The sequence below is a fragment of the Acinetobacter sp. ANC_7654 genome, from assembly GCF_056779855.1.
Genome location: NZ_JBWYIR010000010.1, coordinates 1 through 54,429, shown reverse-complemented (window position 1 = coordinate 54,429; position 54,429 = coordinate 1). Strand labels below are relative to the sequence as shown.

At 40.3% G+C, this 54,429-nt stretch carries 68 protein-coding genes and 1 tRNA gene (1 of these 69 only partly in view); 52 read left to right on the top strand and 17 right to left on the bottom strand.

Annotated features, from left to right (window positions below):
- The 5 genes from AC1M86_RS11405 to AC1M86_RS11385 all read right to left on the bottom strand — a co-directional run.
- On the bottom strand, positions 1-110 hold the 5' portion of the coding sequence (locus tag AC1M86_RS11405; RefSeq protein WP_481608007.1) for a RecT family recombinase. 730 nt of this gene lie to the left of the window's left edge; 110 of the gene's 840 nt are visible here — the first part of the coding sequence; its start codon is at positions 108-110; its stop codon lies beyond the left edge, outside the window.
- Between the two features lie 11 nt (positions 111-121).
- Positions 122-1,135, bottom strand: coding sequence for a hypothetical protein (locus AC1M86_RS11400; protein ID WP_481608006.1), 1,014 nt, complete (start codon positions 1,133-1,135; stop codon positions 122-124).
- A 10-nt stretch (positions 1,136-1,145) separates the two neighbouring features.
- Positions 1,146-1,547, bottom strand: coding sequence for a hypothetical protein (locus AC1M86_RS11395; protein WP_481608005.1), 402 nt, complete (start codon positions 1,545-1,547; stop codon positions 1,146-1,148).
- Positions 1,522-1,758, bottom strand: a complete 237-nt coding sequence (locus tag AC1M86_RS11390) for a hypothetical protein (RefSeq protein WP_481608004.1) — start codon at positions 1,756-1,758, stop codon at positions 1,522-1,524. Before AC1M86_RS11390 ends, AC1M86_RS11395 begins: the two co-directional genes overlap by 26 nt.
- Before the next feature lie 230 nt (positions 1,759-1,988).
- Positions 1,989-2,654, bottom strand: coding sequence for a LexA family protein (locus tag AC1M86_RS11385; protein WP_481608003.1), 666 nt, complete (start codon positions 2,652-2,654; stop codon positions 1,989-1,991).
- A 103-nt stretch (positions 2,655-2,757) separates the two neighbouring features.
- Here AC1M86_RS11385 and AC1M86_RS11380 point away from each other — a divergent pair, with 103 nt between their 5' ends.
- The 34 genes from AC1M86_RS11380 to AC1M86_RS11215 all read left to right on the top strand — a co-directional run bounded on the left by AC1M86_RS11380 (position 2,758) and on the right by AC1M86_RS11215 (position 23,312).
- Positions 2,758-2,997, top strand: coding sequence for a hypothetical protein (locus AC1M86_RS11380; protein ID WP_481608002.1), 240 nt, complete (start codon positions 2,758-2,760; stop codon positions 2,995-2,997).
- A gap of 147 nt (positions 2,998-3,144) precedes the next feature.
- Positions 3,145-3,414, top strand: a complete 270-nt coding sequence (locus AC1M86_RS11375) for a hypothetical protein (RefSeq protein WP_481608001.1) — start codon at positions 3,145-3,147, stop codon at positions 3,412-3,414.
- A gap of 18 nt (positions 3,415-3,432) precedes the next feature.
- Positions 3,433-3,984, top strand: coding sequence for a Rha family transcriptional regulator (locus AC1M86_RS11370; RefSeq protein WP_481608000.1), 552 nt, complete (start codon positions 3,433-3,435; stop codon positions 3,982-3,984).
- Entirely contained in the window at positions 3,981-4,217 is a 237-nt protein-coding gene (locus AC1M86_RS11365) for a hypothetical protein (protein ID WP_481607999.1), read from the top strand. The genes AC1M86_RS11370 and AC1M86_RS11365 overlap by 4 nt, the downstream gene beginning before the upstream one ends.
- Positions 4,214-4,540, top strand: a complete 327-nt coding sequence (locus AC1M86_RS11360) for a hypothetical protein (protein WP_481607998.1) — start codon at positions 4,214-4,216, stop codon at positions 4,538-4,540. The genes AC1M86_RS11365 and AC1M86_RS11360 overlap by 4 nt, the downstream gene beginning before the upstream one ends.
- Complete coding sequence (locus tag AC1M86_RS11355; protein WP_481607997.1) at positions 4,540-5,388, top strand: YdaU family protein; 849 nt, start codon at positions 4,540-4,542, stop codon at positions 5,386-5,388. Before AC1M86_RS11360 ends, AC1M86_RS11355 begins: the two co-directional genes overlap by 1 nt.
- On the top strand, positions 5,381-6,055 hold the full coding sequence (locus tag AC1M86_RS11350) for a hypothetical protein (RefSeq protein ID WP_481607996.1): 675 nt from the start codon (positions 5,381-5,383) through the stop codon (positions 6,053-6,055). The genes AC1M86_RS11355 and AC1M86_RS11350 overlap by 8 nt, the downstream gene beginning before the upstream one ends.
- Positions 6,052-6,300: a hypothetical protein gene (locus AC1M86_RS11345; protein ID WP_481607995.1), complete on the top strand. Its 249-nt coding sequence runs from the start codon at positions 6,052-6,054 to the stop codon at positions 6,298-6,300. The genes AC1M86_RS11350 and AC1M86_RS11345 overlap by 4 nt, the downstream gene beginning before the upstream one ends.
- Complete coding sequence (locus AC1M86_RS11340) at positions 6,297-6,476, top strand: hypothetical protein (protein WP_481607994.1); 180 nt, start codon at positions 6,297-6,299, stop codon at positions 6,474-6,476. The genes AC1M86_RS11345 and AC1M86_RS11340 overlap by 4 nt, the downstream gene beginning before the upstream one ends.
- A gap of 97 nt (positions 6,477-6,573) precedes the next feature.
- Positions 6,574-6,978, top strand: coding sequence for a DUF1064 domain-containing protein (locus tag AC1M86_RS11335; RefSeq protein WP_481607993.1), 405 nt, complete (start codon positions 6,574-6,576; stop codon positions 6,976-6,978).
- A gap of 10 nt (positions 6,979-6,988) precedes the next feature.
- On the top strand, positions 6,989-7,549 hold the full coding sequence (locus AC1M86_RS11330; RefSeq protein ID WP_481607992.1) for a hypothetical protein: 561 nt from the start codon (positions 6,989-6,991) through the stop codon (positions 7,547-7,549).
- 164 nt (positions 7,550-7,713) lie between these two features.
- Positions 7,714-7,932, top strand: coding sequence for a hypothetical protein (locus AC1M86_RS11325; protein WP_481607991.1), 219 nt, complete (start codon positions 7,714-7,716; stop codon positions 7,930-7,932).
- Between the two features lie 72 nt (positions 7,933-8,004).
- Positions 8,005-8,081, top strand: a tRNA-Arg gene (locus tag AC1M86_RS11320).
- Positions 8,082-8,200: 119 nt separating this feature from the next.
- Positions 8,201-8,464 carry a hypothetical protein gene (locus AC1M86_RS11315; protein WP_481607990.1) on the top strand — a complete coding sequence of 88 codons (264 nt, stop codon included), beginning with the start codon at positions 8,201-8,203 and terminating at the stop codon, positions 8,462-8,464.
- Positions 8,465-8,707: 243 nt separating this feature from the next.
- On the top strand, positions 8,708-8,983 hold the full coding sequence (locus AC1M86_RS11310; RefSeq protein WP_481607989.1) for a hypothetical protein: 276 nt from the start codon (positions 8,708-8,710) through the stop codon (positions 8,981-8,983).
- Complete coding sequence (locus tag AC1M86_RS11305; protein WP_481607988.1) at positions 8,983-9,480, top strand: NinB/YbcN family protein; 498 nt, start codon at positions 8,983-8,985, stop codon at positions 9,478-9,480. The genes AC1M86_RS11310 and AC1M86_RS11305 overlap by 1 nt, the downstream gene beginning before the upstream one ends.
- Positions 9,481-9,539: 59 nt before the next feature.
- Positions 9,540-9,725: a hypothetical protein gene (locus tag AC1M86_RS11300; RefSeq protein WP_481607987.1), complete on the top strand. Its 186-nt coding sequence runs from the start codon at positions 9,540-9,542 to the stop codon at positions 9,723-9,725.
- Between the two features lie 42 nt (positions 9,726-9,767).
- Positions 9,768-10,385: a putative metallopeptidase gene (locus AC1M86_RS11295; protein ID WP_481608038.1), complete on the top strand. Its 618-nt coding sequence runs from the start codon at positions 9,768-9,770 to the stop codon at positions 10,383-10,385.
- Between the two features lie 45 nt (positions 10,386-10,430).
- Complete coding sequence (locus tag AC1M86_RS11290; protein ID WP_481607986.1) at positions 10,431-10,958, top strand: DUF2280 domain-containing protein; 528 nt, start codon at positions 10,431-10,433, stop codon at positions 10,956-10,958.
- Positions 10,942-12,270, top strand: coding sequence for a phage terminase large subunit family protein (locus AC1M86_RS11285; protein WP_481607985.1), 1,329 nt, complete (start codon positions 10,942-10,944; stop codon positions 12,268-12,270). The genes AC1M86_RS11290 and AC1M86_RS11285 overlap by 17 nt, the downstream gene beginning before the upstream one ends.
- Positions 12,271-12,287: 17 nt before the next feature.
- On the top strand, positions 12,288-14,369 hold the full coding sequence (locus AC1M86_RS11280; protein ID WP_481607984.1) for a portal protein: 2,082 nt from the start codon (positions 12,288-12,290) through the stop codon (positions 14,367-14,369).
- Positions 14,359-15,246, top strand: coding sequence for a hypothetical protein (locus tag AC1M86_RS11275; protein ID WP_481607983.1), 888 nt, complete (start codon positions 14,359-14,361; stop codon positions 15,244-15,246). The genes AC1M86_RS11280 and AC1M86_RS11275 overlap by 11 nt, the downstream gene beginning before the upstream one ends.
- A gap of 11 nt (positions 15,247-15,257) precedes the next feature.
- A complete protein-coding gene (locus tag AC1M86_RS11270) occupies positions 15,258-16,505 on the top strand; it encodes a P22 phage major capsid protein family protein (protein WP_481607982.1) in 1,248 nt (415 codons plus the stop codon).
- Positions 16,506-16,564: 59 nt separating this feature from the next.
- On the top strand, positions 16,565-17,086 hold the full coding sequence (locus AC1M86_RS11265) for a hypothetical protein (RefSeq protein WP_481607981.1): 522 nt from the start codon (positions 16,565-16,567) through the stop codon (positions 17,084-17,086).
- Positions 17,087-17,099: 13 nt separating this feature from the next.
- Positions 17,100-17,492, top strand: coding sequence for a hypothetical protein (locus AC1M86_RS11260; RefSeq protein WP_481607980.1), 393 nt, complete (start codon positions 17,100-17,102; stop codon positions 17,490-17,492).
- Positions 17,479-17,961 carry a packaged DNA stabilization gp4 family protein gene (locus AC1M86_RS11255; RefSeq protein ID WP_481607979.1) on the top strand — a complete coding sequence of 161 codons (483 nt, stop codon included), beginning with the start codon at positions 17,479-17,481 and terminating at the stop codon, positions 17,959-17,961. The genes AC1M86_RS11260 and AC1M86_RS11255 overlap by 14 nt, the downstream gene beginning before the upstream one ends.
- Positions 17,954-18,400: a hypothetical protein gene (locus AC1M86_RS11250; RefSeq protein ID WP_481607978.1), complete on the top strand. Its 447-nt coding sequence runs from the start codon at positions 17,954-17,956 to the stop codon at positions 18,398-18,400. The genes AC1M86_RS11255 and AC1M86_RS11250 overlap by 8 nt, the downstream gene beginning before the upstream one ends.
- A gap of 2 nt (positions 18,401-18,402) precedes the next feature.
- Entirely contained in the window at positions 18,403-19,791 is a 1,389-nt protein-coding gene (locus AC1M86_RS11245) for a packaged DNA stabilization protein (protein WP_481607977.1), read from the top strand.
- Positions 19,792-20,184 (top strand): hypothetical protein, encoded by a 393-nt coding sequence (locus tag AC1M86_RS11240; protein ID WP_481607976.1) that lies wholly within the window; start codon positions 19,792-19,794, stop codon positions 20,182-20,184.
- Positions 20,184-20,519 carry a hypothetical protein gene (locus AC1M86_RS11235; protein WP_481607975.1) on the top strand — a complete coding sequence of 112 codons (336 nt, stop codon included), beginning with the start codon at positions 20,184-20,186 and terminating at the stop codon, positions 20,517-20,519. Before AC1M86_RS11240 ends, AC1M86_RS11235 begins: the two co-directional genes overlap by 1 nt.
- A complete protein-coding gene (locus AC1M86_RS11230) occupies positions 20,516-20,980 on the top strand; it encodes a GNAT family N-acetyltransferase (RefSeq protein WP_481607974.1) in 465 nt (154 codons plus the stop codon). The genes AC1M86_RS11235 and AC1M86_RS11230 overlap by 4 nt, the downstream gene beginning before the upstream one ends.
- Complete coding sequence (locus AC1M86_RS11225; RefSeq protein ID WP_481607973.1) at positions 20,962-21,609, top strand: hypothetical protein; 648 nt, start codon at positions 20,962-20,964, stop codon at positions 21,607-21,609. The genes AC1M86_RS11230 and AC1M86_RS11225 overlap by 19 nt, the downstream gene beginning before the upstream one ends.
- Before the next feature lie 2 nt (positions 21,610-21,611).
- Entirely contained in the window at positions 21,612-22,928 is a 1,317-nt protein-coding gene (locus AC1M86_RS11220) for a hypothetical protein (protein ID WP_481607972.1), read from the top strand.
- Between the two features lie 45 nt (positions 22,929-22,973).
- Entirely contained in the window at positions 22,974-23,312 is a 339-nt protein-coding gene (locus tag AC1M86_RS11215) for a hypothetical protein (protein ID WP_481607971.1), read from the top strand.
- A gap of 14 nt (positions 23,313-23,326) precedes the next feature.
- Here the strand turns inward: AC1M86_RS11215 and AC1M86_RS11210 are convergent, their stop codons facing one another.
- Entirely contained in the window at positions 23,327-23,647 is a 321-nt protein-coding gene (locus AC1M86_RS11210) for an Arc family DNA-binding protein (protein ID WP_481607970.1), read from the bottom strand.
- 353 nt (positions 23,648-24,000) lie between these two features.
- Between AC1M86_RS11210 and AC1M86_RS11205 the strand changes: the two genes are divergently transcribed.
- From AC1M86_RS11205 to AC1M86_RS11165, 9 genes are all read left to right on the top strand, one after another.
- Positions 24,001-24,858 (top strand): KilA-N domain-containing protein, encoded by an 858-nt coding sequence (locus tag AC1M86_RS11205; RefSeq protein WP_481607969.1) that lies wholly within the window; start codon positions 24,001-24,003, stop codon positions 24,856-24,858.
- A gap of 46 nt (positions 24,859-24,904) precedes the next feature.
- Positions 24,905-27,400, top strand: coding sequence for a glycoside hydrolase family 24 protein (locus AC1M86_RS11200; protein WP_481607968.1), 2,496 nt, complete (start codon positions 24,905-24,907; stop codon positions 27,398-27,400).
- A 120-nt stretch (positions 27,401-27,520) separates the two neighbouring features.
- A complete protein-coding gene (locus AC1M86_RS11195) occupies positions 27,521-29,692 on the top strand; it encodes a BNR-4 repeat-containing protein (RefSeq protein WP_481607967.1) in 2,172 nt (723 codons plus the stop codon).
- 5 nt (positions 29,693-29,697) lie between these two features.
- A complete protein-coding gene (locus AC1M86_RS11190; RefSeq protein ID WP_481607966.1) occupies positions 29,698-30,546 on the top strand; it encodes a hypothetical protein in 849 nt (282 codons plus the stop codon).
- Between the two features lie 178 nt (positions 30,547-30,724).
- Entirely contained in the window at positions 30,725-31,036 is a 312-nt protein-coding gene (locus AC1M86_RS11185) for a phage holin family protein (RefSeq protein ID WP_481607965.1), read from the top strand.
- Positions 31,002-31,586 carry an N-acetylmuramidase family protein gene (locus tag AC1M86_RS11180; RefSeq protein WP_481607964.1) on the top strand — a complete coding sequence of 195 codons (585 nt, stop codon included), beginning with the start codon at positions 31,002-31,004 and terminating at the stop codon, positions 31,584-31,586. The genes AC1M86_RS11185 and AC1M86_RS11180 overlap by 35 nt, the downstream gene beginning before the upstream one ends.
- Complete coding sequence (locus AC1M86_RS11175; RefSeq protein ID WP_035266151.1) at positions 31,586-31,975, top strand: hypothetical protein; 390 nt, start codon at positions 31,586-31,588, stop codon at positions 31,973-31,975. Before AC1M86_RS11180 ends, AC1M86_RS11175 begins: the two co-directional genes overlap by 1 nt.
- Positions 31,902-32,099 (top strand): Rz1-like lysis system protein LysC, encoded by a 198-nt coding sequence (gene lysC / locus AC1M86_RS11170; RefSeq protein WP_481607963.1) that lies wholly within the window; start codon positions 31,902-31,904, stop codon positions 32,097-32,099. The genes AC1M86_RS11175 and lysC overlap by 74 nt, the downstream gene beginning before the upstream one ends.
- A gap of 1,313 nt (positions 32,100-33,412) precedes the next feature.
- Positions 33,413-33,829, top strand: a complete 417-nt coding sequence (locus AC1M86_RS11165) for a toll/interleukin-1 receptor domain-containing protein (RefSeq protein WP_481607962.1) — start codon at positions 33,413-33,415, stop codon at positions 33,827-33,829.
- 343 nt (positions 33,830-34,172) lie between these two features.
- Here the strand turns inward: AC1M86_RS11165 and AC1M86_RS11160 are convergent, their stop codons facing one another.
- From AC1M86_RS11160 to AC1M86_RS11145, 4 genes are all read right to left on the bottom strand, one after another.
- Positions 34,173-34,892, bottom strand: coding sequence for a PqiC family protein (locus AC1M86_RS11160; RefSeq protein WP_180028029.1), 720 nt, complete (start codon positions 34,890-34,892; stop codon positions 34,173-34,175).
- On the bottom strand, positions 34,879-36,528 hold the full coding sequence (locus AC1M86_RS11155; RefSeq protein ID WP_481591909.1) for a PqiB family protein: 1,650 nt from the start codon (positions 36,526-36,528) through the stop codon (positions 34,879-34,881). The genes AC1M86_RS11160 and AC1M86_RS11155 overlap by 14 nt, the downstream gene beginning before the upstream one ends.
- 93 nt (positions 36,529-36,621) lie before the next feature.
- Positions 36,622-37,356, bottom strand: coding sequence for a paraquat-inducible protein A (locus tag AC1M86_RS11150; RefSeq protein WP_481596570.1), 735 nt, complete (start codon positions 37,354-37,356; stop codon positions 36,622-36,624).
- A gap of 35 nt (positions 37,357-37,391) precedes the next feature.
- Positions 37,392-38,024: a paraquat-inducible protein A gene (locus tag AC1M86_RS11145; RefSeq protein ID WP_481608037.1), complete on the bottom strand. Its 633-nt coding sequence runs from the start codon at positions 38,022-38,024 to the stop codon at positions 37,392-37,394.
- A 424-nt stretch (positions 38,025-38,448) separates the two neighbouring features.
- Between AC1M86_RS11145 and AC1M86_RS11140 the strand changes: the two genes are divergently transcribed.
- Genes AC1M86_RS11140 through AC1M86_RS11110 form a run of 7 tightly spaced genes read left to right on the top strand, consistent with a single transcriptional unit; the run spans position 38,449 to position 45,947 of the window.
- Entirely contained in the window at positions 38,449-39,423 is a 975-nt protein-coding gene (locus AC1M86_RS11140; RefSeq protein WP_481607961.1) for an acyl-CoA desaturase, read from the top strand.
- Positions 39,420-40,706: an NAD(P)/FAD-dependent oxidoreductase gene (locus AC1M86_RS11135; RefSeq protein ID WP_481607960.1), complete on the top strand. Its 1,287-nt coding sequence runs from the start codon at positions 39,420-39,422 to the stop codon at positions 40,704-40,706. The genes AC1M86_RS11140 and AC1M86_RS11135 overlap by 4 nt, the downstream gene beginning before the upstream one ends.
- An 8-nt stretch (positions 40,707-40,714) precedes the next feature.
- Positions 40,715-41,503, top strand: a complete 789-nt coding sequence (locus tag AC1M86_RS11130; protein WP_035269389.1) for a DUF1365 domain-containing protein — start codon at positions 40,715-40,717, stop codon at positions 41,501-41,503.
- Position 41,504: 1 nt separating this feature from the next.
- Complete coding sequence (locus tag AC1M86_RS11125; protein WP_481607959.1) at positions 41,505-42,701, top strand: class I SAM-dependent methyltransferase; 1,197 nt, start codon at positions 41,505-41,507, stop codon at positions 42,699-42,701.
- Between the two features lie 20 nt (positions 42,702-42,721).
- On the top strand, positions 42,722-43,501 hold the full coding sequence (locus AC1M86_RS11120; protein WP_035269401.1) for a DUF1295 domain-containing protein: 780 nt from the start codon (positions 42,722-42,724) through the stop codon (positions 43,499-43,501).
- 8 nt (positions 43,502-43,509) lie between these two features.
- Positions 43,510-44,559, top strand: a complete 1,050-nt coding sequence (locus tag AC1M86_RS11115; protein ID WP_481607958.1) for an SAM-dependent methyltransferase — start codon at positions 43,510-43,512, stop codon at positions 44,557-44,559.
- Between the two features lie 44 nt (positions 44,560-44,603).
- On the top strand, positions 44,604-45,947 hold the full coding sequence (locus tag AC1M86_RS11110) for a sensor histidine kinase (protein WP_481591954.1): 1,344 nt from the start codon (positions 44,604-44,606) through the stop codon (positions 45,945-45,947).
- A 49-nt stretch (positions 45,948-45,996) separates the two neighbouring features.
- Here AC1M86_RS11110 and AC1M86_RS11105 read toward each other — a convergent pair whose 3' ends face one another.
- The 6 genes from AC1M86_RS11105 to AC1M86_RS11080 all read right to left on the bottom strand — a co-directional run bounded on the left by AC1M86_RS11105 (position 45,997) and on the right by AC1M86_RS11080 (position 51,731).
- Positions 45,997-46,680: a response regulator transcription factor gene (locus tag AC1M86_RS11105; RefSeq protein WP_092768268.1), complete on the bottom strand. Its 684-nt coding sequence runs from the start codon at positions 46,678-46,680 to the stop codon at positions 45,997-45,999.
- Between the two features lie 10 nt (positions 46,681-46,690).
- Positions 46,691-47,191 carry a chalcone isomerase family protein gene (locus AC1M86_RS11100; RefSeq protein ID WP_481607957.1) on the bottom strand — a complete coding sequence of 167 codons (501 nt, stop codon included), beginning with the start codon at positions 47,189-47,191 and terminating at the stop codon, positions 46,691-46,693.
- Positions 47,161-47,739 carry a nuclear transport factor 2 family protein gene (locus AC1M86_RS11095; RefSeq protein WP_171260728.1) on the bottom strand — a complete coding sequence of 193 codons (579 nt, stop codon included), beginning with the start codon at positions 47,737-47,739 and terminating at the stop codon, positions 47,161-47,163. Before AC1M86_RS11095 ends, AC1M86_RS11100 begins: the two co-directional genes overlap by 31 nt.
- 140 nt (positions 47,740-47,879) lie before the next feature.
- Positions 47,880-49,145, bottom strand: coding sequence for an OprD family outer membrane porin (locus tag AC1M86_RS11090; protein ID WP_481607956.1), 1,266 nt, complete (start codon positions 49,143-49,145; stop codon positions 47,880-47,882).
- A 64-nt stretch (positions 49,146-49,209) separates the two neighbouring features.
- Positions 49,210-50,556 (bottom strand): MFS transporter, encoded by a 1,347-nt coding sequence (locus AC1M86_RS11085; RefSeq protein ID WP_481607955.1) that lies wholly within the window; start codon positions 50,554-50,556, stop codon positions 49,210-49,212.
- 365 nt (positions 50,557-50,921) lie between these two features.
- Positions 50,922-51,731, bottom strand: a complete 810-nt coding sequence (locus AC1M86_RS11080; RefSeq protein WP_180000496.1) for an IclR family transcriptional regulator domain-containing protein — start codon at positions 51,729-51,731, stop codon at positions 50,922-50,924.
- Between the two features lie 155 nt (positions 51,732-51,886).
- Between AC1M86_RS11080 and pobA the strand changes: the two genes are divergently transcribed.
- Positions 51,887-53,077 (top strand): 4-hydroxybenzoate 3-monooxygenase, encoded by a 1,191-nt coding sequence (pobA, locus tag AC1M86_RS11075; RefSeq protein ID WP_481590765.1) that lies wholly within the window; start codon positions 51,887-51,889, stop codon positions 53,075-53,077.
- Positions 53,078-53,154: 77 nt separating this feature from the next.
- Here the strand turns inward: pobA and pcaU are convergent, their stop codons facing one another.
- Positions 53,155-53,979, bottom strand: a complete 825-nt coding sequence (gene pcaU, locus AC1M86_RS11070) for an IclR family transcriptional regulator PcaU (protein WP_481607954.1) — start codon at positions 53,977-53,979, stop codon at positions 53,155-53,157.
- 272 nt (positions 53,980-54,251) lie between these two features.
- On the opposite strand from pcaU, the gene AC1M86_RS11065 reads away from it, so the two are divergent.
- On the top strand, positions 54,252-54,429 hold a 178-nt coding region (locus tag AC1M86_RS11065; protein ID WP_481594077.1), incomplete at its 3' end, for a CoA-transferase.

Here is a 54,429-nt window from a genome sequence, read left to right as displayed (position 1 = left end):
ATGAAGTCTGCAAAAGACACCATGTTTTGCATCGCCACTGGATCAAGCACAAGGTTTGAAGTTTGTGAATTTGCTGGCAATACTGGATTTGTTTGAGCTACTGCATTCATATTCTTATTCCTTAAAATTTGATCGAAACGTGAGGCACCAGGCCTTTATTGATTGCATTCAGAATAGCTTTGCCCTGATCAGCACTCACACCAAGATCAGTCAAACCTTTAAGCGCCTCGCCACAGATTTGCTTTTTGTGCTCCACATCAGCCAAACGCGCTTCTTCAGCCTTGCGCTCTGCCTCAGCCTTAGCAAAAGTCTCCGCTTCAAGACGCTTACGTTCATTTTCAGCAGCTTGAACAGCACGCAGTTCAGCGGCTTCTTTTTCTGCTTTTAGTCGAGCTTCACGTTGTTCCGCTTCCAGCTTTTCGCGTTGTACACGTTCAGCTTCTAAACGAGCTTTTTCCTCTGCTTCACGAGTTGCACGTTCGGCAGCTTCACGAGCAATTTTTTCTTCATGTTCACGCTGAATGCGTTGTTGTTCAGCAAGGCGCAGTGCTTCGAGTTCTGCTTGCTCTGTTTCAAATTTTTCGCGTTCGATCAATATGACTTTCATGTGCTCTAAGCACTCATATTTACGAAGCTTTGCAACGTCCTTGAAATCATCAAATGAGTCATCAATCTCGATTGATTCGATTTCGGCTATTACTGATTTAATTAGCTCAGCAGGAGAACCAATATCGATACGCCCTTTATCAAATTCAGCTATTTTGCTCTGAATCTCTGCTTCGCGTGCTTTTTTAGCATTCTCCCAATCAGTTAACGGCTTGCGAATCTCATCACGTAGTGCATCACACTGGTCACGGAATAGTTTTCGATCTGCATCGATCTTGTTTGTGATTACCGTGTATTGCTCTTTAAGGGCTTTGCCGTGAGCATCAAAAGCAGTTTTTGTGGAAGCAACTTTACGAGCTATCGATGCGATCTCTTTGCGACCCTTATCAGTCGATAAATCAGGAACAATTGATCTAGCTTGACTAGCAATACGATCAAATAAGGCTTGTGCTCCACCTTCAGTTTTAAAAGCCTCAACAACCTCGTTAGAGTTTTCACTCAAAACTTCCAATTCAAATTTTGCATTCATTTCCAATCCCTCAGTATTCTTCAGCAGCCAACTTCTTTACTGCTAATTCCTTTTCAAAAGCTTCTTCAACAGCCCACTCGATGCGCTCATTTAATCGATAAATTTGATCATCTGTGAGCATGAATTGCTGACCCTCTTGAATCGCCACGCCATCACTTGCAAGCACATCAACAAGCGTATTTTCAATGGCTTTCCATGAGTCGATATCTAAATCAATTTCGTTTTGTGGATCGGAAGTGTGGTTAATCAAAAAGCTTTGTGTGGTTTTAAGCACAGGCATTGAGCAATCAATCGAACAACAACCAAGGCTTAAAACAAATTGGATTCGATCACCTAAGACAATTTCCGATTCAACTTTAAAAGCTGGAAAACAAGGCGCTAACAAATCACTTTGAATTGATATTGCGTTCATGCTGCGCTCCTTGATTTTGTTGATATTCAGCTTCTTTGTCGGCTGCATAGAAGCAAGCAGTTGTGAGACCACTCATAATTGAAACTACGACTAGGGCCATAACAATATTGTGAATGGTGTCTTTAATGAATGACTTAGGTTTCATTTCAGCTTTAGTAGGTGGCTGATATAGGATTTGAGTTGTTTGACTCTTTGGATGTATTTGATTCATACTTAACTCCGTAAGCGTGTAAGTGTTTACAAGAGCCTCGAAGTAATCCTGCAAGATTTATACTTCGGGGCTTTATGCTTTCTGTAAACACATGTTCGTATAACCGAACATTAATGTCAACACTTTTGTTCGGAAAATTATCATTTTTTTGTTCGGTATTTCGTTTTATTGTTCTTTTCTCGAAAAAAAACCGCCATTTAGGCGGTTATATTTTTGTAAATTTCTATTATTTAAATAAGATTGAATTTCTTGGCTGGCTTAAAAGAACCAACATACTTACCAACTAATTCGCAATTTTCTTTCAGCGGGATAACTTGTTCAGCCCAATTAGGGTTCAAAGGTTTTAGGTAATACCCATTAGGCTCTACAATTAAAGCTTTGAATGTCGCTTCACCATCACACTTAACAACAACCATCTCACCTGTTTGTATATTTTCTATTGACCAATCTGGATCAATACAAATTTTTTCCCCTTCCTCAAAATATGGTGCATTACTTAAGCCTCTAACTTCTAAATAAAAACTTCTTTTACCAGCACCAGGTACGAGAGGAATAATTTCACAATCTTCTAAATTTTCCACTGAATTCATATCTGTCCAACTTCCTGCTTGCACCCAAGATATTAAGGGAGCATAGAAGACTGTAGCAATTGGACTACTTGATACATTTGACTCAGTGCGACTACTTATGACGTTCATATTGCCTGAAAGCAAATAGGATGTAGTTGTTTTTAAAGCACTTGCAAGAGAATCTAAATATTTAGCACTTGGATCATTCGAACCGTTAATCCAGCCAGACACGGTAGCACGACCCGCACCAGTTGCTCTTATTAAATCGGCTTGAGAAAGTCCAAGTTCTTTCATTCTTTCAATAATACGCTCTGAAGTCGTAGCCATAACATCACCCATAGATATATGTTCGAGATTATGAACAAAAATGTTGACGAATACCCGAACTCATGTTTCAATAAACCGAACCAATAAGTTCGGATATAGGAATATGAATGTACAAGATTTAATTTCCCTTCACTCGGTGCCCAATAAAGCTCAATTAGCTAAAAAAATAGAGCTAGGACGTTCAACTCTTAATGATTGGGAGGAAAACGGAATACCGCCTCAAATGCAAGCAGTCATTGAGATCTTGACTGAAGGCGCTTTAAAAGCAGATCGATCAGCACTCAACCTGCGATACAAGGCACTTCGTGCAAGCAAAGGTCAAACCGTAAATGTGGCTGCTTAATCAAAATCAAAACTTAACTGATGCCCAGATTGGGCGATATACAAATTAGATTTTAAGTGCATATCAGGAGCAGAGGTCGGGATGCTAATCCGCAAAATGGTATTTGAATTTTTAGCTGAAAAATTTTTAAAAAACGAGGTAATGGATATGTTGACATCCAAACGTGAAAAAAAGCCTTTTTGTGTACCCACACATTTAACAGAAGCTGAGGCTTTACATGTTGCTGACCAAGCAGGGGAGCGTGAATGGTCGAATAGTAAGTACATAAGACACCTCATTCTTAAAGATATGCAACGACAAGCGATTGATTCATATCTTAATGACGAGTGTGTGACTTCTACCACAAAACGAAATGAACATTTCGAACGGAATGAAAAAAGCCCAGTTGCTGGAACAACTGAGCTGAACGGTCATTAATCTAAGGGATCAAATCACATGGAAATTTTAACACAGTTTGAGCTTCAAAAAACAAATCTGGTTGAAGTTGTTTCTCGCCAATTCAATGGAGAACAAACATCAGAAGTGATTACCAACACATTATTGGTAGCTGAGCACTTCGGAAAAAACCATCGTGACGTTTTGCGAGCTGTAAAGAATATTGATTGTTCAAAAGAATTTAACGAGCGCAATTTTGCGCTGGCTGAATATACAGACGCCAAAGGTGAAAAACGCCCAATGTACCAAATGACCAAAAACGGATTTGTATTTTTGGTTATGGGGTTTACTGGTAAAAAAGCCGCTCAGTTTAAGGAATGCTACATCAATGCTTTTGATGAAATGGCAGAGCAAATTAACTCTCAAAACCTGACATTAATTTCTAAATTCAATAAAGCACTTCTTGAGTATGAAAGAGCTACTGATATTGCAAGTCAAGCAGGGCGGAATCTCGCTTTATTTGGTCGAAAAATTAAGCCGCTAGCTGCTGAAAAAGTTGCAGATCTTGAGCGTCAAATCCAACCGTTACTGTTTACGGAGGACGTGGCATGAGCAAATTAAAAGTTGGCGATATTGTTGAGTCTTTGATTGATGACACACTTATTCACAACGGCACGACCTATAAAACCCTGATTAAAGGGCAACAATACAAGGTTATTGGCTTTGTAATTTCTACTAATTCTGACCCATACCCAATTGAGTTACAACCAATTGATGAGCCTGATACTTCTGTTTACGCAAAAGCAAGTGAGTTGAAGTTAGTGAGTGAAGGAGTGGCGGCATGAAAGAGCGTCAGATTAAAAAGAACAATCGTAAAGCTATACAACTATTAATGCGCTTAGACCCTGAGTTCTACACGCAAGACCTTTTTGATCATGAAAATGGTGATTTTTACTGGTGCTCAGGTGGTTATGAGCCAGAGTGGGATTGTGAACCAGCTTACGATCAACTGCTCACTTATCTTCAAAACCAATTGGAAGTTGGGGAGTGGGTGGGTGAAACAGATACATGTTTTGGTGATTATGTTTGGACATACACACTCGACTTAAGTACAGCGAAAAAGGTGTCTGATCTCTCAAAACAATTGATTGGGCGAGGTGGTAAATAATGCACTACTACAAAAGAAATCTAGGCGATTACGCAAAGAAAGCAGGGCGTTTATCAATGCTTGAGCATGGTGCCTACACCTTGCTTATGGATGCAATTTATGACCGCGAAATCTTCCCAACATTAGATGAGGCATTGGATTGGGCTTGGGCACGTGATGATGCTGAAATTGCAGCTGTAAAATTTGTTTTGAGCAAGTTTTTTGAGCTTCAAGACGATGGTCGATATGTTCAAAAACGTATTCAGGATGAGCTTGCAGATTACAAGGCAAAAGCTGAAACAAACACACGCATCGCCAAGGAGCGTGAAGCAAAACGTAAATCTAAAAACGAAGCGTCACGAAACGTGCACGAAGCGTGTGAAGAAAAGCACGAAGCGTCACCTAACCATAAACCATTAACCAATAACCAAGAACCAGTAACCAATATATATAACGGTGCAGAAGAATCTGCACAAAATCCGAAGCCTAAACGCATAACTAAAAAACAGAAAGCTATTAACGCTTTGGTTGAGATGGGAGTAGGTGAAAAGTTCGCTACAGCAGTTATTGAAAAACGCAAAGGCTCTGAGTTCACAGAATTGGCTATCGAAGAAATCAAACTTCAAGCTGAGGCTGTAAACCTTAATTTTGTTCAAGCAATCGAGTTTGCTGCAAAACAAGAATGGGGATCATTTAGAGCAGACTGGTATCAAAATCGTATGGCTAAGCAACAGCCTATCGCTACGTACCAAACCTCTGCAAAACAAAACAAGTGGAACGATTACTTCAACAACATGGGTCAAGCATCTGAAGAACTGGATGTGTCGCCAAAAAAGACTGTATTGATTGAGGAGGTGGGTCATGCGTGAGTTCACCAAAGAAGAGACTTTGCTTGCAACTTTACGAGGTAAGTACGCATCTCAATTTGCTAAACGTTTTGGGGATATGGAACCGCATATTGTCGACATGATTATCAAAGGCGCTTTAGTTGGAATTACTGACGAGCAATTTAATCAAGGTATGGCTCGACTATTGGCACCTGGTAACAAGTTCATGCCTGACATCGCTGAATTCCAAGGCTGGTGCGTAAGTGGTTCGTGGTGGACAGCTCAAGAGGCTTGGCAGCGTGCATGTGATTATTCAAATCAATCAGATTTAGATTTTGCTGAAAACAAATTGAAGATCACAACATTGACCAAAAAGGCTTGGGATTCGGTTAACTACCATGTAGAGCAAGGCAGCATGAAGGAAGCATTCAAGCAGTTCAAATCGATCTATGAAACATACCTGGCTAAAGCACAGATGCAAGGCCGTCAACAAGAGTGGTATGTGCCGCCAAAATCAATTGGCACTACCGAAACAGTATCGATAGGTGTTGAGAAAAAATGGAAGTTTCAGCTTAGCGAGGAAAGTCAACGTATTAGTGATTTGACATCTGAGTTTATGAGGAAGGGGTTACCGTGGGGAGAGGCGTTTAAAAAAGCACAAATGGAAGTGCGTGGTTGTAATAAGCCGATGTTTGGAGGTGTGGCATGAGAGAGTCTAAAAGACCCAAAGGTAAAACATCGTTTGAAAGACGGCTGGATATTCTTATTTTTGCAGTGCATACACCGAGACAGATAACAGTTGGTGATGTTTCAGAAGTTGTATTGGATGGAACTAGAACAACAATACGCGAATGCATGAATGACTTAGTGTCGTGTGGCTATCTTCAAAAAGTATCGATTTATGAATATTTGGCAACAGCTAAGGCTAAGGAGTTATTTGGGGTAGCAGCATGAACGATCTAAAAACATTACGAGACAAATTAAACGGCTCTGCAAGTCTAGCTTTTGGTGAAACTCATGAATCACTAAAACAGGAATGGGATGCTATTCACGCTGAGTTTGAATTGCTTAAAGCGGAAGATGAGCGAAATTATGTGGGTTTTGGGGAGGTTGAGGGGTGGAGGGGGTGAATAAGCAAACAATTATTCATGCTTGTAATCATGAATTCCAATACTGCTGGATTTACGACTTAGAGATTTGCATTCACTGCCAAGAGGTGAAGAAGTAGTGAGAATGACAGAGGAGCAACTCAAAGCTCGTCAAATGCGCCAGAAATCCACCATTTCGGCTAGCAAGTCGAAAGGTGGTGCAAGAGCACTAGGGCGACTTAAACAGGGCGTAATGAACAATACAGAGCGCAAATACGCTCAACATTTAGAACAACTAAAACTATCGGGCGAAATCCAGTATTTCGCCTTCGATTCAATCAAGTTTCGCTTGGCAGACAAAACATTCTACTCGCCTGATTTTATCGTAATGAAAGCAAATGGTGAGCTTGAGGCGCATGAAGTGAAAGGCTTTTGGGAAGATGATGCAAAAGTGAAGATTAAGGTCGCAGCGTCAATGCATCCGATCCCATTTGTGGCGGTCTATTGGGATAAGCAAAGCGGTTGGAAGTTTGAGAATTTTTAAGGGGATGGGGATGAGCACAATTAATATTGATTTAGCGATTGAAAAATTTGAACCATTTGAATGGCTGGCTAAAGGCATTACAGCTAAAACTGCAAATTATGAGCCTACTGTTCGAGGAACTGCAGAAAAGCCTTTAGATTATCAAGATCGCCTTGGTGCTATTGCGAGTATGGATACTCAATTAGAGAAGTCAGTGACGAGTTTGATTATATATGGGGATTTGGCAAAATCAGACTATGAGTACATTAGAAATCATCTAGCGAAGATAATGATGAATGGCGCCCTGCAGGATAAGCGAAAAGAGCCAGAGCATATTGCGATTTATCATTTGGCATGGTTGATTGCAAGAATGGTGATTGATTTTTCAATGAATCCAGAACTTGAGAATAATTTTACAGCACAAGGGCGCTTGTATTACGCAGGCATTAAGTCATATCAAATGAGTTCTAATGTATATCGATTAACTTGGAGAAATTACGAAAACCTTATGGTGATTGCGTTGGAGACTGCAATCAAATCCGCATCGGAGTCAATTAAAAAGTACAAGAAAAATACTTACAAAGAAGTTTGAGTAATGGGCTATCATTTAAATGATAACTAAGGTATAGTAAAACTATACTGGTCGTATTACGCAGTTTCAGACCATGTTTAAATTAAGCTCGCCAAATGGTGGGCTTTTTTAGTTTTTGATTGTGCTAGTATCCCCCCAATAATTTAAAACAAATGAGGGGATTAATGGCGAAAATTGTTCTGATAACCGCTAGTACAGCCAACGCAGGGCGTCAAGAGTCCTATGATTATTTGGCAAGCCTAGATGGCTCTGTGAGTAGAAATATTGAACATGCTTTAAGTTTTGATAACGAAGAGCAAATCAAGGAATTAAATATACGATCAACATTCATAATGTTTGAATATGATGGTAAGGACTTAAAGAGACTTGGGTATATAATGTAGGTCAATAGCTCACTTAGGTGGGCTTTTTTGTTGCTCTGAGAAATGTTGGTGTAAGCAATATCAGGGCGCCATGCGCCTTTAGCTCAGTTGGATAGAGCATCCGCCTTCTAAGTGGATGGTCACAGGTTCGAATCCTGTAAGGCGCGCCATATTTTTTGAGATCATTTGAAAGTCAAATGAATGCAAGTGTATGAATGCAAAAGGTTTTTAAAATTAATGCCTAAAAAATATGCTATACTTAGTCTTTAAATTTTTAAAGGCTTTACAGATGACATTTTTTATTGGCGGTCATTCAAATGGTGAGAAAGTTGATCAGAAATATTTGGACCGAAAAGAACCATCGATCACAAAAAGTTTTGGCTCAACTACAGGATTTCGTGAGACTGAGTTCTATGTACGGAAGCATGTCACATTTCAAGGGGAGACAAAGACCGTGTATTTGCTGAGTGGCATGAATGCAGCCGATTTGCGTGATGAAATCTTATCTAAATGGGATTGGATTCATCAAGTCGATGGGTATGTTTTAGACTAGCCGAACACATTACGGCACAAAACCCCGCTATATATTCTTAAGAATTGGCGGGGTTTTTCTTTTTTATGAGGTGTCGAATGGTCGATATCGTAGAAGCTGAGAAAAGCCTTAAGAAGCTAGAGAGCGATCATTATCATCTAGCGCATCTTAATCACTTAAATAGCCGTGAATCATTCAAACAAGATTGTCAGCGTCGCATGAATGAAATCAGAATCCAAACTGACAACTTAAGACATTTGATAAATGCGGAACGCAAAAAGACTCGCTGAGATTCGTAAGTTGCCTTGTGTGAGGTGTGGTAATCCACCACCGAGTGAAGCATGTCATGCCAATTGGTCAGAGTATGGGAAGTCGATGGGTCGAAAAGCTTACGATAAATTTACCGTGAGCCTGTGTAGAAATTGCCATTACTTATTGGATACATATCAGCTTGGTAGCCGAGAAGAAAGCAAGAAGCTATTTGAGCAATGGTTGGTTAAGACAGAAGTGATGATGAGTAAGGTTGAAGAGGTGTTTTGATGAATCAGAAACTCGAAGCTACATTCATCATCGACTCACATCAAAACATCACCAAAACTATCGGCTTTCTAAATGCATGGCATACCCAAGCAATTGATCAGGGTAAACCATTAGTTGTTCGCATTAATCAGAAAGAAGATGACCGGAGTAAGGCGCAGAATCGTATTTACTGGATGTGGCTATCACAATGGGCTAAACACCAGGGCACTGATAAAGATACAGAGCATTTGTATTTCAAGAAAAGATTCTTAGCACGGATCTATGATCGTGATGATGTTAGTCAGTATCGAAACACATTTGCTGCAGTAAAGGTTTTGAAAGAGCAGAAGCATCCACAATACCAAGCTGTGGCAGATGGGTTGAATGAGTTGATAAGCACCACCGATGCAACAGTGGATCAATTTACCGAGTACCTAAACGATATCCACACTTTCTGTTTAAGCAAGGGATGTTATTTAAACACCCCTGATGATTTGATGTGGGCGCAAGCTGATTGACGAATTGCATGGGAGTAAATATTATCTTCGATCAATAATCTTTATAATATGAGGGTAGTATGTTTATTCAAGTAGGCAGTTTAGTTATAAATATTGAACTTATTACAGTTGTTAATGTTAAAAATAATAATACTTTGAAAATTTTCTTCTCTGATGAGCACTACCGCGAAATAGCTTTTACTAGTAAAGAAAATCTACAAAACTTCATGAATTTTTTAAATATCCAAACTGTTATCAATCAATAAAATGTAGAGCCACCTTCGGGTGGTTTTTTAATGGCTGAAGATATGAATAGACCACTTCCACCAAAAGATCTATTAGAGCATGAATGGTGCTTGGAAGCTAAATTTGCACCAGCTCAAGATATTATTGATTGGCTTCATGAATGCATACTCGATGAGGATAGTGATTTATTTAACGAGGATCACGCTCATTTAATTGATCATAGTGGCATAGCATTTCTTTGGTGTGATTCTGGGTATGTAAAACGCGGGAAAAGAGTTTTAGGTCAAGCTGAAATTATTCAGTTCAAAGTAAGTGGTTGGCAGAAATACAGACAAGAAACACAAATGATTGAGTGGTTTGGATTTTTACCAAAAGCATTAATTACATTGGATGCGCTATTTTGCTCAGAGTGTTCAGATACAGAGTTTATGGCGTTGATTGAGCATGAGCTTTATCACTTGGGTCACAAACAAGGCAATCATGGTCCTATGTATGATCAAGAAGGTAGACCATCTTTAGAAATGAGAAGTCATGACGTTGAAGAATTCAATGGTGTGGTTAGACGTTATGGTGCTTCGACTGATGTTCAGAAGATGGTAGAGCTTGCAAACAATGGTCCAACGATAGGTAAGGCTAAAATTGCTCAAGCATGTGGTACGTGTTTATTGAAGTTGGCTTAATTTTTTTGCCTACTTTGTTTTACGTCATTTTACAAAGGGGTGTATATGGCAGCACTCAAAGAGCCTGTAAAAATCTTTATAGTTCAGTCTCTTGCTTGCTTTGAAACACCTCAACAAGTGGCAGACGCTGTAAAACAAGATTTTAAAATTGAAGTTAGTCGTCAGCAAGTAGCAGCATATGACCCAACAAAATATGTTGGACGTAATCTAAGTAAGAAATTAAAAGAACTTTTTGAGAAGACTCGAGAAGAATTTAGAAAAAATATCGAAGACATTCCTATAGCCAATAAAGCATTTCATTTTAAAGAACTCCAAAAGATGTATGACGATTGGGGTAGGAATAAGGTCATGCGTCAGAATGTTCTTAAACAGGCACAAGGGCTGCTTCAGTCAGGCAGGAATGCTGGTCCGAGTAGTCTATCTGAAAAAGAACAGATTGAAATTGAAATAAAGCGCCTAGAACTTGAAAAACTTAAGCGCGAAGTAAATCCACCTGAATCAAGACCTCCAGAGGAAGATTACAAAATCAGCCTAAACCCTGATGAGGAAATTCCAGATGAGCCAATTCTTTAATCCACCAGATGGAGCGGTAAAACTCACACCTAAACAGGCAAATATTTATTTATGGGGATGGCAGAAAAACGCACGTTTCCGTGATGCTGTTTGTGGGCGTCGTTTTGGTAAAACCTTTTTAGCTAAGGCAGAAATGCGTCGTGCTGCTAGATTGGCTGCAAAGTGGAATGTATCGGTTGAAGATGAAATATGGTACTCAGCACCTACATTTAAGCAGGCTAAGCGTGTTTTTTGGAAACGATTAAAGCAAGCTATTCCACCATCATGGCGTGCAGGTAAGCCAAACGAAACTGAATGCGTGATTACACTTAAAAGTGGTCATGTTATGCGTGTGGTTGGCTTGGATAACTACGATGATCTGCGTGGGTCTGGCTTATTTTTCCTAATCATTGATGAATGGGCAGACTGTAAGTGGGCTGCATGGGAAGAAGTGCTACGCCCGATGCTTTCAACATGTAAGTATGTGGTTAATGGCGAACACCGTGTAGGCGGTCATGTTTTAAGGATAGGCACACCGAAGGGCTTTAACCATTGCTATGACACTTTCATGGATGGACAACCTGGACATTTACCTGACTGTCGAAGCTTCTCGTATACATCATTACAAGGCGGAAATATTCCACAGGATGAAATCGATGCAGCAAAGCGCACGATGGATCCGAAAACATTTAGCCAAGAGTATGAAGCCAGTTTCGAATCTTATCAGGGTGTTATTTATTACTGTTATAACCGGATTCTCAATGCATCCAGTGAGACTGTTCAGCCTAATGATGTGCTCCATATCGGCATGGACTTTAACGTTACCAAAATGTCGGCTGTGGTTTATGTGCGACGTGGCGAAACAATGCATGCGGTGGATGAGTTTGTTGATTTGTTTGATACGCCAGCAATGATTGAAGCAATTCAAGAGCGTTATCCAGATCATGAAATAGGTATTTATCCTGATGCTTCAGGTGATAACCGTAAAACAGTTGGTGCAAGTTCTACAGACATTTCATTGCTTAAAAATGCCGGCTTTAAAGTGTTTGTGAACACAACAAACCCATCAGTGAAAGATCGTATTAATTCAACAAACGGAATGCTGTGCAATACACTCGGAGTTCGACGTTTATTTATTAATACGGATAAATGCCCACGCTTCGCTAAATGTCAGGAACGCCAGATTTATGATGATAATGGGCAGCCTGATAAGAGCGCTGGATTTGACCATATGAATGATGCAGGCACATATCCGATTGCATATTTATTCCCAATCAAGATCAAACAAGAACCAATAGAAATCAATCCAATCCCAACAGTCAATCGTTGGTAATCAAATGGAGTCAAGTCGTGACTGATAAAACAAAACGGCTTGCCAAAATCCACGAAACCGCAAAGAAACAATTTGATAAAGCTCAAGGTGCTGTTGCTGATGAACGTAAACAGTGCTTAGAGGATCGTCGTTTTTATTCTATTGCTGGTGCTCAGTGGGAAGGCAAGTTGGGCGAGCAGTTTGAAAACAAGCCTAAATTTGAAGTCAATAAGATTCACCTGGCTGTCATTCGCATTATCAATGAGTATCGCAACAACCGCATTGGTGTGAATTTCATTAGCAAAGATGGTGTGAATAACGATGATCTAGCTGATACATGTGCAAAGCTTTATCGTGCAGATGAGCAGGATTCTGGTGCTGATGAAGCTTATGACAATGCATTCGAAGAAGCGGTAGGCGGTGGCTTTGGTGCTTGGCGTTTACGTGCTGAATATGAAGATGAGGATGATGAAGAAAACGAGCATCAACGAATCAGAATAGAGCCTATTTTTGATGCTGATACATGTGTTTTCTTTGATCCTGATGCAAAACGCCAAGATAAAGCAGATGCTAAATACTGTTTTGTTCTGACTTCAATGTCCTGTGATGCATTTAAAGAAGAATACGGTGAAGACCAAGATCCATCATCGTGGGATAAAACCATATCAAATAGTAAGTTTGATTGGGCATCGAAAGATTCTGTTTATGTCGCTGAATACTACAAGGTCGAAAAGGTTAAGGAAAAGATTCACATCTTCCGCTTAATTGACGGATCTGAAGAGCGTTACACAGCAGAACAACTTGAAGAAGATCCAAGCATTCTTGATGAGTTAAATTCAACAGGCGCTCAAGAAGTTCGTGTGCGAGATTTTGAACGCAAGCGCGTTCGTAAGCTTCTTATGTCAGGTCAGGGTGTTCTTGAGGATTACGGCTATATTGCTGGTCGTCATATTCCAATCGTGCCTGTATATGGAAAGCGGTGGTACATCGACAACGTAGAGCGTTGCATGGGCCATGTGCGGCTTTGCAAGGACGCTCAGCGACTCAAGAATATGCAGTTGTCTAAGCTTGGTGAAATCAGTGCTTCATCTAGTGTTGAGAAGCCGATTCTAGCACCTGAACAGGTTGCTGGCGTTCAGCACATGTGGGCGAGTGACAATATTGAGAATTATCCATTCCTGTTAGCTCACCCACTTAAAGATGCGATGGGCAATGTTGTTGCTCAAGGACCAATGGCTTACACCAAACCGCCAAACGTACCGCCAGCAATGGGTGCGTTACTTCAATTAACAGAAGTGGATATTAAAGATCTTCTAGGGAATCAAGAGCAGGGTGAAAAGATAAGCTCTAATGTGAGTGCAGAAGCTATTGATTTGGTGCAAAACCAGCTTGGCATGCAATCTTTCATCTATATTTCAAACTTTGCTAAGGCTGTACGTCGATCTGGTGAAATTTGGTTGTCCATGGCTTCTGAACTCTACATTGAAGATGGTCGAACGATGAAGACGGTGGGTAATCAGGACGAGATTGATTCGATAGAGTTGTTTAAACCTGTTTATAACCCGACTTCTGGCGAGGTTGAGCACACTAATGACTTAACCAAAGCCAAGTTTGATGTCGCAATCGATATTGGACCAACATCGACAAGTAAGCGCAATGCAACCGTACGCTCACTGACCAACATGCTCCCAATGGTATCTGACCCAATGGATCAACAAGTGTTGTCATCCATGATCATGCTGAATATGGAAGGTGAAGGTGTAAGTGATGTTCGTGAGTATTACCGCAAGAAATTACTGCGTATGGGTGTTGTAGAGCCAACCAAAGAAGAAGCACAGCAATTAGCGCAAGAGGCTCAAAATCAACAACCTGATGCAAATACGCTGTATCTGCAATCAGAAGCTGAAAAGAACAAATCACTTGCAATTAAAGCACAAGCAGATACTGAGCTTGCGATAGCAAGAGCAGAAGAAACTAAAGCGAAAGCAATCGATTTAATGACTCGCCTAGACATGGATGAGCGACAAGCAGTGCTTGAGGCAATCAGTCAGCTAGGCATGCAACCACAACAGGCAACCGTTCAGCCTACACAGAACGAGGAAATGCAATATGTCAATTGAAGAACTGCGTAAAGAACTGGATGAAGAAGACAACATTGACCTGATTGAAGACAATCAGGAAGTTGAAAGTCAGGAGGATCCAGAAGAAACCCAAGATGAATCAAATCAGTCTGATGGTGAGACGTCTGAAGATGAAGAATTTGTCATTACAGTAGGTGATGAAGAGCCAGAATCATCCGATGATGATTTTAGCGGCAAACCCGCACCAGCATGGGTAAAAGATCTTCGCAAAAAAGAGCGGGAAGCACGTAAACGCATCAAAGAGCTAGAAGCTCAGGTGCAACAGGCTAAACCAACTGAAAAGCCAATTGAAGTTGGACCTAAACCAAAGCTTGCTGACTTCGATTATGACGAAGATCAATTCGAAACCGCAGTTGAACAATGGCATGAGCGTAAACGTCAAGTCGAGCAACAACAGGCAGCAACAAAAGCTGAAGAGGAAAAAGCTAAGCAAGCATGGCAGCAGAAGATGCTTAGCTATGAAGAGCGTCGTCAAAATGTAGCATCCAAAGTTCGTGACTTTGAGGAAGTGGAAGAAGCTGCAAAAGATAAGCTCACAGCGACCCAACAGGGCATTTTGATTCATGCTGCTGAAAATCCTGAATTGATTTTGTACCACTTAGGGAAAAACCCAAAGAAAGCACAAGAGCTTTCTGAAATTACAGACCCAATTCAGTTCGCATTTGCTGCAGCAAAACTGGACTCTCAAATGAAAATTCAGACACGTAAGCCAGCCACTCAACCAGAAAAGAAGCCAAGTGGCTCTGCTGGATTAGCTGGTGCAGTGGATCAAAAGTTAGCGCAACTCGAAGCTGAGGCTGCACGCACTGGCGACCGAACCAAACTCATTCAATATAAAAAATCTCTACAGAAATAAGGTAAATCTATATGTCAAACTCATTTGCTAAAAAAATTGACGTTTTCTTCGATGATGTTGTTGCTGGATTTGATGCAACCAATATCAGCTCTAAAAACGTTTCTCAATACAAAGCACCTGCAGAAGCACTTGCTTTAAATGGTCAAACTTTTCACCGTCCAATGCCATTAATGACCGAAATTGTTGATGGTCGCGACATCACTGGTCAATACAAGGATCTTGTAGAACTCACCGTTCCAGCTACTCTGACTGAATCACACATCCGTAACGTTCCTGTAAAGCTGACTGGTGTAGATCTAAATAATCCTTACGCTTTTGACAATATCGTAAAAACTTCAAACATCTTGCTCTCTAACAAGCTGGATACATTGGTTGCTAACCGTATTGCAGAACGCGGCACTTTAGCAGTGATTAATTCAGCTGCTATTGATACCTATGATGATGCTGCAGAAGCGGATGCGCTTATGCTTGAGCAACAAGCGACTCGTGGTGAGCGTATTATGTTGCTCAATCCTCGAATGGCTAAAAACATTGCTGGCAACCTTGCTGGTCGTCAAACAATGAATACTGCGCCAATGAATGCTTATCAGCGTTCAACCCTACAACCAATTGCGGGCTTCGACACTTTCCGTGTTGATTATGGTAAATCAATTGCTGGTTCTGCAGGTGCTGGCTATTTAGTTAGTGGTGCGCACTCGTATACGCCAATTTCTGCTGATTCAAATGGTATTCCAGCTGATAATCGAACTCAGACCTTAGCAGTAAAAACTGGTACAGGTGCTGCGGTTGGTGATGTATTCACTATTGCAGGTGTTTATGCAGTTGGTCATATCAACAAGCAATCCACTGGTCAGCTTAAAACATTCCGTATTCTTGAAATTAACGGTGGCAATTGGACGATTTCGCCTGCAATTGTTCCAGCTGATGGTACTTCAGCATCTCAAAAAGCGTATGCAAACGTGACTACTGGTGCTGCAGCAGATTCAGCAATCACTATCCTGAATAAAAAGACCACTGCAGCAAGTGTGTTCTATGAAAAATCAGCGATTGAAATTGTACATGCTGACTTCAATACCGAGCCGTTTGAAGCTTCTGGTAAGCGTGTTCGTAAAGCGACCACTGACAGCGGCATTCAGATCGTGATGTTGTCCGACTCTAACGTTGATACATTGGCGGCTAACTATCGTCTATTTGTATGGGCAAACGTGGAAGTGCTAAACCCTGAATTGGCTGGCATCATGCTAGAAAATCAAACCTAATAAAACCGTGACGACAAATGCCCGCTATATGCGGGCGTCGTCATTTTTGGAGTAGTGGAATGAATTATCCAAAAATGCTCTACAAGGGCAATAAATCCAAATATGAATACCAAACTGCATCGAATGAAGAATCAGAAAAAGAGCTGATAGATTCTGGCTGGGTAAGCTTTGGTGATTTGCCTGAACGTGAACCACTTACAGGTGGCTCAGTTTCTGAAATTGATTCATCTGCATTCGTACCAGTAGAACAGTTCGATGCACTGGGTGAAGAAAACACCAAGCTTAAAGAGGAGTTGGTTGAAGCTCTAGAAGAAAAAGGCGATCTATTAAAACAGTTTGAGTCTTTCCGTAATGATGTAGTGGCAATGAAAGATCGCATTGCTGAATTACAAGGCAATACCACGCCAGTCGGTGCAACCAATGAAAATGAAGAGTGTATTGCGGAGCTTGAAAAATTAACCGTTCCACAACTTAAAGAGTTGGCTGCATCAAAGGGCATTCAATTTAAGTCAAATGCTTCTGAAAAGACGTTGATTGAATTAATTATAAGTTCTGATGGCGCTGCTGAATTAGGAAAATAAATGAGAGGTGAGCATGCTAAAGCATAAATACGTGCCTAAGTGGCATGAAACACCGTTCCAGCACATGCGCTACACGCTAGTCACAAATCAAGAGCAGCTTGATAAATTACTGTTAAAGATGGCATGTAAGCCAAAACTATTTGAGTTTCTTGAGGGTGGAGCGCATGCACGTGTAACCTTTCTTCCTGATGATTCTGCAATTGTTCAGTTTTGCAATCGAAATTGGACAATAAACCAGATCCACGGCCTTTTAACCCATGAAGCAGTACATATTTGGCAAGAGTTAAAGTTAAAGATGGGCGAGGAGAATCCAAGTATTGAATTTGAGGCGTACTCGATTCAAACAATTGCTCAGGATTTATTTTACATGTACGAAGAAAGTGGGGTGACAGATGTCCTGGACTAAAAGACAAATCGTTGAGCAAGCTCTTGAGGAACTAGGACTTGCATCTTATGTGTTCGACATGCAGCCAGATCAAGTTGAAAGCGCAAAGCTCAAGCTTGATACCATGATGGGTTTGTGGGATGCCAAGGATATCCGATTTGGTTACCCATTGGGCTCAAGTGCCAAAAGTGGCGACCTAGATGAAGAAACCCATATTCCAGATTATGCAGTTGAAGCTGTTCGTTTAAATCTAGCGATTCGTTTGGCTGGTTCTTTTGGTAAGGCTGTATCGATTGAATTAAAGACCATGGCAAAGGATGCGTTTGAAACGATTCAATTAGCAATGCTCAGCAATCCACCGCGTGTACGGCTTGACCCATCATTACCGCGTGGTGCTGGTCACAGAGGTGGTTGTTTACCTTTCATTGAAAAAACACCAACAAAAACAGTCTTTGCGCCCGATACTTCTGTGAGTTTCTCAAATGAATAAACATTTAAATACTACGGATCGTATTGGTCCATGTGATTCTGTTGTGATCTGGAGTGGTGATAATGGTGACTTTCGTGGTGTGCCGCTTGATGTTTTAAAAGAAGCTGTTAAGCCAGAGCAGGGCAATCAATCCTCTTTGCTTGTCCAGCACTTCAACCCGAATGCAAATTTCACACTAAATATCGATAATCATGAAGTTGGCACATATCTGGTTTTAAACCCATCTACAAGTATTACAACTGGATCTATTAAACTCCCAGAACGTTATGAAGTTACAGATGGACAAGTCTTATTGGTTGCTTGCGCTCAACAGGTGAATAACTTCTCGATTGATGGGAATAATGCACTTGTGATTGGTGCGCCAAATGCCTTAGATGCAAATGGTTTCTTTAAATTGAAATACGACAAACTTTCAAATACCTGGTATCGAGTGGGGTAAATATGCAAATCCCTATCCTTGATGGAATCTATACAGATAACAACTCTGATTTTCGTACAGCTTACCCTGTCAACCTGATTCCAGTACCTAAAGGACAGGGGATTTCAGCTGGATATTTACGACCAGCGGAAGGTATCAACCATGTTGCTGATTTACCAGGTGTGGATCGTGGTGGCATAGTCTGGCGCGGCGATCATTACAGAGTGTGTGGCGCCAAGTTCATAAAGATTACTGAAGATGGTGAAATCACAGAGCTCGGTGATGTTGAAGCAGGTGGGCTATGTTCTTTTGATTACTCATTCGACTATTTAGCTATAAATGCTGGCAATGCGCTGTATTTATATGATGGTGAGGAATTAAAGCAGGTCACTGACGAAAATCTGGGTGAAGTACATGATGTGATCTGGGTAGATGGCTATTTCATGACAAGTGATAGCAATAATATTGTAATCACTGAGCTCAACAATCCCTTTGAAGTAAACCCGCTTAAATATGGTTCTTCTGAGGTTGATCCCGATCCTATTGTGGGCCTGATTAAACTTCGAAATGAAGTCTACGTTTTAAACCGCCATACCATTGAGGTATTTGATAACGTCGGGGGTGAATTTTTCCCATTCCAGCGCATCGATGGTGCTCAAACAATGAAAGGAACGCTGAGCAAAAGGACATGCTGCATCTACATGGATGCGATTGCAATGCTTGGTAGTGGTCGAAATGAAGCCATCACGGTTTATATCTCATCGGCTGGGGCAGCACAAAAGATTGCGACCCGCGAAGTTGAACAGATCCTTTCAAGCTACACAGAAAGCCAATTAACTGAATGTCAGCTAGAGTCTCGACAGGTAGACGGGCACTCATGGCTTTATATTCACTTACCAGATCAAACTCTGGTGTATGACGCTATTGCCTCGCAGTCAACCGGTCAACCAACATGGTTTATTCTGAATAGCGGCAAAGGCTACACAGCTCGAAATATGACTTATGCCTATAACAAATGGTATGTAGGGCATACGACTGAATCAAAGCTTGGTGTGTTAACTGATGAAACCGGTGAGCACTGGGGTAATGAAATCGAATGGCAGTTCGGCACAGCGATTATCTACAACGAGTCTGGCGGTGTGATCTTTCATCAACTTGAGTTGGTTGGCTTAACTGGTCGTAATTCCTACCGCAAAGAATCAAGCATCTATACGCAATACTCGACTGATGGAATGGAGTGGTCCATGCCTAAATTTATAAGTGTGGGTAGGCAAGGGCAGCGCAATAAGCGCCTTGTGTGGTTCCAGCAAGGTTATATGCAAAACTGGCGTCTACAGCGATTTAAGGGCACTTCTGATGCTCGGCTATCTATTGCGCGACTAGAAGCCAAAATAGAGCCGTTGGGGGTGTAAGTGATTAAAAGACCTAGCACACCAAGACGTGAAGACTTAGCCAAAATCTTTAAAGATCCTCGGACCCTGAAAGCATTTGAACAGGTCTTTGAGCTATTGCCAGATGAATTAGAGCGACAGCTTGAAGGGCTTGAAAATGTTCAGGTCGTGGCGGAGAGTGCAACGGCTCAAGCGGCCTTGGCAATGGTGTTGCTTTATGCAATCGATGAACTGGCCAGCATTAAAGCTTTGGAACCAGTGTACCAGTGTAATTGCCAGTTTGATGATTTAACGCCACGTCACGAATCAACAAGTCAGGATTGTCCCGTTCCTCGTTATGAGTCCATAACTCATGACCCGTTAGAACCTGCACACGTTCAATATCAAGAATTATCAACATTGGAGATAGTCTGATGGCTGTCAAAGTCACATGTATTATTCCTTCTAAGCAGTTAGAAGATGCTCAAACAAACCAATATATTGCCACCAACTCTAAAACCATGATTGATAAGGTGACTGTCACCAATACCACGGCTGCAGCGGTGACATTTAGCTGCAATCTGGTCCCTGAAGGTGGGTCGGTGGCAGATGATAATGCAGTCATTAAAACCAAATCAGTAGCAGCTGGTGACACCTATGTCTGCCCTGAATTGGTTGGCCATGTGTTAGAGCCGGGTGATGCGATTAGCATGATTGCAAGCGCTGCGGATTCGTTAACGATCCGCGCATCAGGTCGAGAGGTTACATGATTACATTGCAGCCCCTGAATGATCTAGACCTTATAAACCGAGTGATTTTAGATGCTGCAGTAAATAATGATATCTCAGACGATGCATCTAAAAATCATGAAATTCAACAATTACCCCATACCTTTGAATGTCTTGGGATTTATCAACATGGAGAAATCAAAGGTCTATTCATGCTTGTACCACAAAACGCAGTAACAGCAGAAATTCACACCTGCTTGCTGCTGCGTGGCAAAGAAGCTTTTCAGGCGGGGCGATTACTGCTGAGTTACCTATTCAATAAATATCAAAAAGCAATTTCATATACACCTTTAACTAATAAAAAAGCCCTGATTTATGCGCTTCGACTTGGATTTAAAAAAGAAGGTGTTTTGACTCAATCATTCTTAAAAAATGGCGTGTTGGTCGATCAGGTGGTGGTCGGTCTTACCAAAGGAGAATATTTATGCCAGTTGCAGCGGTAGCAGGAGTAGTGGGTAGTGCGGTTGTTGGTGGTGTTATGTCATCAAAAGCACAAAAAAGTGCAGCCAAGACAGCTGCGAATGCCCAAATTGAAGCATCGGATAAGGGGGTTGAAGAGCAGCGTCGTCAGTTTGATGCCCTTCAAGCCCTCTTAAAGCCTTACGCTGATGCTGGTTTGGGTGGTCTAGCAGGTCAACAGGATTTACTTGGAATTAATGGGGCAGATAAGCAACAGGCTGCTATTGATGGAATAAACAATAGTGCTGAAATGCAAACCTATTTACAGCAAGGTGAAAACGCTATTTTGCAAAATGCATCAGCTACTGGCGGATTGCGCGGGGGGAATACTCAAGCAGCATTGGCGCAATTTAGACCCCAATTGTTGAATCAATTAATTAATCAGCGTTATCAAAATTATGCAGGTCTAACAGCATTAGGACAAAATGCTGCTGCAGGAACTGGAAATGCTGGAATGCAGACAGCAAGTAACATATCAAACCTTTATCAGCAGTCTGGTGCAGCTCAAGCAGGTGCAGCCCTTGCACAGGGTCAAGCTAGTGCAAATATGTGGAATGGGGTGAGTAGTACAATTGGTACGCTCGGTGGAATGAAACTAATGAAGATGTTCTAATTATGCAACCTATTAATTATATGCTTGATGTGCAAAATCCAGTACAGACTGCAGTTACTGGTCTTACTCAAGGTATGCAGATTGGGCAGTTTGTGCAGGCTAAAGAACAGGCTGAACGTGAAGCCATTCAGAAACAGCAAATGCAGGAAGAGTTGTCTGCTTTTGCATCAAAGCCTAATAAAACCCATGATGATTATGCGAATATCATGGCGCGGTTTCCATCTTTAGCTGAAGACTTTAAGCGATCTTACGATGTTTTGGACTCAGGGAAGCAACAAGCCACGTTCAAAACAGCCTCACGTATTTATGCTGCCACAGCTAGTAATCGTTTTGACTTAGCTAAGTCTATCCTTGAAACGGAAGCGGCTGGTTATGAAAATGCAGGTGATCAAGAGACAGCAGGTTATTTACGTCAACTATCAATGATGGCTGATTCAGATCCTGAAGGACTGCAAACATTAACAGGCCTTACTCTTGCTTCTACCAACCCAAGTCAGTTTAAAGATGTATTGGGTGCACTAAATCAAAACGATCTTACTCCTGAAGAAATTAACCTCAAGAAAGCGCAGACTGAGAAAATCGAGACTGAGACGCTTTGGTATGGCGACAAGAGTCAAGCAGAGATTGATAATATTGAATCTCAAATTGAGGATCGAAAGACTGGTCGCGTTCAGGATCAGCAAAAAATGCAGATTCAGAATGATCAATTTTATGCCAAGCTCGACCAAGACCAACAGCAGTTCTATGAAAAATTAAATCAAGAAGAGCGAAAGATTGCGCAGACTGTATTTAATGTAAAAGAAAAGCCTGAACAGCGTATGGAACGACTTGAGAAAGTTGAAGGGTTTGCGACGGCAGCTAGAAATGCATCGGAAGGTGCAAAATTAGCAGCCCAACTAGCTAACGACACTAAAGCTCTCAATGAGTCTACTGGCGGTTACTGGAACAGAGCAATGCGTAATGTGCCTGGTACAGACGAATATAATTTTGATCAAAAACTTGAAACAATGAAGTCTAAGATCTTCTTGGCGCAAGTTGATCAAATGCGTGGACTTGGCGCTTTAACAGAATCAGAGGGTGCTGCATTAAAAGCATCTATTGCTTCAATTAACCCAAATCAAGACCCTAGAGTTGTACAACAAAGCTTAACTGAGGTGGCAAAACAGCTATCTAAGGCAGCTCAATCGGCAAATAAGAAAGCCCAAATATATGCAACTAAGGGTAAGGGTTATTCTGCCGAAGTAGTGGCAGCTGCAAAAGCTCGCGGTGTATCACCAGCAGAAATGCAGCAGGTCGCTAATCAGTTAGGTATAGATTAAATGTTTTGTGATAATCTTTCCTCAATAATAAAGAGGGGTTATCACATGAACTTCAAGAAGATCTTCATTTCCTTGCTGGCGCTTTCTTTTTCTGCAGCGGCTGGTGCGGCAAACAAAAGCAACTACAAATTCACTGTTGAAACTTGTTCTACACTATCTGAATTGGCTGGTAGTGCTTTTGATGCCCGGCAAAATGGTGTGCCAATCTCAGAGATGTACAAAACACTAATTGGAGAGCAAAAAGAAATCCGCGAGGTTGGCAGAATTATTATTGATTCTGCATATCGTAACAAAGTAGAAATGACAGAGCGTAGGTCAAAAATCGCAAAAAGCGAATATGTGGACACATTTTTTAGAGATTGCCTGCACTACTTAGATAAGTAAAAGCAAAAAGCACCTTAGGGTGCTTTTTTAGTGTCTTTGTAAATATCAAAAAGATGCTTTTCATCAACCATGATTGCTTTGGTGATTCTTTCCATAGCTTTGGTAAATGATGGGTTTGGGTTATCTGCTTCATTTGCAACAATCATAGCAACATTTGCTAAAAGCATCCTTTTGTAAGGTTCAGACGCAACCAAGTTTGTCGTAGTGAAACTTTCTTCTAGTCGAGCAACCACCTCCGAATTAATGGAGCGTCCTTGGTCAGCGGCAGATTGAGTAATTTTTTCTTTTAATTCTAAAGGCAAACGGATCTTTAGCTGTGGGTCTTCTCTGCTCATAAACATACACCAAGAAAAAAATATAGTTTATACCACCGTGGGGCATTGACAATAGAACCACCGTGGTTTAATTTATTTCATAAACCACGGTGGTTTATTTAGAAAGGGCTTGGATATGAAAGATCACAAAGGGCAACAATACAAAATGCGGTTTTTAGACAATAAAGACCATAAGGAATTAAAGATTAAAAGTAAGAAGGAGGACCGATCACTTAACTACCTTATTAATCAGGCGATAAAAGAATTTTTAAACAAAGAGAATGCTAATGCACAAATTCAATAGGCACAAAAAAACCTTGCTCAACTCTCACATATCACAAGGTTTAGTTGCTATCACAAAGGATATATAACACATGTCTAATTTAACACAAAACTTCGCAAACCCAAACAACCAACCTTTAATTATTGGTGACTTCTCAATTCGCCAAGACGAAGATGGTCGTTATTGCTTAAATGATCTACACAAAGCAAGTGGTTACGACAAGAAGCACCAGCCTGCTTACTTTATCCGTAACCAACAAACCAAAGACCTAATTGCTGAGATTGAAAACCCTTCGGATGGGGCATCTGCAAATTTGCAGATGCCTGCTGTTGGCAAAGTCAATGATGGCAAGAATAATGGCACATATGTAGTTAAAGAATTAGTTTACTCGTACGCAATGTGGATCTCTGCAAAATTCCATCTACAGGTTATTCGTGCTTATGATGCGATGGTGATGCAATTCAGAGTTAAAGCGCGTCAAGCTATCTCACCTGAACAGCAAGCCCTGCTTCATGAAATTGTGGCGCGTCGCTCTCAAGGTGAACGGAAAATTTTTGCTGAAATGTGGGCGCGTCATAATCGACACTTTAAAATTCCACGCTATGCAGAGCTTTTAGAAATTCATTTTCCAGAGGCTGTCCATTATCTGGAAACAATGGATCTAAAAGCAAAGGCTGAAAAGCAAGAAGTAAAAGCCTTACCTTATCCACAAGAAGTTATTCAAGTTGCCGAACAGATTAATCGGGAATTTAATAACTCACGGTATGATTCTTGGCATGTATCTGCTCGTAACGGTGTGCTGACTGCAATGCCATTGCCACCGGGCTTTTATCCAACCATGGATATTGCTGAGTTCACTAAGCGTTTTGATAGTGTGCTGGATCTGCTTTATAGTACTGATACGCTTCGAGTAGGGCGGCATTTTCTAAAAGAGCGAAATTCTAAATAAAACAAGAACCACCTTCGGGTGGTTTTTTATTACCTAAGGAAAAGTTATGGCTACACGTCAAGAACTTGAAAAAGCTCTAAGCAATCCGAATGTTCGAAAAATGCTGGATGTTATTGCGAATGCTGAAGGCGTAAAGCATGGGTATAACACCATATTTGGTAATGAGCGCTCTGATAATTTAAAAGTTCACCCGAATGTAAAAAAAGAATTTAATCAAACTGATGGCAAAAAGAACTCAACCACAGCAGCAGGTCGCTATCAATTCTTAAAAGGAACCTGGGATAGCATTTCCAAGAAGTACGGCTTGACAGACTTTTCACCCAAAAACCAAGACTTGGCAGCAGTGGCTTTAATTTTAGGTCGTGGCGCTTTGGGGGATGTTATGAAGGGTGACTTTACTAAAGCTGTAGGTAAATTAGGTAGCGAATGGGCTTCTTTACCATCTTCACCTTATGCACAGCCGAAGAAATCTTGGAAGGATATCCAAAATATGGTGGGTGAGGTAAAAACGCCAAATCGCAAGCCAGCCCAATCCCGAATCAATCAGCTGGTTTCCGCTTATGATAATCAAGCTAAAGCCAGCACCGCAAAAAAACAAAGCAACCCACAGCAAAAGCAAAATCGGGTAAACAGCTTGCTTGCAGCATTTGATAAGCAAAATCCAAATCATCAAGTGGCACCAGCAGGCTTGCCTGATTTTGATGAAAACGGTGTGATTCGAGAAGATCTGACACCTCAACCACAACCACAAGTAAAAACACTCAGCACCACGGATAAAATCATTGGTGGAGCAGAGGCAGCTTTGACACTTGCAACTGGTGCAGTCGGTGGCACATTAGGTCAGGGGCTTGGTGCTTTGCACGGTATTGCAGAAGCTGTTGTTGATGGCACATTTGGCACACAGCAAGGTGCACAGAATGCAGTAAACCGAGCTACACAGTTTTCCAATGCTTTGACTTATGAGCCAAACACTGCAGGCGGTAGACGCGCTGTGAGCGCAGTTGGTGAGTTTATTGAAGACACAGGACTTGATACGTTGCCGCCTGTATTGGGTGGTGGTGTTGGCACATCGGCAGCAACATTAGGTCGTGCATCTGTACCAGTAGCCACCACAGCCGCAAGAGAGGTAGCTCAGGCTGCAAAACCTGTCGTGGCTCAAGTGGTAGAGCAAGCAAAACGACCAGTTAATGCAGTTACTGAGGCAGCTAAAAACACCTTTAATCGTGAAAGTCCAAACATTGCTCCAGCACCTACAAACATTGGTGCTGCTCAAGTAGATCAATCAACCATTCGTCAAGCTCTGGCAGCAGACTTACCTGTTACACCCGAACTCACTAAAGGTCAGATTAGCCGCAACCCTGCTCAACTTAAGTTTGAGATAGAGACCGCAAAAGACGGTGAAATGGGTGCGCCACTTCGCCAACGTTATGAACAGCAGCATCAAGCAATTCAGCAAAACTTTGATGCATTTATCGATCAAACTGGTAGTCAAACAGGTGGTAATGCTCGCGATGTTGGATTAATGGTTGATGGAGCTTTAAAAAAGCAAATGCAGACTGATAAGAACCGTGTTCGTGTTGCTTATAAGAAAGCAGATGATTCAGAAGAAGCCAGCACACTGGTAGATTTAAATCGACCAGTGGGCGTTCTTGATGATGGTGAAATTTCAGTGATTGATTACCTGAACTCACAGCCTGAATTACCAACCACACCTATCATCACAGCAGCTAAGCGCACAGCTGTCTCAATTGGTATTGCTCAGAAAGCTGATGATGGAAGCCTAGTGCCTAGTAATCCCACAATTAAACAGCTTGAAAAATGGCGCTCCGAAATTAATGGCAACGTAAATCAGGAGGCGCCAAACATTCGACAAGCTACAATTTTGAAAAATTTTATCGATGCTCATGTAGAGCCATACGCTGGCACTCTCTATAAAGCAGCCAGAGCAGAGCGAAAGCATTTTGGTGACAAGTGGGAAAAACACGCCATTATTGAGGATTTAACTGGTAACAAAAAAGGCTCTGATGATCGCAAAGTTGCATATGAAAAAGTCGTAGATCGAGTGATCTATAGCGGCTCATTGGATGATTTAAGGAAAGCTAAACGCACAATCATGACAGCAGGGCCTGAAGGTAAGCAGTCATGGAAAGAAATACAAGCCGCAGTGCTGCAAAACATCAAAGATGAGGCAACCAGAGGTGTCGCACCTGATGCGCAAGGCAATCAAATGATTAGTCCAGCTGCGCTAAATACTCAGATACGAAAACTGGAAGACAAATTGGATTTCATTTTTGGGAAAGAGGGTGCGGATAAATTGCGAGCTTTAAATGAAGTTTCTAAAACAATCTTCACTGTTCCAGCTTCTGCAGCAATCAACCACAGCAATACAGCGGCAACATTATCAGCAGCTATGGACCTTGTTCTATCAGGCATGTCAGGCTTCCCTGCACCTGTAGCTAGTGCATTACGCATCTCAACCAAACACATTAAAGATCGAAAAATTCGCAAGCGTGTAGAAGACGCACTAAACCCACGGAGTTAAGTTATGACCATGTTTTTAGCACCCTACACAGCTATTGCTGATATTGATGGAAGCCCGCTTGATGCGGGTTTTGTTTTTATAGGGGAGCAAGGAAAAAACCCGGAATCTTCTCCAGTTTCGGTGTTTTGGGATGCAGATTTCACCATTCCAGCAGCTCAGCCAATTCGAACACGTAATGGCTATCCAGTACGAAATGGAAGCCCTGCAAAAATCTACTTACGTGAGCCGATGCACTCTATTTCTGTAAAAAATAGAAATGGCTCTACTATCTTTGTGGATGTTAGTGGTGCTGGCTTGATTTCTACACTTTTGGTGAGACCAAGCGGCGTTACTGTTGAGCAAACTTTTAATGATATCAATGAATCACTTAAAGAAAAACAGCAGCAGATTAATGAAAAAGCACCTACTGAATATGTTGATAATCAGCTTAGCTTGAAAGCACCGCAAGCCACGACATATACAAAAGCAGAAGTAGATTCTGCCTTGTCTGCAAAAGCACCGCAGGAAACAACATATACAAAAACTGAGGTTGATACTACATTTGCAGCCTATGTTGGCGGTAGAAAAGCATATACGACTCTAGCATTAGCACAAGCAGATCAGGTTAATTTGACTGCGAACACTGCTATTGAAGTGACTAACGATTCCACATCATCAAACAACGGCACATATCAGTGGAACGGCACAACGCTAACAAAGAGCGATTATGATCCTGTAACACAGGCGAAAAACTACACAGATCAAGAAACAGCATTTTGGCAAGTGGAAAACATTCGGGTAATAGCTTTTGAAGACTGGCTGGGATATGCAGCTGGATTTGTTGGTAACAATGGGGTAATGCCTCTCGGCATTACAAAAGAGGGTGTTGTTGTTGTTGAAAAAGCGAATGTAGATGAGATTCATTCGGAAGTTTCTTCTGTCTCTGGGGTTAGTATTTACAAGCTAGACCCATTCACAGGTTACTCTTTTGGTATTGGTAATGGTGTAAAGTTCCCTATTTTAATGAAGAATGATGGAACTCTGATCATAGAGAAAGCAAACATTAATGAACTTGGTTCGTTAAAATCCTCAAGCGATAAGCAGATTGGTGTATTTAAATCCACAATTCAGGAATGGTGGATTTCTCCAATTCACACGTATCTTGAAAAGCCCTATCCTCGCGTAGTTAGTGGATTGTACTCACAAGATGGTGAAATTGTTATAGCTGAGTATGTGGTGGGTGTTGGTACAACAACTCAATTCGTCATTGATAAAACACCTTCTATTGATGATCACAATGCACCTAGTCTTTGGGTTAAAGAAGGACACCGAGCAGTAGTGTTGTGGACTCGTCACGCTCAAACAACAAAGATTTATGGTCGTGTATCAACTAAAGATGGTGATCTGAGAACCTTGCAACACACCGAAACACAAGAAATTGATTTGGGGAGTGCTACATCTTATACGCAGATGCATCATATTCCACATCTATCCGATGAATCACAAGACATGTTTTATGTGCTATCACGCACAACAGGTAATGCTTGGAGTGTAGTAACACTATCAGTAAGTCAAACATCGGGAGTAATCACAAAACTCGATCAAGTGCGTTTTATTCAAGCAACCGAACAATACTATTGCACTTCAGCAATGGATGGTGATGTGATTCGTATCGCATCAGGTTTTAATCCAGCTGCCGAGCAGAACTTTGTTTGTTATATCGAACTAAATACAATAACTGGTGAGATTACAGACCATATCGGAAATTCTTTGGGTAATTTCATCTCAAAGACAAGCCTCCCTCTTGCAGCGACAGCATTAAGTCCTGTTTTACCACAAACATCTGCGGATAAGGATCGTCGCTTACACTATGTTAGGCCTGGTCCAGTAAGTCCAGCTATTGCTTATGCAGAATGGACATCTAGCAATATTTTAGATGCCGTCTATAAAGTTGCATCACTCGAAAATGGCAATTGGGTCATACGTGATGTAGCAAATGTGGGTAGTGGTTTCGGCTCAGGGTTAACAGAGTCTTACATCAGCGGCATTAGCTTCCCAACCCCGTGCAATAAAGATGAGGTTATTGTTGCGCGTTATGATGACGCAAAAGGTGAAGGTGTTCTTGAAAGAGCAATTTTGGTGAATGGTGAGTATAAGAAATCAGAGTCGCTACGCTCAGGATCAAACCACCTCATTCGCCCGATTAACCCTGTGAATGGCGGTAATATCTGTGTTTACACTGAAATGTATAACTACGGCAGAACAAGCACATATTCTTTTGAGTGCGATACTAAACTAACTTTTTTGGGGTAATATAAATGAGTGGATTACAGTTTAACATTAATCAAGACTTCAAATACGGCATTAAACTATCAGCAGATACACGCATAAACAACGGATCTATCGTTCTAATAGAGCCTGCTCGTGATGGATTATCAGGTGTACCAACACTATTAACAAATTATGCGAAAAATGAATTTAAGGCGCTGTCAGGTGTGGATGTTGAAAGTGTTGCTATTAAAAACACTCTTGCCAGTGTAGGCGGTATTGCTGAAAGAACAGCGAAAGGTGGTTTGCACGGGATTTATCCACAAGACTTAACGTCTGCAAGTCCTCGCGGTGTATTGAGTGGCTTGATACCTGATGCGGTTAAAGACTACATCAAGTCAAACACTTCGCATGCTTTTTATATGTCATTAATGGGTGTGATTACTCGAAATGCGATTACAGGAGCAGGAAACGCACCTGTTTTAGCTGGACTTTATTCGAGCTCAGATGGAACAGCTACAGCTCAAGTAACACCATGTGTATATCAGTCAACAGGTACAGGGACTGTTGCGGGAGGTCGAACAGGTACAGACATGCTTGGACGCACCACAGCATCGCCCAACTCACCGTTTTGTGTTGATGTAGCTCAGTCGAAATTGGTTCTCGTAGAATCAGCAAGCTTGGACAGCGTGAAAGGTGAATTATTTACGATTGGAAATATTTCAACTTCTGTTTACGCAGGTTGCCCATCTTGGGTGTTGTATAGTCTTTATATCGAAGATCTGACGGTGAGTGGTCAAACATACGCTCAAGCAAGTGCAAAATCACAAGAAGCTTACAACTTTCGTTTTGGTCAGGGTGGCTTGTATGAAAATGACACATGGACTATCCCAACTTAACACCGTAAAAATCATTTGATGTCTTAAAGATTCAACAAAAAGCATAAGTTCTAATCTTCAATTAAATCAGGGTTTTTTATTACCAAAATTTAGGGGGCATAATGTCAAATGACTATTCAACTGATCCACCAGTAGAGCCGAAAGGCTCTTTTTTAATGCCAATTTTATAGGGGGATGTATGGATGACTTAAAGTTAGTCATTGCGTCACTTGAACCATTTTATACAGCCATTGCGAGTTTCGTAATGGCTTTTTTAATGGCAATTTTTCGCACTGCAAGAAAACACGGTAAAGCAGATTGGTTAGAGGCCTTTATGTGCGGGCTTTTCGCAATTGGTGCTTGGTCACTTATGACATGGTTTAACGTACCTGAAATTGTGGCCGTTGGTGTGTCATCCGCAATCGGCTTCAAAGGCACTCATTATGTGAGTGACAAAATCGACAAGGTAGATATGAATGTCAAAAAAGATAACAACTCAACAAATCCATGATCATGCAAAAGCTCTTGGTGTTGACTACGCAGCACTTCGAGCAGTCATTGAAGTTGAGTGCAAAAGCTCAGGATTTAATATTGATGGCACGCCTATCATTCTTTATGAGCGCCATGTCTTTTACCGAAGAATAAGGGCAATCAATTGGATTACAAAGTCGAATGAATGGACTAAAACTTATCCTGATTTATGTAATCCAATTGCTGGTGGTTATGGAAAATTCTCAGAGCAGCATGGCAAACTTGAACGCGCATCAAAGCTTAATCGTGATGTAGCTTTAGAGTCTTGTTCGTGGGGTTTGGGTCAAGTCATGGGCTACCATTGGAAGTCACTTGGTTATCCTTCTTTGCAAAATTTCATCAATGCAATGTACAAAGACGAAGCTGGTCAACTTGATGCGATGTGTCGATTTATCAAAGTAAATGGACTAGTCAATGAGCTCAAGCGCAAAGATTGGAAAGGTTTTGCTCGTGGATACAATGGTCCAGCTTATGCAAAAAACAGTTATGACACAAAGTTAGCTGAAGCATATAAAAAGTGGAGTAAGTAATGCCTATTATTCAACTTCTATGGAAATATCGAAACTTGGTCGCAATAGCGACTTTTTTTATTTTATGGCTTGGTCAAATTGCATATACAAATCATTTAAGCGGAAAGTTGGCTGAAGCTGATGCTGAATGTGTAAAGCGCATTAATAAAGTCAATGATGCATATCAATCAGCCTTGGATGCTTGGAAAACAAAAGTATTCATTGTTGAGAATGAGCTTGAAACCGAGCGCAACAATATCAAAATCCAATTTCGAGATATTAAACATGAAACTCAAAAAATTATTACTGAGCGCGTTTATACTGAGTGCAAGCTTGATGATGCAGGCATGTCAAACGCCGAAACCGCCCGCATTGCCGCAAATACCCGCAAGCCTAATGATACCTTGTGATGAATACAAAGCGCTTTCAAATAATACAATGGGTGAGTTATATACTCGTTACATTGAAAGTTTGGAGATTGGTGCTGAGTGTGCGGCAAAGGTTGATGCCTTTATTAAAATTCACACAAACTAATGAACATGCTATGGTGCTCTTAAAAAAGGGCACCAGTATGAAAACAAGAAAAATTATTAAAAACTTCAATGTCGACTATACATACAGAATTAGTTTGCTTTGCCTCGTAGATGAAAAAGATGAAATTATCGAAGTCTACGACCACAAGGGAAATAAACTGGTCCACAACAAAGAAGCCAGAACTGTTCTTCACAATGGCAAATTTTTGTTCTATTAATTCACAGGATACGGATTCAATATATCGGTGTTATAATGTCCTGGGTTTAAATCCGAAAGCATCAATCGAACTCAGGTTTAAGTGATTTTTTACAAAATTTAAGTGGGGTGCAAAGTTAACTTGTTACACAGATGTTACACGGTCTGTATCCTGAGTTAAAAACCACTCTGTAAAACAATGGTTTATATACGTGATACGTATCCCGCCATCTCCACCAAAATTCTTGTTATAAAAAAGCCACTTTTTTAAGTGGCTTTTTTATTGCTACATATTTGCCACATTTTCACTCCAGATGATTTTGATTTCGAAGTTTTTAAGCTGCACTTGCCACGCTAAGTTTCGTAATTTCTTGCCAGTTCTATATTCATGCAACCATTTAAAATAGCGTTTGATCAGCATGTGTAAGCTATGCCTAAGCTGATTAGCGACAAATATTGAATTAATGCTATTCATAAATAGTGTTGTTGTAGAAGTAAAGATGTTTGTCATTTTTTATCATTTGAACGAGATAAATTGAATAAATTACGCAAGAGCGATCCAAGTTTTTCAATTCCTGTTAATCATGGAAGAAGCCGACAAGCACCAGTGTATTTTGATCATATTGAATTGGTTGAGTGGTAGGAAAATAAGAAGAAAGATCGATAGAGTTGATATTTAATAAAGACCAAGAGAACTTATGTTGTCTTGTTTTTTTTTACTGAGTCAATAGAAAAATCAATAACTTGACCTTGTGGTTTCACGAAAATAATGCATAGAATGTCTATTAATTATACGAATTTGAAATCACAACATTATTAAAAGGAAAATAAATGTCCAGATGTACAGCACCTGTTCGAGGTCATAGTTCTGCTGCAGCGGCTGCAGCTTGTCCGGCATGTCGTAACAGATATGGTTCCCGATATAGCGGTTATTCTTCTTATTCACCATCATACGGTTCAAGTAGTAGTTATAGTGGTATTACAAGTAGGGGAGGCGATAGTACTACAACAAGGAGTTCTAAACCTCGTTGGTCTAAAGCTGGCTCATCTCTTGCGTATACTTCAAATCAAATAATGTCACTAGCTCCTGTTCGAGACGAAATTGTAAAAAAGCTTCTGTGCAACCAGACCTTCGTGATGTGTTCTTGTGCCACGCATGGGATGATCGCAAAGGTGTAGCTAAAGAACTACATGATTTACTAGAGGCATCTGGTGTAAAAGTCTGGTTTAGCGAAAAAGACCTTGGTTTGGGTGTGCCAATGATGAGAGCTATTGATAAAGGTTTAGCTAATTCGAAAATTGGTCTTGTTTTGGTTACACCTGCGTTATTATCACGATTACCTAAAGAAGGGGTAGCAGATAAAGAACTTTCCACCCTTTTAGCAGGCAATCGCTTGATTCCAATTGTACATAATACAACTTATGATGAACTACGTAATGTTAGTCCTATGCTAGCTTCGAGAAGTGGTTTGGACACATCAGAAGATACTATGGCAATAGTTGCAGAGAAAATAGCTGAGTTGGTTGCACTATAGTTGTATTCATTAATCAGGTGAATCTTTGTATGGCATTCTGTATAGTGGTTATTTAATTTGTTTTTTTAATTTAATATTAAATACTTATAATTTAATTTTAATTAACACCATCTTTTTTGAAAAGCCGCTTAATAAGTGGCTTTTTGTTCGAAAAATTTTAAAGAAATTTTGAAACTAAGATTTGGCTGAACATTTAAAGCATAATTGATCACTATGTTGTTTGATGTAATTTTCTAACAATTCAAATGTATAGCCAACTATCAAAGATAAATGTTATCAATACAACTCAGAGCTTTGCTGTATTCAAAACAGATTCAAAAGAAATCTCAAGTTTTTATGAAAATTAACTACATACCCCACCAGTAATCGGCTGATTCCTATTTTCTAAGTGCTTGACTGAACTTGCAATACTGATTGAAAGTTGATCAATGGCTTTTTGCGAAACAGTGACTAAAGTGTTTAAGTCTTTATTTTTTTGTGGAATTTCTTCATAAAAACTCATCCGACAACTGAGTTGATGACGTTGAGGTAATGTTTGAGCGTTTTTGGGTATGGATAAGGGGCGATTAGGATCATCATATCTTAAAGTCCAAGTCGCATTCATGAGCATAAAGCGTTGCTGATTTGATTTTTCGATGAAATCAAAGTTAGAAAAATCTAAGGCAATTCGATAAGCTGCTTGTCCACCAGTCATACCACTATTATAACGATCCACTGCACCTAATGTTTGCTGTAAACGCGCAGAAACAGCATCTCTCAATTCAGCCGATAAAGTAGATGTCCAACGATCATCGAACAATACTTTAGCCTGCCCATTTTCTTGTTGAATTACCAATGGAATTCGGTTTAAACGATCGGATAATCCAACAGGAAGCACCTCAATCATCCTCACTTTTTGATTTGACGAAGATGATGTTAGCGTTTGAGTGCTCAATGAATAGAACTTAGGCGTAGGGGATGAAGAGCACCCACTGACGATGAGTGCAAACAAACCAACACTCAAGCTTGAAAGGACTTTTAGGTAGCAGCGTTGCTGAGATTTCAATAATTTATTCTCTGTCATCTTTCTTCGGCTCCGCTGTTTTTCCACGAATCAATGACTCAGGATTTTGTTCTATTTGATCTGCCATTAACTGCAATGAAGCTGCGGCACGGGTAATTTGTTGTAAAGCACGACGTAGATCTTGTTGTAATGGTGCATCACTTGCCAAGATGGTTTCAGAAGACTGAACTGTTTTACGAACATCATCCAAAGTGGCTTGTAAATTAGGCGCAACTTTGCCATCCAGTTGATCGACCAAACTTTTTGAAGATTGTATAGTTTTATCTAAGTTTGCCAAGGTTTGACGAACGTCCTGACCAATTTCAACCAATGGAAATTTAGATACATTATCGGCGATTTGGGACACTTGTGCTTGAAGGCCTTTTAATTCTGTAGGAGTTGTTGGAACTTCAACTACACCATCATTTCGACGGATTGCAGTGGCATATTTAGCTTTAGGGAAAAGATCAAAGCTAATGTAGTTTTGACCTGTAAGTAAATTGCCAGTCCGCATTTGAGCTCGCCAACCACGCTCAACAAATTGCTTGAATACTGTACCTTGCGGGTCCAACTCATGACCTCCAGCAATACGTGAAGGATAAACTTCAGCATCAACACGCATTCGAATTTGCGAGTGATTATTGTAGAACTCAGTGTTGATTTTTTTCACAGTACCGACTTCGACACCCATGAAATCAATTGGAGCTCCTACTGATAAACCTCGCAATGACTCATTGAAATACATTACGATCCGTCTTGGATTAAGATCAGGCTCTTTAAGCGCAAGCTTTTCAGAGTCAAATAATTCAAATTTCATTTTATTCGGAGCAGGAGCTGCATCAGAATTTTCAGGATAACCGAATGCGATCCCTCCCGAAATGATGCTTGCCAAAGATTGTGTGTTTAAACTAAAGCCCGAAGCATTCAAATTGACATCTACACCACTGGCTTGCCAGAAACGCGCATCTGTGGTGACAAATTTGTCATAAGGTGACTTAATGAAAGTTTGAAGTTCAACGCTTTTTCCATCATCAGCCAGTTGGTAAGAGGTCACTTGTCCAACGTTGATTCTTCGATAATAAATAGGTGAGCCGAAATCGAGCGAACCTAAATCTTGTGCCTTTAAGAAAAAGATTTTTCCAGGAACATCGGAAGTTACAACTGGTGGAGTTTCTAGCCCTTTAAATGAAGTGGTTTTGACATCTGATTTACCGCCATCTACTTCAATATATGCGCCAGAAAGTAAAGTATCGATACCTGAAACCCCACTTGCACCAATACGTGGTCTCACTACCCAAAAACGTGAATCTTCCGTGGCAAAATTACTGGCATCTTTCCGAAGTTCAATTTTAGCAATGATATGAGACCGATCTTCCGAAAGGTCAATTTCACGCACTAGACCCACATTAACTTGACGATAACGAACTGTAGTTTTGCCAGCTTCAATGCCTTCTGCAGTCCTAAAAGAAACCTCAATAACAGGACCAGTATTCAAATACGCCTTGAGAGCTAATGAAAATGCAATGAGTAATGCAACAATTGGAATAATCCAAATGAGAGAAGGTTTCCATTTGCTACGTTTCTTATCAGGTACACCGACCTGACTCAGAACTTGTTCATCATGAGGATGACCATTACTCGATTGGTTTTCTGACATAGTTATTGATCTTATTAAATCGTAATGTGGTTGTTGTTTGTACGCTTCATCATATGAATATCAAGCAAGAAGTGAAAGGGTTTTATGTAAATCTCAATGTTCTGAAGCGTCATTTTTTTTTTCATGCTGACTCAGAATTGAAACGTAATAGTTGTCCCAAATGATTCTAGGATCAAAACTCAGTGAGGCTAACATGGTCAAAACCACCACTGCACCAAAAGCGACTGCACCTGTGCCTGCTAAAATAGTTGCCAATGATTGAATTTGGATTAGTGCTGCGAGCATGGCGACAACGAAAACATCAATCATTGACCAACGGCCAATAAACTCCACGACTCTATACATGATCGAGCAATGCTTCGGTGAGAGGTGAATTTTTTTTGAGGCTTGTAAATGTACAGCACTGAGCAGGAGAGCAAGGATGACCAATTTCAGTAGTGGAATAAATATACTGGCAATAAAAATAACGGACGAAACGAAATAGTCACCACTTTTCCAGAAATAGATGACTCCACTCATAATCGTGTCTTGTTGACGACCAAGAATAGATTCTGTAATTGTCATCGGTAAAACATTAGCTGGTATATAAAGAATACTCGCTGCAATTAAATAAGCTAAAGTTCGTTCTAAACTTCGGGTTTTTCGGGTATGTAAGGGGCTATCACAACGAGTACAGCGGGATTTTCGTGCTTGTTCCATGGCCGACAAGGACGTCATGCGGTTGAGTGTTCCACAGCAATGACAAAGTGTGAGCTCAAGATCAATTGCACGCGGTGCAAGCGTTTCTAATGAGGCGGGTTTCTGCACAGGGTGTGGCGAATGCTTCATCTGATCGGGTTGATTCGTATGAGTGGAAGTAATGGTCATGAGATTTGATTTCCATCAATTACATTCCATAGATCCTTGATTTTGATTGATACTAAATAGACCAACAAAACACTTAAAATGGCAAATGCCCATAAGGCAATTCCAGGAATCACAACCACCATCCCCACTAATTTCACTAAGGTGACTAAAACGCCGATCAGAAAGACTTCAACCATTCCCCAAGCTCTCAATTGAAAGAGTGACCGTAATGCGAGTTTAAGTGATGCATACTGTTGGGTTGCAATAACATTTTTATTGAACATGGCCATCAAAAGAATATATCCCATCAGAAGTAAGTAGGCCAAAGGGACAACAAAAGTGGTCATCATAATAAGAAAGCCTACAAAAGCACGATCTGCCTCGAACATTGCCCAAGCCGCACCCAATAATGTGGTTTCTGAATAAATGCCTTGGAGTTCAACTTTGACAATTGAAAAACTATTGGCAATCGCAAAGATAATTAACGCAGTACAGACTAAGGCCAACAGTGTGTTAAATGTTGGAATTTTACGATAGAGCTCGGAACCGCAAGCCGAACAATAGGCACGTTCATTCTTATATAAATCGGATTTACGAAAGAGCGTATCGCACTCTTCACAAGCAACATAATTTTGATTGATTTGCACCATTCTTAAATCAGGGTCGCGTTTAGAATCCGATACAGTTTCTACATTCGTTTCAGACATCGTTGTCTCAACTTTTTCATCAATATTCTTGGTTTTTTTATTTCTCCCTATAGTTTATATCGAGATTCAAAAGGTTTGCCTATGATTATTTTGTTGAATCGAGATACATAGCGTTTTAGTTTGGCTTATCAGTGTGCAGTCATGTAACTCAACGAGGGTATAAAAGGGGGGGAAGTGCTCATTGATTAGCATTTGTGTAGTCAAAATGAGGGTGAGTTAAGTTTATATGATTAAATTAAATTAATATTAAATTCAATGATTAAGCGTGAAATTCAAGATACAGCGTGTGCTTCACATAAACTTCATATATCAAGAACTACACTTTATTTAAATCATAAAGATCGATTGCTTAGTTTGGGATGACTGTATGTTGAAAAGCCTCATGCAATGGCTGGATAGTTGGTCCGTAAGCGTACCACATGATGCATTGACCTCTGAGAGTAAACAGATTCAATGGCTCAGAATAATTCCTTTTATCCTACTGCATCTTGCTTGTCTGGCAGTGTTTTGGGTCGGATTTTCTTGGTTTGCTTTTGCATTTATGTTGTTTTTTTATTTTATTCGCATGTTCGCAATCACGGCTTTTTTTCATCGTTATTTGTCACACAAAACTTTTCAGACTTCGAGATGGCTGCAATTTATCTTTATTTTAATTGGCACAATGAGTGCGCAGCGTGGACCATTATGGTGGGCAGCACATCATCGATATCATCATCGTTATACAGATACTCCTCGAGACCCACATTCATCAACGCATGGATTTTGGTATAGCCATGTTGGTTGGTTTTTAAATGAATATAATTTTTCAACGCGTAAAAGTGTCATTAAAGATTGGCTGAAGTTTCCGGAGCTGATTTGGTTAGATCGTTTTAGTTTGATGATCGTCTTAATAACGGCTATCGGAATTTATGGTCTTGGGGAATGGGCTGCTTGGATGTGGCCGCATTGGGGAACCAGTGGTTTACAGTTATTGGTATGGGGAGGCGCAATTTCAACTGTTCTGCTTATTCATGCCACATTGTGCATTAACTCACTGGCTCACCATTATGGAAGCCGAGATTTTGAGACGAATGATCATAGTCGCAACAACTTATTTTTATCTCTGATTACACTTGGTGAAGGCTGGCACAACAATCATCATTTTTATGCAGGAAGTACGCGCCAAGGGTTCTATTGGTGGCAGATCGATGTGACCTATTACATCTTAAAATTTATGTCATGGTTCGGCTTGGTTTGGGGAATGAAACCCATACCAGCTCGAGTCTATGAAGCAAGTAAAATTACGCGTTCGAAAAAGGCCAAACTCCAACATTCTCAAGTTCAGTCAAAGGAATCAAGATGAAAATTGCAATTATTGGATCAGGTATTTCAGGACTTTATGCAGCTTGGAAGTTGAGTAAGTTGCATGAGGTGACCGTATTTGAAAAGAATAATTATTTTGGGGGACATACTGATACTCATCAATTAAAGATCGATGGTGAGCAAGTTGCAGTGGATAGCGGATTCATTGTTTTTAATGAACACAACTATCCTTTATTTTGTGAGATGTTGAAGGAGCTTGGTGTACAAGCTCAAAGCAGCGATATGGGGTTTTCAGTTAATAATCAGGTCACAGGACTGCAATATAACCCTTCCAGGAAATTCTCATTATTGTTCAAACCACAGAATTTTTTAAAGACCCGCTTTAGAGCGATGCTGTCAGATTTATTCAGATTTTATGCAGCAAATAAAGATCTTGATGTGGATGAGACCGACCCGCATTACACTATTGAGCAATATCTTAACGAGCATGGATACTTGGATGCGTTTAGGCAAGAGCATCTCTATCCGATGTGCGGTGCATTATGGTCATGCCCAGTGGAGCAAGCAGGTCAGATTCCATATAAATTTGTAGTCAGTTTTTTTCAACATCATCGTATGTTGCAACTCAAAGATCGACCACAATGGTTAACCATAAAAGGCGGGTCTTCTAAATATATCCGTGCAATTCAAACTCAAGCAAAGCATATTCAGTTTAAAAAAGTAGAAGTGAAGTCAGTTAAGCGCTCAGCAAATGACGTGAGTATTGAAACGGGGGAGGGAGTTGAACGGTTTGATTGGGTAGTATTTGCAAGTCATGCAGATGACACATTGAAGTTGCTCGCTGAACCAACGTTTAAAGAATCAGAAATATTAGAAAAATTTCAGTATCAAGACAATCATATGGTGTTGCATTCAGATACCAGCATTATGCCAAAATCAAAACGTCAGTGGGCAAGTTGGCATGTGCATGTCACACCGAATAGAGCGGGTCAAGTCACTCCATTTCAGCAAAGTAGTGTCCATTATGGATTTAGTTATTGGATGAATCAGCTACAAAATTTGAAATGTGAAACTCAGATTTTTGCGACATTAAATCCGAATTTTGATTTAGATCCAAACAAAGTCTGGGTTCAGCGTAACTATCGTCATCCTGTATTTAATGCGGAAGCTATTGCAGCTCAGTCAAGATGGTCTGAAATAAACGGTTTAAATCGGACCTATTTTTGTGGTGCTTATTGGGGATGGGGCTTTCATGAAGATGGTGCAAAAAGTGCGTCATGGGTGGTTGAAGCCTTATTAAATTCATCAAATCAAGCCGCTTAGGAGTACTTATGCAGCTGTATCCACTTGCAATTGCAGTTGCTGACATTCGTCATCGCCGTTACTTGCCTAAGCCTTATGCTTTTCAGAGTCAGCTGACGTATTTGTGGTTTGATCCAGAACAGCTCGAACACTTCGCGCAAACTTCGATACTTTGGTCAACGAAAAAATGGAACTTTCTGAGCCTAGATTCTGATGACTTCTTGGCAAACTATCAAGGCACGATTCGAGAGAAGGTTCTGCATGTGTTGGAAGAGCATACTTTAGAAGAGCCGACGGAGCTCGCTGAAATTCGGGTGTTGGCTTTGCCGCGCACGCTTGGCTTCAGATTTAATTCGGTGGTTTTTTATTTTCTATTTAATGCCCAGCAAAAATTACAGTTCATTCTCAGTGAAATCACCAATACACCCTGGTTAGAAAGACAGGTATATGTTCACGATTGTCGCACCGGGGGGGAGCAGCATTCCGAATATACGAGCTTCCACTTCCAGTTTGACAAAGCTTTTCACGTGTCACCCTTCATGCCAATGGATCTGAAGTATCAATGGACGTTTAGTTTGGCTGAAAAACAAAATTATGTGCTTATGCAATTGTTTAAAGAGGAAAAATTACAATTCGATGCATCAATGCGTTTTGAGTTAACCCCCATCACACTTCCTTCACAACTTCATCGCTATGCTGTTTTTAAACTATTTGAGCCGATCAAGATGGTTGCAGGTATTTATTATCATGCCTTTAAGCTTTGGATAAATAGAGTTCCATTTTATCGGCATCCCAATAAAACGAAGGATAAGCTGTGATATGAAATCATTGTTAATGGGAGAGCAATCTTCACTACCGCTGGTATTACGTCATTTACTGAAATTAAAACACGGCCAAATTCATTTTAAAGGGATTTGGGAGGGTTCAGTCGGTGAGGTGAGTGATCTAGACGCAGTGATTGAGGTCCATGATGCAAAGTTGATGGATCTACTTTTTCGTCAGGGGGTTCTTGGTGCAGCTGAAGGTTTCATTCAAGGATATTGGACGACACCAGATTTAGTGAAGATTGTGCGAATTCTTGCGAGAAATCGCGATATTTTAGATCGTATGAACCAAAGTGCCTTAGCAAAGGCGAGTCAACTCTTGCTCAAAACTTGGTATGCATCGCGTAAAAACTCATTGGAAGGTAGTCGCAAAAATATTGCTGAGCATTATGATTTAAGTAATGACTTTTTTAAGTTATTTCTTGATCCGAGCATGATGTACTCCAGCGCGGTATTCAAAGATCCATCTATGACTTTGGAACAAGCATCCGATTATAAAAGAGAAATCATATGCCAAAAATTGAAACTTCAACCGATGGATCATTTGGTTGAAATTGGCAGTGGATGGGGTGGTTTTGCGATCTATGCTGCGCAAAACTATGGTTGTAAAGTGACTACTATTACCATTTCTCAAGCTCAATATGACGAAGCTAAAGCTAGAATTGACGCTGCGGGTCTGTCTCATCGTGTTGAAGTTAAATTAAAAGATTATCGTTTACTTGAAGGTAAATTCGATAAATTGGTTTCAATTGAAATGATTGAAGCCGTTGGTGCTCAATATCTATCGACATATTTTGAAAAGTGTAGACAGCTGTTAAAACCTAATGGTTTGGCGCTTATTCAAGCCATCACCATTGAAGATGCGAGATATGAAAAGGCATTGAGTACGGTCGATTACATCAAAAGATACATTTTCCCAGGTAGTTTTATTCCTTGTATCAGCGTGATGACCAACGTTGCATCAGAACAAAAATTACGTCTAAAGCATCTTGAAGATATTGGTTTAAGTTATGCACAAACGATTCACTGCTGGCGTGAACGTTTTCTACAACAGCGTGAGCAAGTTTTAGCACTGGGCTTTGATGAAAACTTTATTCGCATGTGGGATTTTTATTTATGTTATTGCGAAGGAGGTTTTCTCGAAGGCGTCATTAGTGATGTGCATTTATTGTTTGAAGCAAGTCCATACTAAATCAGTGAGAGGACATCTCGATGTTGCTCAATTTATTTGTGATGAATGTTTTCCTGATGCTTTGTGCATGGATTTGGGTGACATTTAATCATCGTGCAGGTTTGGTCGATGTCATTTGGAGCTTTGGAATAGCTTTAAATGTCCTCATCGCAGCAAATGTAATGAATGAAGCCCCTACATCTGTTCGCATTTTTCTAGCGATCGCGAGTGGTCTTTGGTTTCTCCGTTTAGCATGGCATTTATTCAGACGATATATCCGAGAAGATGCTGAGGACACGCGTTATGCCAATATGCGCCGTGCGATGGGAGACTTTCAACATTTAGGTTTTCTTCTCTTTTTTCTATTTCAGGCTGGGTTGATCTCCTTATTCTCATATCCAATGATCAAATTGCTCAGTATACCTGCGATGCAGTGGAGTAACTCGACAGAGCTGCTGCTGCTAATTTCAGGATTAATCATGCTGGTTGCATTTATTGGTGAGGCACTCGCAGATCATCAGTTGTATCAATTTAAATTGAACCCGAATAATCGTGGCAAAACGATGGATCAAGGGTTATGGAAATATTCACGCCATCCGAATTACTTTTTTGAATGGATACATTGGTTTGCTTATCCAATCTTAGGTATAGCGGCGGGAACGCCTTGGTTGTGGATCTATCCAGTGTTGATGTGGCTTTTTTTGTACTACATCACGGGTATTCCATTTAGTGAACAGCAAGCACTCAAAAATCGTGGTGCAAACTACAAGATGTACCAACAAAAAACATCAATGTTTCTTCCTTGGCCACCGAAAAAGTAGGTAATTACATGGATTCAATCGTTCAACAATCGTTAAAACTCATTGAAAGTGGCAAAGTTCCAGATCAAGTGATTCGTCTTGGTATCCAAGCACTTTGCAAAAAACGTCTTGAGCAAGAAGGTCGTTTTGACCCTGGATTCGCTTCACAGCGTTATATGGATGTATTAAGAGACTTGAAAAAAAGTGAAATCGCGATTGATACAGACAAGGCAAATGAACAACATTATGAATTGCCTACAGCATTCTTTCAGGCCGTGTTGGGCAAGCGTTTAAAATACAGTGCCAGTTTATTCCATGATGCTAAAACCAGTTTAGATCAAGCTGAGGAAAATGCCCTGCAGGTCTACTGTGAACGTGCGCAATTACAAGATGGTCAGGACATCTTAGAAATAGGCTGTGGTTGGGGATCACTCAGTTTGTATATGGCAGAGCATTATCCAAATGCCAACATTACGGTAGTATCAAACTCCAATACTCAACGTCTTCACATTCAACAACAAGCCAAAGAAAAGCAATTTAACAATTTGACAGTCATCACCTGTGATGTAAATCAACTCGAGTTGGAGCAAAACTCTTTTGATCGTGTTGTATCCGTTGAAATGTTTGAGCATGTTCGAAACTATCAGCGATTATTTGCCAATATTAGCCAATGGCTCAAAGCAGATGGTTTATTGTGGTGTCATATTTTCTGCCATCGATTTATTCACTATCCATTCGAAGTTAAAAATGATTATGACTGGATGTCTAAATATTTTTTTACAGGCGGTTTAATGCCTGCTGTTTCGACTTTCCTGCACTTTCAGGATCATTTACAGCTAGAAAACCAATGGCAATGGTCTGGACAACAGTATGAACATACAGCCAATGCATGGTTAAATAATATGGACCAAAAAAAGGACTTACTTAAACCACTATTTAAGCAAACTTATGGTCAAGATGCGGAAATCTGGTGGCAACGTTGGAGAATCTTTTTCATGGCTTGTGCAGAACTGTTTGGTTATGACAAAGGTCGTGAGTGGGTGATTGGCCATTATTTGTTTAAGAAGCGAGCTGTTTGAAGTTCAAACTAATTTTAGCGATAAGGTGAAGAGGGTACATGTCCATGATGAGGCTATTTAGGGATAAACGCGATCATCCTTTGGGTGAGGTGTTTAACCGCTATTATTGGCTACAAATTGGTCTTATTGCCTTGTCTATTGTGATTGGGATTGGTTGCAGTGCTTGGGTCATTAAAGGAACATTGCTGACCACAGCGCTCGAACAGGAGATGGAGCATTACTGGCAGCGTATGGAGCGTAATCCAGAAGCTGCTTTACCCGACACTAAAAATTTATATGGATATCGTTGGTCCGATGACGAGTTAGCCCCCTCTGAATTTCGTAATTTAAAACTCCAATCGGGTGTACATCGACACTATATCGATGGTAAAGACCGGATGACAGTTTATGGGACACGCAATGGTGAACACGTTTTTTTAGTGTTTGGTGAAAGTAATGTTAATAAGCTTATTTGGCTGTTTGGTTTAGCGCCACTCATGGTCAGCTTATTTTTGCTATACAGTGTGCTGTGGTGGTGGAATCGCCGTGCACGCCGCTATTTTTCGCCCATCACACGCTTAGCCAATGCACTCGAACATATCGATTGGGAACATCAGAATAATCGAGCATCACCATTTAAAGAAATTAAAACAGATTCTAATTTGGAGGCTGAATATCTCAAGCAAGCACTTGAAAAATATCATCAAGTTCTAAGCGAATTCATTCAGCGTGAAAGAGAGTTTACTGGCGATGTTAGTCATGAACTTCGAACACCGCTCACAATATTGAAGGGCAATGTACAACTTTGTCAGGCCCGTTATGGTGATAACAAATCCTTTACTCGATTGCAAAACACAATTGAAGATATGCAGTTATTGGTCGATACACTTTTGGCGATTGCTCGAAATACCACAAGTAATTTACAAAGTGAAAAAACCCGTTTATCTGAACTGCTTCAAGATGTTGTAAGCGACTTGAATAGTGTCAGTTTGGCTAAAGGAATGAGTATCGATTTAAACATCGAAGTTGATGAGGTCAAACGTCATTTATATCCATCGATGACGAAAATGGTATTCAGCAATATTTTAAGAAATGCATTGAATTACTCTCAAGGTACAAGCATTAATGTCATTCTCGAAAAAAATAAAGTGTTGGTCGCAGATAATGGTATCGGGATTGATTTACCGAATAACTCTAAGGTGCAAGAACTAACGAATCAGCAGCTGCAACTCGATATCAAAGGTCATGGTATCGGGCTACAACTGGTTCAAAAATTATGTAAACAACTTGGCTGGAGAGTAGAGTTATTTGATCGTGAATACTATTTGATGACTCATCCAAAAGTTGACTTGTCACTCAGTTCAGGACTGATTGTGGTCGTTTACTTGAATGATCAGCCTCCAAAATAGTGTATTTGGGGGAATTTGATCTGAAGTGTGAATTCAGTAGTAACTAGTTTTATTCCACTGCGATCTTTAGACCTACCCCTGAAACGGTGTGTATTAATTTTTGTTCAAAGGGCTTATCGACCATTTTTCTTAAATTATAGATATGGCTTCTGAGCGCATCGCTTTCTGGTTCTTCATCCCCCCATAACTCAAGCATGATCTCCTGTTTAGTGAGCACTTTAGGTGAGTTTCGCATGAGTAATTTTAAAAGTTTGAATTGAATAGGTGGCAGTTCGATCATTTGACCTGCACGTGTGATTTGCTGTAAAGCAGGGTCTAATGTGAGATCGTGAATTTTAATTTGGCTGTTAGATACTTCTCCTAATGAGCGTTTGATCAGTGCACGAACACGATAAACCAATTCATTAAAATCAAATGGTTTCACTAAATAATCATCTGTACCAGCTCGGAAACCTTTTAATTTATCATCCAAAGTATCACGAGCAGTCAGCATCAGTACTGGGAGGTCGAGTCCCTGTTCGTTGCGAAGCCATTCACACAGGTCATAACCTGTACCGTCAGGTAAATTAATATCTAACAGTAGAATATGATAAGGATGTTGTTTAAGCAGTTGACGTGCCACATCCAAATTACGCGCATGATCAACCACAAAATTATGCTCTTCTAAAAATTCACATAATGTTGAAGCAAGTTCGTAATGATCTTCGACCATTAAAATAAAATGTTTAGTCATGGCGACACGATTAGTCCAATAATTGCTTTTTTAAAGTATCACTAAATGGAGACGAACCCAGCCAAATATTAAAATAATCATTGGCATTCATGTATTGAACTTTACCCAAAATTTTTTGATTTAGACTCAAAGTTAAAGTCTGGGTCGTATGGGTATAGCTTAGACTGTAAATATCACCAGATCGAACGGGTTGATACAATTGTGTGATCTGGTCAAGCTGTTTCAACGTATTGGCTTGTTTGACATTTCGTTTGAGAAAGTGCGTTGCAGCCTTTTTAAAAGCCCATTCTGGTATATTTTGAGTATAAGCAAAGTCCATGCGAATATCTTGATTCTTCCAAGTGCTTTGACAATTTTGAGCGAAATAAGTTGCTTTACCGACATTTTTTTGTCCGACTTTGAGGTCTCCTTGACCACACTCACGCACACTTTGTGCATGCGCGAGTGGTAAGAAGAATAGACTCAAAGCAGAGAGGGCCATTATTGCGATTTTTTGAAAGGTAATAACCATGCGTATAATCCTCCAGCATATGGTAGTGAGCGAAATAAGCCATCAGCTGGGTCCCAAAAGTCTTGCTGGAACACAATTTTGTCTTGCTCATTGAGTTTTATTTCACTAATTCCATGTGATTCCATGCTTCGAGTCGTGCCGAAGATTTTAAAATCATATGCCATACGCCAATGCACATAGGCTGAGTCGTCAAAATGTGATGTGTTGAGCAATTTGACTGAAACATTACTGACACGGTTATTCATACCTTTGAAATGTTCGACTAGATTTTCACGCTTACTAAATTGTGAAAGTGTGTCATTGATATATAAACTGTCAGCATACAGATTGCTTGCTCGGTTAGTGAATTCAGGTGTACCTAAAGTATTGAATGCACTGGTAAAACGAACCCCTATATCTTGAGCTTTGGCAGGCGTCATGGTGATGCCTTGAACTGTCGATCTTGCTTGAGCATAATCATCAGAGTAACTTGGGATGCTTGCACAGCCTGATAAAAAGAGTAGAGGAAGGCTCAATGTCGCAGCCACAATTTTTTTGACGTGTTTCATGATCTCAATCCACTAATTTATTCTTATTTTTTAATCTACTGGCAATCTTGTGAAATGGATGTGAAATTAAAATATGAGCTGTGGTCGATGAAAGGTATTTGTGTTAAAGGGAGTTCCGTTGAACTCCCTTTAACTTTGTTTTATTTAAATTTCCAAGTGTAATCAATGTTGACACGCATTTCGTCATCCGACTTAAATGCCATACCTACTGGTGGGATATCGTTACGGTAGCGACTATAACGTGTACGAATATTTAAACCTTCGAGTTTACCCGCTGGAACACGATAGCTGAGCTCGAAATCAAGAGCATCTTGTTCAAACGTCTGATTGTCGGTGTTACGAATTTCAATATCATCGCCTTTACTATAACGAGTCATAAACTTTAGACCTTTCAATGAAGTGTCTTTAAAGTCATAGTCATAGCGTGCGTGATAGACTTTTTCATTAATGTTGGTGAAATCAGCACTCATACTATCTAAGAACACTGCTGGCTCTGAACCCGCTAAGGTCGGAAGAGCTGTATCACCAAAAGACTGCATATAGCCCAAACTGAAAGTATGATTGTTACGGTTAAGCCCAAAAATACCGCTCAAATGTTGATTTTCAATATGTCCTGCACGAGCTTGACCTGAGTCTTCACTCACAAACAGGCGTACATCCCCTAAGAAATGCCCAATACCTATATCATGTTTGCTTTTTGCACCAATGAAATTTTGGTGATAAACATCATGAAGGTTGGCATGAAAGAGTTGCGCACTAATTTGATCGTTAAATTTATATTCAGCACCAAGCATGTGTAAGCCAGATGATTCGGCAGCAGTCTTAAATCGATTATTAGGATTGCCAACTTTAATTTTTTCATAATCTGTTGAATCACGTTGATTCACACGATCCACATACAGGGCATGAATTTTCAAATTATCCACTTCATTGATTTGAAGATGTGTACCTCGATAATTTTGCTGGAATAAACGAGCTGGTGAAGAGAACAAAACAGGGAACATTGGTGCGAGTGTACCCCCATGTAAAGTCGATTTGCCCACTTTCGCTTTTGCCGTCCAGCGAATTTCTCCATACTGATCAGCTTTACCTGATGGACTGGTTGGCAGTAATCCCGAAGCTGCATAATCGTCGGCATCACTGCCTAAAAGATTAAAACCTGCCAGTGCCATAATGTCTAAACCTAGTCCTACGGTACCTGGTGTATAGCCTGAATTAGCTTTAAAGATAAAACCTTGAGCCCAGTCTTTCTGATCTTTACCTGATGCATCTTGTGTATATGCGCGATCAAAATAAAAATTGCGAGCTGTTAGATTGACTGATGCATCATCTATAAATGAATTTGCTTGCGTTGTTGATAGAAATCCAGACGCAATTACCCCTAAAAAGATTGCAGAAAATCTCATTATTGTCCCTATATGAAAAGTGGAGCTAGACGTCTTGTCTAGCTCTAAAGTATTTAAAAAATGATTATGCAGATGTTGGTTGTTGGAAATGCAATTGTGCAGTTTCTTTATTTTTGAGTTTTGAAATGCTTAATACCATGATAATGGCTGCAACGAATGCCAACGCATAATAACCGTAAAGTACAAGTGATGAGATACCACTGTCGAGGAAAGCACCTGCAACTAGTGGAGACAAAATACCGCCTACACGACCAAAACCAATCGCATAACCTACACCAGTCGCACGAACATCAGCATCATAGATTGCAGGAGACATCGCATATAGACCTGCGACACATCCGTTTGACATCATGCCAAGGAATAAAGCAAGAATGAATGCGATCATGAGTGAACCAGTACTGTTCACAAATAACCAGATCAAGATTGCAGTTAAGGCAAGGAAAGTCGCTTGAACATAGTAAATACGGATACGTGAACTAATCAGACCTAACAGCGCAGCACCAAACATACCGCCAGCACTAATCAGGACACCTGCTGTTACACCTTGTTCAGTGGTCATCCCATTTGCAGATAAGATTTTTGGTGTCCAACTCATGACGAAGTAGAAACCAAACATAACGAAGAAGAAGCTAAACCAGATACAAATCGTTTGAAGTGCCAATTTAGGGCTGAACAAACGTGCCAAACCACTCTTTGCTTGTTCGCTGGTCATAGTGACCGTAGGAAGTTGCTGTAATGGGGTAATATTGATTTTCTTTGCTAAAACATTAATACGTTCTAGAGCATTTTTTGGCTGTTTAACCAAAAGGTAATCAAGTGATTCTGGTAAGGTGAAATAAGACACGACCAACATGAATAAAGTCGCTAAACCACCTGTTAAGAAGACTGCACGCCATCCGAAATTGCTGATAAGCGCAATTGCAATAATCCCACCAACGGTTGCACCAATCGCGTAACCTGTACATTGTAAGCTGACTGCGAGACTTCTCCAACGCAGAGATGCGTACTCACTTGCAATAACATTACTACTTGCGAGAATACCGCCGATGCCTAAACCAGTCACAAAACGCATCATGCCAAGTTGCATTGCAGTCTGAGCAAATGATGCTGCAACCATACTTACTCCAGAGATAAGTAGGCAAAGTAAGATGAGTGGGCGGCGACCGATTTTGTCAGCCCAAGGTGCAAGAAATAGTGAGCCAGCACCCATACCAAATAGGCCAGCACTCAATAGTGCACCAAGTTCAGCGCCAGTCAGTCCCCACTCGGCAGAAACAGATGCAGCAGTAAAGGCCATGACAAGAACGTCAAAGCCATCAATAACATTTAATAAAATACAGATACCGATAACAAACCACTGAAACCCATTCATGGTCTTGTTATTCATTTCCTCACGCGGGTTCTGAACCATTTACTTTCTCCATGGAATAAGACCTCATTGAAAAGCACTACGTGTGGCATGTGATAACATGTCATTAACGTAGGCAGACTTCAGAAGTCATCCTAGTAATGTTTAAGGTGTTCATCGCAGTCAGAACCCGTCCATATTCTGGTATTGATGAAATAATCAACACGTCTGCAATGTGCATGAATTTAGCATTATTGGATCCAAATTCAAGCAAAAAAATATTAACTTAGATATATTTTAGATTAAATGGATCCATATTTGCGAAGAAGTACTTGAAAAATATACTAAAGTACTAGGGATTAAAAAAATGAACGCCTCAGTTAAAGAAAGGAAAAAAATCTTAAAAGTTCATTCGAATCTTCCGAATTTTATAAAATAGCGCGCAAATCATGAGCTACTTGTTTAAGCTGGGGCAAAATATTTTGGATTAAATATGTTTCTGTAATTCTGTGGCTGGATCCGATACAGTTGAGTGCGGCTACAGTATCACCTTGCATGTTGAGAATAGGGACAGCTAAAGCAATAATTCCCAATTCATGTTCTTCTGTAGAAATGCAATAGTCCTGTTTTTGAACAGTTGCAATAGTGTTTATAAACTTTTGATGATCTATGATGGTAAAAGGCGTTAATCTCTTGAGTGGATATTGTGCAAGCCATTGATTAAGTTCATCATGGCTCAATCTTGAGAGTAGTATTTTACCTGTTGAGGTGGCGTAGGCTGGAAGGCGATTACCTAGATGAATACCCAACGGACTCATTTTAGATGATTCGTTCTGTTGAGGAACACTTTTCGCAACAGGTACTACTTCATGTTCATCGAGTACCGTGACTGAATAGCTCAGTGCAGTTTTGATACTGAGTAAATTCAGCATAGGTTGAGCGACTTTTGGCAAATATGCAGAGCTTAGATAAGCACTTGAAAAGCGTAAAACTTTGTAGGTGAGCCAATAAAAATGTTCATCTGTGTCTAAATAACCTAAAAATTTTAAAGTTCTTAAATATCGTCGTGCTGCGCTTCGACTCAATCCTGTACGTTCAGCAATTTGGGTGACATTTAATTTTTGACGTTCAACACCAAAGCACTCTAATAGATTCAAACCTTTAGCAAGGCCTGCAATATAATCATCATATTGAATTACTTCTTTATTTTTAGCATTTGAAATCAATTCATTGCGCATGATATTGCTCTGATTTACACCCTTTAATTCTGATATCTTGTCCGATGATCGGTCATTTGTCACTAAATTCGGTCGTATTTAGGGCTAAAGTCTAGTACCTCAGTTGGAATTTCATTAGGTTTTACAAAAGGAAAAAAATTGAGGGTGTTTGCAATATGGAAATTTTAAAAACCAAAGTCGCGATTATTGGTTCAGGTCCAGCAGGTTTATTACTCGGTCAACTGCTATATAAAGCGGGTATTGATCATATTTTAATTGAACAGCGCAGTGCTGAATATGTTGCCAGTCGAATCCGTGCTGGGATTTTAGAGCAAGTTTCAGTAGATTTATTGACTGAAGCTGGTGTAGATCAGCAACTCCGTGAAAAAGGGTTACCTCATCAGGGTATTGAAATTCTAACCAATGGTGAAAAGCACCGTGTTGATTTAACGCAGTTGACGGGTGGTAAACAAGTTACGGTATATGGCCAAACTGAAGTCACCAAAGATTTAATGCAGGCTCGCACAGCGGCTCAACTCACTTCATACTATGAATCAGCTAACGTTCAAGTACATGATTTCTACGGTCAACCAAGTGTTACTTTTGAGCATAATGGTCAGCAAGTTAAAGTTGAATGTGATTTTATCGCAGGTTGTGATGGGTACCATGGTGTGTGCCGTGCCAGTGTGCCAGAAGACAAAATTAAAACTTTTGAGAAAGTCTATCCATTTGGCTGGTTAGGGGTATTGGCAGATGTACCTCCTGTTGCGGAGGAACTAATTTATGTGCAATCTGATCGTGGATTTGCATTATGCAGTATGCGTTCTAACACGAGAAGTCGCTATTATCTACAAGTACCGTTAACGGATAAAGTTGAAAATTGGTCAGATGAGCAATTTTGGGAAGAGTTAAAAAATCGTCTAGATCCTGAAAGCCGTGAAAAGCTCGTGACTGGTCCATCAATTGAGAAGAGTATTGCGCCATTACGTAGTTTTGTCACTGAGCCAATGCGTTTTGGTAAAATGTTCTTGGCGGGTGATGCTGCTCATATTGTACCGCCAACAGGAGCTAAAGGTTTAAACCTCGCTGCATCTGATATTGCGTATCTTTCTCAAGCTCTCATTGAATATTATCAAACGGGTTCTGAGCAGGGGATTGAGCAGTATTCTGAAAATTGCTTAAAACGTGTATGGAAAGCAGAGCGTTTCTCTTGGTGGATGACTCATTTATTACATCGTTTTGAGACAGAAACCGAATTCGAGCATAAAATCAAACAAGCTGAATTAAGTTATATTCTTGGTTCAGAAGCAGGGCAAACTACGCTTGCTGAAAACTATGTTGGACTACCACTCCAAAAAGCGAGTTAATCCTCGAAGTTAAGCTTAATCCATTGGCTAATTTTTAGCACACACCAAATTGTTCCACAATTTGGTGTGTTTTTTTATTAAACAAATTGTCTAAATTCAATCGAGGTTTGCTGTAATAAGGGCAGAATATACTGAATTAAATATTCCTTACTGGTTTTACCTGTCGGTGACACAATGTTCAATGCTGCGACAACATCAGCACGATGATTGTGAATAGGTACAGCCAAAGCATGTACGCCTAACTCATGTTCTTCAGCTGAGTAACAATATTCATCAGCTCTAACTTCTGCTAATAATTTTATAAATTTCTCATTATCGGTATACGTATATTTGGTGAGTGCTTTGAGTGGATATTTTTCCAACCATTCTTGTTGTGCTTCCTTGGATAAATAACTTAATAAAATTTTCCCTGCAGATGTCGCATGAGCGGGTAGTCGGTTACCTAAATGTAATCCATAAGGATTAACACGATCAGTCTGTTGATGCGCTGCACTACGTGCAATCGTAATAGCTTCGTAGCCATCTAATACCATCACGGAATAAATGAGAGAGGTTTGCTGAGTAAGTAAATTCAACAATGGCTGAGCAATTTTAGGCAGCTGTGCACCACTTAAATATGCACCTGAAAATTTTAAAATTTTAGGTGTTAAATAATAGTAATGACCATCAAACTCTAAATAACCTAAATATTCTAAAGTCATTAAATGTCGTCTTGCAGCGGCTCGAGTCAACCCAGTTTTTTCTGCAGCCATGGTCACATTTAAACGGTGACGGTCATTTGCAAAACAATCTAGGATAGCCAGTCCTTTGCTGATACCTGCAATAAAGTCTTCATGACGAATCCACTTTTTATTATCTGGATTTTGAAGTTGTCTGTTCCTTGGGTCTGATTCTGTAGACACAGCATTTTCCTTGCTATTTTAAAAATTGAATTATTGATGCTGATTTAGAATCTTGAGCAATATACTCAAGATATTGTTCGATCATCGAACAAAAAATCTGTAAATCGTACAAAAACCTTTTTTCAAGGTAGCTCAAGCTTTTTAATTTATCAAGAATGGAGTGACGGAATCCAAGCGATTTAGTTGCATATTTCAATCTCCGTCCAGATTGAAATTGCGCTAATCGTGGATTCCCCAAATATTAAAATATGTTGTACAGAGGGAGTTGTTGGATGATCGATAAATCGTCACAGTCTTTAGTTGAAGCTTTATCCCAAATTAAAGACGGTTCAACCATTATGATTGGTGGGTTTGGTACTGCAGGTCAGCCTGCTGAACTCATCGATGGCTTAATTGAACTCGGTATTAAAGACTTAGTGATCGTCAACAACAACGCAGGTAATGGTGATT

What these genes read in the sequence shown, in the direction of transcription:
- AC1M86_RS11400 (WP_481608006.1), bottom strand. Translation starts at nt 1,135, where the DNA reads ATGAATGCAAAATTTGAATTGGAAGTTTTGAGTGAAAACTCTAACGAG.
- AC1M86_RS11395 (WP_481608005.1), bottom strand. Translation starts at nt 1,547, where the DNA reads ATGAACGCAATATCAATTCAAAGTGATTTGTTAGCGCCTTGTTTTCCA.
- AC1M86_RS11390 (WP_481608004.1), bottom strand. Translation starts at nt 1,758, where the DNA reads ATGAATCAAATACATCCAAAGAGTCAAACAACTCAAATCCTATATCAG.
- AC1M86_RS11385 (WP_481608003.1), bottom strand. Translation starts at nt 2,654, where the DNA reads ATGGCTACGACTTCAGAGCGTATTATTGAAAGAATGAAAGAACTTGGA.
- AC1M86_RS11380 (WP_481608002.1), top strand. Translation starts at nt 2,758, where the DNA reads ATGAATGTACAAGATTTAATTTCCCTTCACTCGGTGCCCAATAAAGCT.
- AC1M86_RS11375 (WP_481608001.1), top strand. Translation starts at nt 3,145, where the DNA reads ATGTTGACATCCAAACGTGAAAAAAAGCCTTTTTGTGTACCCACACAT.
- AC1M86_RS11370 (WP_481608000.1), top strand. Translation starts at nt 3,433, where the DNA reads ATGGAAATTTTAACACAGTTTGAGCTTCAAAAAACAAATCTGGTTGAA.
- AC1M86_RS11365 (WP_481607999.1), top strand. Translation starts at nt 3,981, where the DNA reads ATGAGCAAATTAAAAGTTGGCGATATTGTTGAGTCTTTGATTGATGAC.
- AC1M86_RS11360 (WP_481607998.1), top strand. Translation starts at nt 4,214, where the DNA reads ATGAAAGAGCGTCAGATTAAAAAGAACAATCGTAAAGCTATACAACTA.
- AC1M86_RS11355 (WP_481607997.1), top strand. Translation starts at nt 4,540, where the DNA reads ATGCACTACTACAAAAGAAATCTAGGCGATTACGCAAAGAAAGCAGGG.
- AC1M86_RS11350 (WP_481607996.1), top strand. Translation starts at nt 5,381, where the DNA reads ATGCGTGAGTTCACCAAAGAAGAGACTTTGCTTGCAACTTTACGAGGT.
- AC1M86_RS11345 (WP_481607995.1), top strand. Translation starts at nt 6,052, where the DNA reads ATGAGAGAGTCTAAAAGACCCAAAGGTAAAACATCGTTTGAAAGACGG.
- AC1M86_RS11340 (WP_481607994.1), top strand. Translation starts at nt 6,297, where the DNA reads ATGAACGATCTAAAAACATTACGAGACAAATTAAACGGCTCTGCAAGT.
- AC1M86_RS11330 (WP_481607992.1), top strand. Translation starts at nt 6,989, where the DNA reads ATGAGCACAATTAATATTGATTTAGCGATTGAAAAATTTGAACCATTT.
- AC1M86_RS11325 (WP_481607991.1), top strand. Translation starts at nt 7,714, where the DNA reads ATGGCGAAAATTGTTCTGATAACCGCTAGTACAGCCAACGCAGGGCGT.
- AC1M86_RS11315 (WP_481607990.1), top strand. Translation starts at nt 8,201, where the DNA reads ATGACATTTTTTATTGGCGGTCATTCAAATGGTGAGAAAGTTGATCAG.
- AC1M86_RS11310 (WP_481607989.1), top strand. Translation starts at nt 8,708, where the DNA reads ATGCGGAACGCAAAAAGACTCGCTGAGATTCGTAAGTTGCCTTGTGTG.
- AC1M86_RS11305 (WP_481607988.1), top strand. Translation starts at nt 8,983, where the DNA reads ATGAATCAGAAACTCGAAGCTACATTCATCATCGACTCACATCAAAAC.
- AC1M86_RS11300 (WP_481607987.1), top strand. Translation starts at nt 9,540, where the DNA reads ATGTTTATTCAAGTAGGCAGTTTAGTTATAAATATTGAACTTATTACA.
- AC1M86_RS11295 (WP_481608038.1), top strand. Translation starts at nt 9,768, where the DNA reads ATGAATAGACCACTTCCACCAAAAGATCTATTAGAGCATGAATGGTGC.
- AC1M86_RS11290 (WP_481607986.1), top strand. Translation starts at nt 10,431, where the DNA reads ATGGCAGCACTCAAAGAGCCTGTAAAAATCTTTATAGTTCAGTCTCTT.
- AC1M86_RS11285 (WP_481607985.1), top strand. Translation starts at nt 10,942, where the DNA reads ATGAGCCAATTCTTTAATCCACCAGATGGAGCGGTAAAACTCACACCT.
- AC1M86_RS11275 (WP_481607983.1), top strand. Translation starts at nt 14,359, where the DNA reads ATGTCAATTGAAGAACTGCGTAAAGAACTGGATGAAGAAGACAACATT.
- AC1M86_RS11270 (WP_481607982.1), top strand. Translation starts at nt 15,258, where the DNA reads ATGTCAAACTCATTTGCTAAAAAAATTGACGTTTTCTTCGATGATGTT.
- AC1M86_RS11265 (WP_481607981.1), top strand. Translation starts at nt 16,565, where the DNA reads ATGAATTATCCAAAAATGCTCTACAAGGGCAATAAATCCAAATATGAA.
- AC1M86_RS11260 (WP_481607980.1), top strand. Translation starts at nt 17,100, where the DNA reads ATGCTAAAGCATAAATACGTGCCTAAGTGGCATGAAACACCGTTCCAG.
- AC1M86_RS11255 (WP_481607979.1), top strand. Translation starts at nt 17,479, where the DNA reads ATGTCCTGGACTAAAAGACAAATCGTTGAGCAAGCTCTTGAGGAACTA.
- AC1M86_RS11250 (WP_481607978.1), top strand. Translation starts at nt 17,954, where the DNA reads ATGAATAAACATTTAAATACTACGGATCGTATTGGTCCATGTGATTCT.
- AC1M86_RS11245 (WP_481607977.1), top strand. Translation starts at nt 18,403, where the DNA reads ATGCAAATCCCTATCCTTGATGGAATCTATACAGATAACAACTCTGAT.
- AC1M86_RS11235 (WP_481607975.1), top strand. Translation starts at nt 20,184, where the DNA reads ATGGCTGTCAAAGTCACATGTATTATTCCTTCTAAGCAGTTAGAAGAT.
- AC1M86_RS11230 (WP_481607974.1), top strand. Translation starts at nt 20,516, where the DNA reads ATGATTACATTGCAGCCCCTGAATGATCTAGACCTTATAAACCGAGTG.
- AC1M86_RS11225 (WP_481607973.1), top strand. Translation starts at nt 20,962, where the DNA reads ATGCCAGTTGCAGCGGTAGCAGGAGTAGTGGGTAGTGCGGTTGTTGGT.
- AC1M86_RS11220 (WP_481607972.1), top strand. Translation starts at nt 21,612, where the DNA reads ATGCAACCTATTAATTATATGCTTGATGTGCAAAATCCAGTACAGACT.
- AC1M86_RS11215 (WP_481607971.1), top strand. Translation starts at nt 22,974, where the DNA reads ATGAACTTCAAGAAGATCTTCATTTCCTTGCTGGCGCTTTCTTTTTCT.
- AC1M86_RS11210 (WP_481607970.1), bottom strand. Translation starts at nt 23,647, where the DNA reads ATGAGCAGAGAAGACCCACAGCTAAAGATCCGTTTGCCTTTAGAATTA.
- AC1M86_RS11205 (WP_481607969.1), top strand. Translation starts at nt 24,001, where the DNA reads ATGTCTAATTTAACACAAAACTTCGCAAACCCAAACAACCAACCTTTA.
- AC1M86_RS11200 (WP_481607968.1), top strand. Translation starts at nt 24,905, where the DNA reads ATGGCTACACGTCAAGAACTTGAAAAAGCTCTAAGCAATCCGAATGTT.
- AC1M86_RS11190 (WP_481607966.1), top strand. Translation starts at nt 29,698, where the DNA reads ATGAGTGGATTACAGTTTAACATTAATCAAGACTTCAAATACGGCATT.
- AC1M86_RS11185 (WP_481607965.1), top strand. Translation starts at nt 30,725, where the DNA reads ATGGATGACTTAAAGTTAGTCATTGCGTCACTTGAACCATTTTATACA.
- AC1M86_RS11180 (WP_481607964.1), top strand. Translation starts at nt 31,002, where the DNA reads ATGTCAAAAAAGATAACAACTCAACAAATCCATGATCATGCAAAAGCT.
- AC1M86_RS11175 (WP_035266151.1), top strand. Translation starts at nt 31,586, where the DNA reads ATGCCTATTATTCAACTTCTATGGAAATATCGAAACTTGGTCGCAATA.
- lysC (WP_481607963.1), top strand. Translation starts at nt 31,902, where the DNA reads ATGATGCAGGCATGTCAAACGCCGAAACCGCCCGCATTGCCGCAAATA.
- AC1M86_RS11160 (WP_180028029.1), bottom strand. Translation starts at nt 34,892, where the DNA reads ATGACAGAGAATAAATTATTGAAATCTCAGCAACGCTGCTACCTAAAA.
- AC1M86_RS11155 (WP_481591909.1), bottom strand. Translation starts at nt 36,528, where the DNA reads ATGTCAGAAAACCAATCGAGTAATGGTCATCCTCATGATGAACAAGTT.
- AC1M86_RS11150 (WP_481596570.1), bottom strand. Translation starts at nt 37,356, where the DNA reads ATGAAGCATTCGCCACACCCTGTGCAGAAACCCGCCTCATTAGAAACG.
- AC1M86_RS11145 (WP_481608037.1), bottom strand. Translation starts at nt 38,024, where the DNA reads ATGGTGCAAATCAATCAAAATTATGTTGCTTGTGAAGAGTGCGATACG.
- AC1M86_RS11140 (WP_481607961.1), top strand. Translation starts at nt 38,449, where the DNA reads ATGTTGAAAAGCCTCATGCAATGGCTGGATAGTTGGTCCGTAAGCGTA.
- AC1M86_RS11135 (WP_481607960.1), top strand. Translation starts at nt 39,420, where the DNA reads ATGAAAATTGCAATTATTGGATCAGGTATTTCAGGACTTTATGCAGCT.
- AC1M86_RS11130 (WP_035269389.1), top strand. Translation starts at nt 40,715, where the DNA reads ATGCAGCTGTATCCACTTGCAATTGCAGTTGCTGACATTCGTCATCGC.
- AC1M86_RS11125 (WP_481607959.1), top strand. Translation starts at nt 41,505, where the DNA reads ATGAAATCATTGTTAATGGGAGAGCAATCTTCACTACCGCTGGTATTA.
- AC1M86_RS11120 (WP_035269401.1), top strand. Translation starts at nt 42,722, where the DNA reads ATGTTGCTCAATTTATTTGTGATGAATGTTTTCCTGATGCTTTGTGCA.
- AC1M86_RS11115 (WP_481607958.1), top strand. Translation starts at nt 43,510, where the DNA reads ATGGATTCAATCGTTCAACAATCGTTAAAACTCATTGAAAGTGGCAAA.
- AC1M86_RS11110 (WP_481591954.1), top strand. Translation starts at nt 44,604, where the DNA reads ATGATGAGGCTATTTAGGGATAAACGCGATCATCCTTTGGGTGAGGTG.
- AC1M86_RS11105 (WP_092768268.1), bottom strand. Translation starts at nt 46,680, where the DNA reads ATGACTAAACATTTTATTTTAATGGTCGAAGATCATTACGAACTTGCT.
- AC1M86_RS11100 (WP_481607957.1), bottom strand. Translation starts at nt 47,191, where the DNA reads ATGGTTATTACCTTTCAAAAAATCGCAATAATGGCCCTCTCTGCTTTG.
- AC1M86_RS11095 (WP_171260728.1), bottom strand. Translation starts at nt 47,739, where the DNA reads ATGAAACACGTCAAAAAAATTGTGGCTGCGACATTGAGCCTTCCTCTA.
- AC1M86_RS11090 (WP_481607956.1), bottom strand. Translation starts at nt 49,145, where the DNA reads ATGAGATTTTCTGCAATCTTTTTAGGGGTAATTGCGTCTGGATTTCTA.
- AC1M86_RS11085 (WP_481607955.1), bottom strand. Translation starts at nt 50,556, where the DNA reads ATGGTTCAGAACCCGCGTGAGGAAATGAATAACAAGACCATGAATGGG.
- AC1M86_RS11080 (WP_180000496.1), bottom strand. Translation starts at nt 51,731, where the DNA reads ATGCGCAATGAATTGATTTCAAATGCTAAAAATAAAGAAGTAATTCAA.
- pobA (WP_481590765.1), top strand. Translation starts at nt 51,887, where the DNA reads ATGGAAATTTTAAAAACCAAAGTCGCGATTATTGGTTCAGGTCCAGCA.